At 64.5% G+C, this 45,120-nt stretch carries 42 protein-coding genes (1 of these 42 cut by a window edge); 27 read left to right on the top strand and 15 right to left on the bottom strand.

Annotation, left to right across the window (positions count from 1 at the left end; all coding sequences use genetic code 11):
• Positions 1 to 234 precede the first annotated feature (234 nt).
• From xth to ASD80_RS15095, 3 genes are all read right to left on the bottom strand, one after another.
• Positions 235 to 1,014, bottom strand: coding sequence for an exodeoxyribonuclease III (gene xth / locus ASD80_RS15105; RefSeq protein WP_056234439.1), 780 nt, complete (start codon positions 1,012 to 1,014; stop codon positions 235 to 237).
• 62 nt (positions 1,015 to 1,076) lie between these two features.
• The gene (locus ASD80_RS15100) at positions 1,077 to 2,171 is read right to left on the bottom strand and encodes a serine hydrolase domain-containing protein (RefSeq protein ID WP_056234435.1); all 1,095 of its coding nucleotides are present in this window, start codon (positions 2,169 to 2,171) and stop codon (positions 1,077 to 1,079) included.
• A gap of 56 nt (positions 2,172 to 2,227) precedes the next feature.
• The gene (locus tag ASD80_RS15095) at positions 2,228 to 2,572 is read right to left on the bottom strand and encodes a HesB/IscA family protein (protein WP_056234433.1); all 345 of its coding nucleotides are present in this window, start codon (positions 2,570 to 2,572) and stop codon (positions 2,228 to 2,230) included.
• Between the two features lie 93 nt (positions 2,573 to 2,665).
• Between ASD80_RS15095 and ASD80_RS15090 the strand changes: the two genes are divergently transcribed.
• From ASD80_RS15090 to ASD80_RS15035, 12 genes are all read left to right on the top strand, one after another.
• Entirely contained in the window at positions 2,666 to 3,856 is a 1,191-nt protein-coding gene (locus ASD80_RS15090) for a deoxyguanosinetriphosphate triphosphohydrolase (RefSeq protein ID WP_056234431.1), read from the top strand.
• 30 nt (positions 3,857 to 3,886) lie between these two features.
• A complete protein-coding gene (gene argS / locus ASD80_RS15085; RefSeq protein ID WP_056234428.1) occupies positions 3,887 to 5,632 on the top strand; it encodes an arginine--tRNA ligase in 1,746 nt (581 codons plus the stop codon).
• A gap of 89 nt (positions 5,633 to 5,721) precedes the next feature.
• Positions 5,722 to 7,926 (top strand): hypothetical protein, encoded by a 2,205-nt coding sequence (locus tag ASD80_RS15080; RefSeq protein WP_156460479.1) that lies wholly within the window; start codon positions 5,722 to 5,724, stop codon positions 7,924 to 7,926.
• 132 nt (positions 7,927 to 8,058) lie between these two features.
• A complete protein-coding gene (locus ASD80_RS15075; RefSeq protein WP_056234507.1) occupies positions 8,059 to 8,847 on the top strand; it encodes a segregation and condensation protein A in 789 nt (262 codons plus the stop codon).
• Entirely contained in the window at positions 8,844 to 9,506 is a 663-nt protein-coding gene (gene scpB, locus ASD80_RS15070) for an SMC-Scp complex subunit ScpB (RefSeq protein ID WP_056234422.1), read from the top strand. Before ASD80_RS15075 ends, scpB begins: the two co-directional genes overlap by 4 nt.
• Entirely contained in the window at positions 9,506 to 10,603 is a 1,098-nt protein-coding gene (locus ASD80_RS15065) for an ABC transporter ATP-binding protein (RefSeq protein ID WP_056234420.1), read from the top strand. Before scpB ends, ASD80_RS15065 begins: the two co-directional genes overlap by 1 nt.
• 57 nt (positions 10,604 to 10,660) lie before the next feature.
• Positions 10,661 to 10,870: a twin-arginine translocase TatA/TatE family subunit gene (gene tatA / locus ASD80_RS15060; protein ID WP_056234417.1), complete on the top strand. Its 210-nt coding sequence runs from the start codon at positions 10,661 to 10,663 to the stop codon at positions 10,868 to 10,870.
• 44 nt (positions 10,871 to 10,914) lie between these two features.
• Positions 10,915 to 11,589, top strand: coding sequence for a Sec-independent protein translocase protein TatB (gene tatB, locus ASD80_RS15055; protein WP_056234414.1), 675 nt, complete (start codon positions 10,915 to 10,917; stop codon positions 11,587 to 11,589).
• 3 nt (positions 11,590 to 11,592) lie between these two features.
• A complete protein-coding gene (tatC, locus tag ASD80_RS15050; RefSeq protein WP_056234412.1) occupies positions 11,593 to 12,411 on the top strand; it encodes a twin-arginine translocase subunit TatC in 819 nt (272 codons plus the stop codon).
• Positions 12,412 to 12,621: 210 nt separating this feature from the next.
• Positions 12,622 to 13,953: a serine--tRNA ligase gene (gene serS / locus ASD80_RS15045; RefSeq protein WP_056234410.1), complete on the top strand. Its 1,332-nt coding sequence runs from the start codon at positions 12,622 to 12,624 to the stop codon at positions 13,951 to 13,953.
• Positions 13,950 to 14,717 carry a 5'/3'-nucleotidase SurE gene (gene surE / locus ASD80_RS15040; RefSeq protein WP_056234408.1) on the top strand — a complete coding sequence of 256 codons (768 nt, stop codon included), beginning with the start codon at positions 13,950 to 13,952 and terminating at the stop codon, positions 14,715 to 14,717. Before serS ends, surE begins: the two co-directional genes overlap by 4 nt.
• 145 nt (positions 14,718 to 14,862) lie before the next feature.
• Positions 14,863 to 16,143, top strand: a complete 1,281-nt coding sequence (locus tag ASD80_RS15035; RefSeq protein WP_082555330.1) for a M23 family metallopeptidase — start codon at positions 14,863 to 14,865, stop codon at positions 16,141 to 16,143.
• A 54-nt stretch (positions 16,144 to 16,197) separates the two neighbouring features.
• Here the strand turns inward: ASD80_RS15035 and ASD80_RS15030 are convergent, their stop codons facing one another.
• A complete protein-coding gene (locus tag ASD80_RS15030) occupies positions 16,198 to 17,085 on the bottom strand; it encodes an ATP-binding protein (RefSeq protein ID WP_082555329.1) in 888 nt (295 codons plus the stop codon).
• Positions 17,086 to 17,283: 198 nt separating this feature from the next.
• On the opposite strand from ASD80_RS15030, the gene yajC reads away from it, so the two are divergent.
• From yajC to ASD80_RS15010, 4 genes are all read left to right on the top strand, one after another.
• Positions 17,284 to 17,637 carry a preprotein translocase subunit YajC gene (yajC, locus tag ASD80_RS15025; protein ID WP_056234403.1) on the top strand — a complete coding sequence of 118 codons (354 nt, stop codon included), beginning with the start codon at positions 17,284 to 17,286 and terminating at the stop codon, positions 17,635 to 17,637.
• Between the two features lie 65 nt (positions 17,638 to 17,702).
• Positions 17,703 to 20,249 carry a protein translocase subunit SecD gene (secD, locus tag ASD80_RS15020; RefSeq protein ID WP_056234400.1) on the top strand — a complete coding sequence of 849 codons (2,547 nt, stop codon included), beginning with the start codon at positions 17,703 to 17,705 and terminating at the stop codon, positions 20,247 to 20,249.
• A gap of 17 nt (positions 20,250 to 20,266) precedes the next feature.
• On the top strand, positions 20,267 to 20,650 hold the full coding sequence (locus tag ASD80_RS15015; protein WP_056234398.1) for an Mth938-like domain-containing protein: 384 nt from the start codon (positions 20,267 to 20,269) through the stop codon (positions 20,648 to 20,650).
• Positions 20,650 to 21,492: a phytoene/squalene synthase family protein gene (locus ASD80_RS15010; RefSeq protein ID WP_056234394.1), complete on the top strand. Its 843-nt coding sequence runs from the start codon at positions 20,650 to 20,652 to the stop codon at positions 21,490 to 21,492. Before ASD80_RS15015 ends, ASD80_RS15010 begins: the two co-directional genes overlap by 1 nt.
• A 121-nt stretch (positions 21,493 to 21,613) precedes the next feature.
• On the opposite strand, the gene trmFO is transcribed toward ASD80_RS15010, so the two are convergent.
• Complete coding sequence (gene trmFO, locus ASD80_RS15005; protein ID WP_056234389.1) at positions 21,614 to 22,999, bottom strand: methylenetetrahydrofolate--tRNA-(uracil(54)-C(5))-methyltransferase (FADH(2)-oxidizing) TrmFO; 1,386 nt, start codon at positions 22,997 to 22,999, stop codon at positions 21,614 to 21,616.
• Between the two features lie 94 nt (positions 23,000 to 23,093).
• On the opposite strand from trmFO, the gene ASD80_RS15000 reads away from it, so the two are divergent.
• Positions 23,094 to 23,747: a glutathione S-transferase family protein gene (locus ASD80_RS15000; protein ID WP_056234383.1), complete on the top strand. Its 654-nt coding sequence runs from the start codon at positions 23,094 to 23,096 to the stop codon at positions 23,745 to 23,747.
• Between the two features lie 79 nt (positions 23,748 to 23,826).
• On the opposite strand, the gene ASD80_RS18575 is transcribed toward ASD80_RS15000, so the two are convergent.
• The 3 genes from ASD80_RS18575 to uvrA form a co-directional block, all read right to left on the bottom strand.
• A complete protein-coding gene (locus ASD80_RS18575) occupies positions 23,827 to 23,976 on the bottom strand; it encodes a DUF1127 domain-containing protein (RefSeq protein WP_082555327.1) in 150 nt (49 codons plus the stop codon).
• Positions 23,977 to 24,174: 198 nt separating this feature from the next.
• The gene (locus ASD80_RS18805) at positions 24,175 to 24,327 is read right to left on the bottom strand and encodes a hypothetical protein (protein WP_156460478.1); all 153 of its coding nucleotides are present in this window, start codon (positions 24,325 to 24,327) and stop codon (positions 24,175 to 24,177) included.
• Between the two features lie 349 nt (positions 24,328 to 24,676).
• Positions 24,677 to 27,571, bottom strand: coding sequence for an excinuclease ABC subunit UvrA (uvrA, locus tag ASD80_RS14995; RefSeq protein WP_056234378.1), 2,895 nt, complete (start codon positions 27,569 to 27,571; stop codon positions 24,677 to 24,679).
• 628 nt (positions 27,572 to 28,199) lie between these two features.
• On the opposite strand from uvrA, the gene ssb reads away from it, so the two are divergent.
• Entirely contained in the window at positions 28,200 to 28,706 is a 507-nt protein-coding gene (gene ssb / locus ASD80_RS14990) for a single-stranded DNA-binding protein (RefSeq protein ID WP_056234374.1), read from the top strand.
• A gap of 208 nt (positions 28,707 to 28,914) precedes the next feature.
• Here the strand turns inward: ssb and ASD80_RS14985 are convergent, their stop codons facing one another.
• The 4 genes from ASD80_RS14985 to ASD80_RS14970 form a co-directional block, all read right to left on the bottom strand.
• Entirely contained in the window at positions 28,915 to 30,231 is a 1,317-nt protein-coding gene (locus ASD80_RS14985; protein WP_244489018.1) for a diguanylate cyclase domain-containing protein, read from the bottom strand.
• A 132-nt stretch (positions 30,232 to 30,363) separates the two neighbouring features.
• Complete coding sequence (locus tag ASD80_RS14980) at positions 30,364 to 30,885, bottom strand: hypothetical protein (RefSeq protein WP_056234372.1); 522 nt, start codon at positions 30,883 to 30,885, stop codon at positions 30,364 to 30,366.
• Positions 30,886 to 31,041: 156 nt separating this feature from the next.
• Positions 31,042 to 33,435 carry an efflux RND transporter permease subunit gene (locus tag ASD80_RS14975; RefSeq protein ID WP_056234369.1) on the bottom strand — a complete coding sequence of 798 codons (2,394 nt, stop codon included), beginning with the start codon at positions 33,433 to 33,435 and terminating at the stop codon, positions 31,042 to 31,044.
• Between the two features lie 304 nt (positions 33,436 to 33,739).
• Positions 33,740 to 34,618 carry an NAD(P)H-binding protein gene (locus tag ASD80_RS14970; protein ID WP_056234366.1) on the bottom strand — a complete coding sequence of 293 codons (879 nt, stop codon included), beginning with the start codon at positions 34,616 to 34,618 and terminating at the stop codon, positions 33,740 to 33,742.
• A gap of 138 nt (positions 34,619 to 34,756) precedes the next feature.
• Between ASD80_RS14970 and ASD80_RS14965 the strand changes: the two genes are divergently transcribed.
• Positions 34,757 to 35,161: a winged helix-turn-helix transcriptional regulator gene (locus ASD80_RS14965; protein ID WP_082555326.1), complete on the top strand. Its 405-nt coding sequence runs from the start codon at positions 34,757 to 34,759 to the stop codon at positions 35,159 to 35,161.
• A gap of 8 nt (positions 35,162 to 35,169) precedes the next feature.
• Here the strand turns inward: ASD80_RS14965 and ASD80_RS14960 are convergent, their stop codons facing one another.
• Complete coding sequence (locus ASD80_RS14960; protein ID WP_056234364.1) at positions 35,170 to 35,607, bottom strand: VOC family protein; 438 nt, start codon at positions 35,605 to 35,607, stop codon at positions 35,170 to 35,172.
• 118 nt (positions 35,608 to 35,725) lie between these two features.
• On the opposite strand from ASD80_RS14960, the gene ASD80_RS14955 reads away from it, so the two are divergent.
• The 3 genes from ASD80_RS14955 (at position 35,726) to gyrA (ending at position 40,392) form a co-directional block, all read left to right on the top strand.
• Entirely contained in the window at positions 35,726 to 36,337 is a 612-nt protein-coding gene (locus ASD80_RS14955) for a winged helix-turn-helix domain-containing protein (protein ID WP_056234362.1), read from the top strand.
• Positions 36,334 to 37,554, top strand: a complete 1,221-nt coding sequence (locus ASD80_RS14950; protein ID WP_056234358.1) for an MFS transporter — start codon at positions 36,334 to 36,336, stop codon at positions 37,552 to 37,554. Before ASD80_RS14955 ends, ASD80_RS14950 begins: the two co-directional genes overlap by 4 nt.
• A gap of 87 nt (positions 37,555 to 37,641) precedes the next feature.
• Entirely contained in the window at positions 37,642 to 40,392 is a 2,751-nt protein-coding gene (gyrA, locus tag ASD80_RS14945; protein ID WP_056234356.1) for a DNA gyrase subunit A, read from the top strand.
• 72 nt (positions 40,393 to 40,464) lie between these two features.
• On the opposite strand, the gene ASD80_RS14940 is transcribed toward gyrA, so the two are convergent.
• On the bottom strand, positions 40,465 to 40,971 hold the full coding sequence (locus tag ASD80_RS14940) for a cupin domain-containing protein (protein WP_056234354.1): 507 nt from the start codon (positions 40,969 to 40,971) through the stop codon (positions 40,465 to 40,467).
• A gap of 144 nt (positions 40,972 to 41,115) precedes the next feature.
• Positions 41,116 to 41,610, bottom strand: coding sequence for a DUF805 domain-containing protein (locus tag ASD80_RS14935; protein ID WP_056234351.1), 495 nt, complete (start codon positions 41,608 to 41,610; stop codon positions 41,116 to 41,118).
• Positions 41,611 to 41,766: 156 nt separating this feature from the next.
• Here ASD80_RS14935 and ASD80_RS14930 point away from each other — a divergent pair, with 156 nt between their 5' ends.
• The 5 genes from ASD80_RS14930 to queA form a co-directional block, all read left to right on the top strand.
• Positions 41,767 to 42,384: a LysE family translocator gene (locus ASD80_RS14930; protein WP_056234348.1), complete on the top strand. Its 618-nt coding sequence runs from the start codon at positions 41,767 to 41,769 to the stop codon at positions 42,382 to 42,384.
• Between the two features lie 79 nt (positions 42,385 to 42,463).
• A complete protein-coding gene (gene coaD / locus ASD80_RS14925) occupies positions 42,464 to 42,958 on the top strand; it encodes a pantetheine-phosphate adenylyltransferase (RefSeq protein ID WP_056234344.1) in 495 nt (164 codons plus the stop codon).
• On the top strand, positions 42,955 to 43,542 hold the full coding sequence (locus ASD80_RS14920; RefSeq protein ID WP_056234342.1) for a peptidylprolyl isomerase: 588 nt from the start codon (positions 42,955 to 42,957) through the stop codon (positions 43,540 to 43,542). Before coaD ends, ASD80_RS14920 begins: the two co-directional genes overlap by 4 nt.
• Positions 43,543 to 43,740: 198 nt before the next feature.
• A complete protein-coding gene (locus ASD80_RS14915) occupies positions 43,741 to 44,220 on the top strand; it encodes a peptidylprolyl isomerase (RefSeq protein ID WP_056234338.1) in 480 nt (159 codons plus the stop codon).
• A gap of 119 nt (positions 44,221 to 44,339) precedes the next feature.
• Positions 44,340 to 45,120, top strand: partial view of a tRNA preQ1(34) S-adenosylmethionine ribosyltransferase-isomerase QueA gene (gene queA / locus ASD80_RS14910; RefSeq protein ID WP_056234335.1) — the 5' portion only. Its footprint extends 308 nt past the window's final position; the window shows 781 of its 1,089 coding nt (coding positions 1-781); it begins with the start codon at positions 44,340 to 44,342; its stop codon lies beyond the right edge, outside the window.

The raw sequence follows: 45,120 nt of genomic DNA, 5'->3' as shown, positions 1-45,120 counted from the left end.
AAACCCTTCAAACTCGCCATCAACGCTGCAATGAGAAAGTTCATCACCATCCTCAATGCTATCGTCAAACAATCGACAGTTGCTTGACCCGAGGGCTCAGCACTTGCGGAGCCTTGGCTAAGTGAAATGTCCTCGGGGTCAAGCCCGACGGTGACGGCTGGTGATTGGGCAAAATCGGGCCAAATCCCCGATCTGTTCCTCCCCTATCAGGGGGAAGCTAGCAGGAGCTATCCCCTAAAACCGAAATTCCCCCTCCACCGGCACATGGTCGCTGGGCTTGTCCCAGCCGCGCACATCCTTGTGTACGATCACATTCTCCAGCCGGTCCGCGGCCTGTGGCGACACCATCAGGTGGTCGATGCGGATGCCGGCATTGCGCCGCCAGGCGCCGGCCTGGAAGTCCCAGAATGTATAGGCCGGCTCCGCATTGACCGCGCGCAGCGCATCGGTCAGCCCCAGATTGCCCAGCGCGCGCCATCGCTCCTGGCTTTCGGGGCGATAGAGCGCGTCACCCCACCAGGCCTCGGGGTCATGCGCGTCGATCGGTGCCGGGATGATGTTGAAGTCGCCGAGCAGGATGAACGGCTCTTCCAGCGCCAGCCGGCCCTGGACATAGCTTTCCAGCCGCCGCATCCAGTTGAGCTTGTAGGGAAATTTCTCGCTATCGACCGGATTGCCGTTGGGCAGGTAGATGCCGCAGACGCGAATGGCGCCGCTTTCCACCGAGAACACGCCCTCGATCAACCGCGCCTGCTCGTCCGACTCGTCGCCTGGCAATCCACGCGACACCTCGTCGAATGGCAGCAGCGACAGGATGGCCACGCCATTCCAGCTCTTCTGTCCATGCGTTTCGACATTATAGCCCAGGGCCTCGATCTCGAGCCGCGGGAAACCTTCGTCCACCGTCTTGATTTCCTGCAGCACCACGATATCCGGCTTTTCCTCGCTCAGCCATTTCAGCAGCAGCTCGAGCCGGGCTTTGACGCCGTTGATGTTCCAGGTGGCAATACGCATGACGAGTCTCCGTTGCCGCCACGCTAAACGGCGGCCGGGCAGGGGGCAACCGCCTACGCCCGTCAGGCGTAGACTGCTCTCAGGATATCGTCGCGGAACGGGCCGTTGCAGCCCTCGAACGTCGTATTGGTGCAGACCACGATGGTCATCCGGTTCACCGGATCGACCACCCAATTGTGTCCCCACGCCCCGCCCCAGTCTACCGTGCCGGCAGGGCAGGGATTGTTCGCCGCCGCCGGGTCTTCCAGCAGCGCGCCGATGAAGCTGAACCGCTTGCCGGCGTCGTTCGCGCGTCGCGGCAGCTCCCCGATCTGGTTGGCCAGCGCCAGGGCCACGGTCTCCAGCGTCAGCAGGCCCGGATTGCCGTTATAGACTTCAAGCAGCTTCATGATGTCGTCGGCCGTTCCTGCCATGCCGGCCCCGCCATTCTGCGGCGCGGCCGGGTTGAAGATGCGGCCCGGCGAAAATGTTGTGCTGCCATATTGGTCGCCCAGCACATGCGGATCGCCCATCCGCACCGGCGGCACGCCATCGGCATAAGCCGCCGTCAGCCGCGCCGGGTCCGTCACATGGAAATGCGCATCCGCCATGCCCAGCGGACCGGTCACATGCCGCCCCAGCGCATCCTCGACATTGGACCCGTTGATCGCCGCCAGCACCCCGCCCAGCACATCGATGCTGGTCCCGTAATCCCAGCCCGTCCCCGGCGCAAAGGCCAGCTTCACCCTGGCGATATTCTGCAGTGTCTCGGTCAGCGAATTGACCGGCCCCGAAAGCCCGCCGCTCGCATCATCAGGCACGTTGCCATAGGTCAGCCCCGACGTATGGCTCAGCAAATGCCGGATCCGGATATCGGCCTTGCTGCCATCCGGATTGGCCGGCGTGAACCACGGCAGGTAGCGCGTCACGCGATCATTAAGCCCGATCAGCCCCAGGTCGAGCAGCCGCAATACAGCCGTCGCCACGATCGGCTTGGTCACCGAAGCCAGCCGGAAGATCGCCTCGCGCCGCATCGACACCTTGGCCTCGCGGTCGGCCAACCCGGCAGCCCGCGCATAAATCTCCTCGCCATTCCGCTTGATCAGGATGACACAGCCGACAATGCGCTGCACCAGCGCGGCATCCACCGCCGCGTCCACGCGTTCGACCAGGCTCATTGCGTCCCTCCCTCGTTGGCGAGACGCTATGGGGTGATGACTAGGATTTCAATGCTTTAGACGGCAAAGCTCGTGCCGCAGCCGCAGGAGGCCACCGCATTGGGATTCTTGATCTGGAAACTCTGCCCGATCAGGTCGTCGACAAAGTCGATCTCCGCCCCGCCCATGAATTCGAGACTCATCGAATCGATCAGCACCACGGCGTCACCCTCGCCCAGAACGATATCGTCGCTGGCCGGCTTTTCCTGTACGAGATTGTATTCATACTGGAATCCCGAGCACCCGCCGCCCGCCACCGAAATGCGCAGCACCGTCCCTTCTGGTTCCTTGGCCAGGATACGCGATACCCGCCTGGCAGCGCGGTCGGTCAGCAGGGGAGAAGCAAGGGCGGTAGCAGTCATGATAGGTCCACGCCGTAATGTCATAACGGTAGGGCTAAAATAGTAACTCTTGTCGGAAATGAAAAGGCCCAAAAGATTGAGCGACCATCACCGATGAGCGATACCGCCCCCTACGCCAGTAAGCCCGAACGCTCCCTCGGCCGCCTATACGGCACCGGCCCCAGCCCCACGCGCTCCGAATTCCAGCGCGACCGTGATCGCATCATCCATTCCACCGCCTTCCGGCGCCTGCAGCAGAAGACCCAGGTCTTCCTGCAATATGGCGGTCACTTCCGCAATCGGCTCACCCACACGCTCGAAGTCAGCCAGATGGCCCGCTCCATGGCCCGCGCCCTGCGGCTCGATGAGGACCTGGCCGAAGCCATCGCCCTCAGCCATGATCTCGGCCACACCCCCTTCGGCCACGCCGGCGAACGCGCGCTCCACGCCGCCATGGCGCCCTATGGCGGCTTCGATCACAATATCCAGGCCATGCGCGTCGTCACCCGCCTCGAAAACCGCTATGCCGAGCATGATGGCCTCAACCTCACCTGGGAAACCCTCGAAGGCATCCTCAAGCACAATGGCCCCCTGACCAATCCAGACGGCACCCCCTACGGCAAATATGCCGAAGAAGGCCTCCCATCCGGCTTCGACGACATTCCGGCTTCCGCCGACCTGCGCCTTTCCAGCTTCGCCTCGCTCGAAGCCCAGACCGCCGCCATTGCCGACGACATCGCCTACAACGCCCACGACATCGACGACGCCCTGCGCGCCGGCCTCATCACCCTCGCCGATCTCGCCGAAGTGCCGCTGGCTGGCCCCATCGTCCGCGAAGTCCTCGCCCGCTATCCCGATATCGCCCCTAAGCGCCAGGCCCACGAAGTCCAACGGCGCCTCATCACCCGCGCCATAGAGGATGTCATCGCCACGACTTCAGCCAATATCGCCGCGTCCGGCGTCACCGCCGCCGAGGATGTCCGCAAGGCCGGCCGCACCCTCGTCACCTTCTCGCCCTCGGCCGCCGCAGCCGAACGCGGCCTCAAGACCTTCCTCTTTGCCAAGGTCTACCGCCACGAGACCGTCATGGGCCCCGTCCGCCAGAGCGAAACCGTCGTCGCCGGCCTTTTCGCCCGCTACATGGAAACCCGCGATCTCCCCACCCGCTGGGGCGAAGCCGCCGCCGCCGCGCCCGACGACAGCCATCTCGCCCGTATCGTCGCCGATTTCATCGCCGGCATGACCGATCCCTATGCGACAGACGAATACCAGCGCCTGTTTGACGCTCGCCCGGATTTCCGTTAACCCCGGCGCACCTTAGTTTCCGGGTTTATCATGGACGTTTTCGCTCTCTTTTCCGCACGCATCGGCAATGCCATGCAGGTTCTCTTCCCCCAGGCCGGGGCGGACCTGCTGGCCCGTATCGTGGTGGAGCCGCCGCGCGATCCCGCCCATGGCGACCTCTCGACCAACGCCGCCATGATCGTGGCCAAGCCGCTCGGCATGAATCCGCGCGACGTCGCCAATGCCCTGGTCGAACACTTCAAGCACGATACCGATGTCACCTCCGTCGACGTCGCCGGCCCCGGCTTCATCAATTTCCGCCTGGCCACGCCAATCTGGCACCAGGTCCTGCGCTCCATCGCCAGTCTCGGCGCCGATTACGGCCGCTCCACCCTGGGCGGCGGCGAAGCGGTCAATATCGAATATGTCTCGGCCAATCCGACCGGCCCCATGCACGTTGGCCACACCCGCGGCGCCGTTTTCGGCGACACCCTGGCCTCCCTCATGGCCTATTCCGGCTACGAGGTGACCCGCGAATATTATATCAACGACGCCGGCAGCCAGATCGACACGCTCGCCAATTCCACGCTGCTGCGCTACCGCGAGGCCCTGGGCGAGACCATCGAGATTCCGCCCGGTTTCTATCCCGGCGATTATCTGATCCCGGTCGGCCAGGCCCTCAAGGCCGAGTTCGGCGACAGCCTGCTGGGCCGCCCCGAATCCGAAGTCATCCCGCTGGTCAAGGAGCGCGTCCTGGCCGCCATGCTCGACCTCATCAAGGCCGATCTGGCGCAGCTCAATATCCACCACGACGTGTTCTTCTCCGAGCGCACCTTGCATGGGGCAGGGGGCGATATTCAGCTCACCCTCGACTGGCTGCGCCACGAGGGCATGATCTATGAAGGCCGGCTGGAGCCCCCCAAGGGCAAGACGCCCGACGAGTGGGAAGACCGCGAGCAGACCCTGTTCCGCGCCACCGACTATGGCGACGATGTCGACCGGCCCCTGATCAAGTCCGACGGCTCCTACACCTATTTCGCCGCCGACATCGCCTATCACCGCAACAAGTTCCTGCGCGGCTTCAAGCACATGATCAATGTGCTGGGCGCCGATCATTCGGGCTACGTCAAGCGCCTGCAGGCGGCCACCAAGGCCGTCTCGCTCAACGCCGCCGACATGGATGTCCGCATTTGCCAGCTTGTTCGTCTGCTCAAGAATGGCGAGCCGTTCAAGATGAGCAAGCGCTCCGGCGATCTCGTCACCCTGGCCGACGTGGTCGAGGAAGTGGGCGCCGACGCCACCCGCTTCATGTTGATGTACCGGCGCAATGACGCGGCGATGGATTTCGACTTCGCCCTGGTCAAGGAGCAGACCAAGGACAACCCGGTTTTCTACGTCCAGTATGCCCACGCCCGCTCCTACTCGATCTTCAAGACCGCCGCGCGTGACCTGCCGGCCCTCGATTTCTCCCCCGCTGCGCTGGCGGCTGCCGATATCGAGCGCATCGTCACCCCAGCCGAACTCGACCTCGTCCGGGTGCTCGCCGCCTGGCCGCGCACCGTCATGGCAGCGGCTGTGGCGCATGAGCCGCACCGCATCGCCTTCTATGTCCACGAGCTCGCCGCGGCCTTCCACGGCTTCTGGGCCAAGGGCAAGGACGATCCGCATTTACGATTTGTTAACGATGCCGATCCAAAGCTCACCTTGGCGCGACTCGCGCTGGTCGATGCCGTGCGCCAGGTTATCGTCAACGCACTAGCAATTCTGGGCGTTTCGGCGCCCGAGGAGCTTTCATAATTCGGGCGCATTACTGTGATGACTCGCGGCACAAAGCCCTGTTTGGGCGCCGTAGTAGTCAGTAGTCGTAATCGAGAGGGCGCTGGTTGATGTCAGCGAAACCGCAGCCAATGGCCGGACAATCCGACGCCGCAGATGATCTGATTGCCGAGCTTGCCAAGCTCATGGCCCAGGATGCCAAAGGTGACCATCCGGCGGAACCGGCTTCTCCGGCCTTTACCGTCCGCATTCCCGGCGATGCACCGCCGGCCCCGCGTTTCGATTTCGATCACACCCTGGCCATGGCTGCCGAGCGGCCTGCCGCATCGGTGCCGTCCGCGCCCGCCGAACCGGCCGCAGCCGCCGCGCCGCCATCCGAAACACCCGAACCGTTCCGGTTCGATTTCGACCTCGCGACGCCCCGGCGCAACGCTGTCGCGGCCGCTCCGTCCGAGGCGCCGCCTGTTCCGGTTGAGCAGCCTGCAACGCCGGTCCTGGCAGCGGTTTCCACCGACGATCACGACGGTATTGCCGATCTGATCGCTGCCGAGTTCTCGGACGAATCCGCGCCGGAGCCTGCCGCGCCATCGTCGCCCGTGGTGCCCACTGCCTTCCCGTCCACGCCGCAGGCCGGACACGGCTGGGTGCCGACGGCGGTTCCTGCCAATATCGGCGGCCAGGACAAGTCGCCTGAATTGCGCGCTCTCAACGTCCAGCCCGCGCCGCGGCCCGAGCAGGATCGCTTCAAGATTCCTCCCGTCTTCGGGCTCGGCTCTCGGCCTGCACCGGTCGAGCCATCGGTCAGCCCGATTGTAACCGAGCCGGCGGCTCCCGAGTCCACCGGGCGTTCCGCCGGGCTGCGCCAACCCGCGCCAGCCGTCGTGCCCGCTTCGGCGCCGCAGGATGATGGCTTGGGCAGCGACCCGATCGACGAGATCGAGCACTTGATCGGCCGCGCCATGCGCGTCGAATTCGACACCCCGGACGAGTCGGAGGCCGACGAGCGGCCCGCGCCGAGCCCGGCATTGCGCAGCCTGGCCACGCCGACCGTTCCGGTAGCGCCGGTCGAGGCCGCGCCCACCGCGCCACGTGAGCTTTCCGGCGCCGACGAAGCCATTCTTGCCGCGGCACAGGCGACCGGCGCCGAAATCGGCTGGGTCGAGGCCCCCGAGGTCGATGACACCGGCGCGGTCGCGCCCTCCGCCCGCCGCTTGCCCCGGTCCCGCGGTATCACGCGCGCCGTTGCTGGTCCGCTGGTGGCGGTCACGTTGCTGCTGGCCGCCGGCTTTGGTCTGTATTGGGTGCTCGGTCTGGGGCGCGATGCCGGCCCGGCGCCGCTGCTCACCGCTGATGCCAGCCCGGTCAAGGAAACCCCGGTGGTCGAGCCCGATGCCGCTGCGGCCCCGCAATCCATCGTTTTCAACGAGATCAACGGCGTCGTCCCCGGTGCCGAAGAACAGCTCGTGTCGCGCGACCAGGCCGACGTCAACGAGGTCACCCAGGTTCCGCCCGCAACCGATTTGAGCGAGGAAGGCCTGGCCAATCGCAAGGTGCGGACCGTCACCGTCCGCCCTGACGGAACCATTGTCAGCGGCGACGACAGCGTTGCCGGCAGCGCCATCCTGCCTGTGGATCGTCCGAATGTTCCCGCGGTTCCGGGCGCGGAAACGGCCAGCCCCGATCTGGTGGCCAGCGTCGAGCCTGAGCCCGCCGCCCCGAGCACGCCTGAGCCGGCTGCTGCCGAGGCCCCGGCAACGCCGGTCACCCCCGGTTCGACCGTTGCGGCTGTCGATCTGGCCGGTAATCTGCTGGCCGGCAAGTCGGCGCCGGTGCCCATGCTGCGTCCGGCCGGACTCGTGCAGGCCACCGCGCCGACCGTCACCGCGACGTCGCCGGTCAATGCCGTGATCGATACGCCTGCTGCCGGCACTGGCAACCTGTTGCCGCCGCCGCCCACCACCTCCACGCTCGGCGCCTTGCCCGCCACGCGGCCCGCTATCACCCAGCCGGCTGCCCAGCCCGCCGCCACCGCCCAGATACCGGGCGCCGTGGAGGTCGAGGCCCTGCCCAATTCGGCGCCCGCCTATGCCCAGCTGGCCTCACTGCGGAGCGAGGCAGAAGCACGCCAGGCCGCGCAGGCTCTGGTCACCCGCTTCGGCCCGCTCTTCGGCGGCGCCAATATGGAAGTGCAGCGCGTCGATCTTGGCGCCCGCGGCATCTATTACCGCGTTCGGGTTCCGGCGAACTCGACCTCTGCCGCCGGCAATATCTGCACCAATGTCATTGCCGCCGGCGGCGATTGCGTCCCGATGTAGTCAGGCCGGCCGGCTTCGCCTGCCCACGATGTCATTCCCGCGAAAGCGGGAATCTCCCGTCTTCGGCGCTTGACGCCCGCGGACCCAGCGGCCAAGGATGGCCGGACGTTCCTGTTGCGCGGCACTGAATTTATGACGACTGCCCAGACCGACTGGTTTGACACGCCTGCCGAGCCGGCGGCCGAAGATGTCATGTATGTCGATGTCGGTGGCTATGAAGGCCCGCTCGATCTGCTGCTCGACCTCGCTCGCCGCCAGAAGGTCGATCTCGCCGCCATTTCCGTGCTGGCCCTTGCCGAACAATATCTCGCCTTCATCGAAACCGTGCGCGAAAAGCGCATCGAGGTTGCCGCCGACTATCTGGTGATGGCCGCCTGGCTGGCCTATCTCAAGAGCCGCCTCATGGTGCCGCAAGCGCCCTCCGACGACGAGCCGTCGGGCGAAATGCTGGCCGCCATGCTGCAATTCCGCCTCAAGCGCCTCGAAGCGATGCGCCGCGCCGCCAGCCAGTTGATGAACCGGCCGCGCCTCGGCTTCCAGGTCTATGCCCGCGGCATGCCCGAGCCGATCGAGATCAGGCGCACCTCCCTGTGGGAAGCCAGCCTCTACGACCTGCTAAAGGCTTATGCGGGCCAGCGCGAGCGCGGCATCACCACCGAATACTCGCCCATCCAGCGCACCGTGTGGTCGCTGCAGGAGGCGCGCGATATCCTCCAGCGCCTGATCGGTGATAGTTTCGAGTGGGTGTCGATGGATTCCTACCTGGCCGACTACCTCGTCACCCCGGCCGAGCGCGCCACCATCCGCGCCTCGAGCTTCGCCTCGAGCCTCGAACTGGTCCGCCTGGGCCAGATCGACCTGCGCCAGACCGAGACCTTCGGCCCGCTCTTCATGCGCCGCCGCAAGGCAGACCGGCCGTGAGCGGGCTTTCCGACGACGATCGCAGTGAAGTCCTGGAGCGCAACCTGCGTGTGCTCGAGGCTCTCCTTTTCGCGTCAAGTGAGCCTCTCGATGCTAACAGTCTGCTAACGTATCTGGGGGAAGGCGCTAACATTGGTGAACTCCTGCTGACGCTGCAATCCCGCTACGCCACGCGCGGGGTAAACCTGGTCCAGCGCGCCGACAAATGGGCCTTCCGCACTGCCGAAGACCTCGGCTTCCTGCTCCGTCGCGACGAGCAGGAAAACCGCCCGCTGTCGCGCGCTGCGCTGGAAACCCTCTCCATCATCGCCTACCACCAGCCCGCCACCCGCGCCGAGATCGAAGAGGTCCGTGGCGTCGCCACCGGCAAGGGAACGCTCGACCTCTTGATGGAAGCCGGCTGGATCCGCATGCGCGGTCGCCGCCGCACCCCCGGCCGCCCCGTAACCTACGGAACCACCGACGCTTTTCTCGATCACTTTGGCCTCGAAACCCTCGGCGATCTGCCCGGCCTCGACGAACTCAAGGGCTCCGGCCTGCTCTCCGGCCGCCTGCCGCCCAACCTGCAAATCCCGCTCCCCTTCGACGACGCCGCCCTGCGCGACGACGAGGATCCGCTCGACCCCGACGACCTCGGCACCGACGAGGACCAGGACTGATGGCCGAAAAATCCAGCTCCGACTGGGGTTTGCGCGGCACCACCGGCGTCAGCTTCGCCGCCACGCTCGAATTGGACGCCATCGAGGTTCAACTCGGGGGCAGGGTGGTACTCGACCGGTTCAGCCTCACCCTCAACGCTGGCGAGATCGTCTGCCTGCTCGGCGAATCCGGCTCCGGCAAGTCCACCGCCCTGCGCGCCGCCGCCGGCATCCAGCCGATTCACGCCGGCTCGATCCGCATCAATGACGAGAGGGTCTCGGCTCCGGGCATGACCACGCCACCAGACCGGCGTGGAATTGGCCTGATGTTTCAAGACTTTGCGCTCTTTCCGCACATGACCGTCCTGCAAAATGTGCTCTTCGGCCTGCGCCGGCTCGGCCGCACTGCGGCGCTCGCCCAGGCCCGTGCCGCCCTGCGCCGCGTTGGTCTTGCCGACCGCGAAGCCGATTATCCGCACCGGCTCTCCGGCGGCCAGCAACAGCGCCTGGCGCTGGCCCGCAGCGTCGCCCCGCGCCCCGGCATTCTGCTGCTCGATGAACCCTTCTCCAGCCTCGATGCCCGCTTGCGCGAGACGGTGCGCGAGGAAACCCTGGCCGTGCTGCGCGAAACCCATGTCACCAGCCTCATCGTCACGCATGACCCCGAAGAAGCCATGGTGCTTGGCGATCGCGTGGCTTTGCTCCGCCATGGCCGCATCGCCCAGATCGGCACCGCCGCAGAGATTTATCGCCGGCCCATCGACCTCAACGCCGCGCGTTTCTTCTCACCTCTCAGCGAGATCGACAGCCTGGTTTCGCAGGGCCGCGCCGACACGCCGCTCGGCTCCGTGCCCACGCCGGGCCTGGCCGAGGGCGCCCCGGTTACGATAGCCATTCGCCCGGCCGGCGGCGCTGCCATTGCCCTTGGCGGGCCCGGTATCCCTGGTCGCATCGTCAGCAAGCGCGACGCCATTGGCACCGACATCTGCGAAGTCACGGTCGATGGTCTCGACGCCCCGCTCGGCCTCCGCCAGCCCTCCGACGCGGCCCTGCGGGTGGGACAAGACGTCTTCGTGACTCTGAACCCTGAGCACGTTCTTGTGTTTGCGCGCGATTGACCCTATTTCTGACCTATCTTTCGCGTGTAACGCGTTCTGAAATTTAGGGAGACCAAAATGCACGCGCCAGGAATTTGGGGCATTCTCGTTGTCGCCGTCGTCGTGATCCTGCTGTTCGGTCGCGGCAAGATTTCCGGCATGATGGGCGAAGTCGCCTCGGGCATCAAAGCCTTCCAGAAGGGCATGAAGGACGACGACAAGCCGGTGGAGCGGGTAACGACCACGGCTGCCGCGCCTGTTGGCGAGCCGGAAAAGAAAGACGTCTGAAGACGTTACTGCCGGCCCCGCCGCCGCTTTGAAGGAATAGGACTATGCTCGGCTTGGGCTGGACAGAGATGCTGGTGATCGGTGTCGTGGCGCTGATCGTCATCGGACCGAAAGACCTGCCGGTGGTGATGAGCCGCATCGGCAAGATTGCCGGGCAGATCAGGCGCATGGGCAATGACTTCCAGCGCGAGATCAACAAGACCACCGGCCTCGATGAAGTGCGCAACCTGCGCAATTCCATCACCGCGCCGCTCAAGAAGACCAGCGATGAAATCCGCAAGGAGTTCAACGCCATGACCCCGACCGGCACCAAGCCGACCGGTGTCATCACGCCTGCCGACCCCAGGGCCGAAAGCGTCGTCGATGAGATAAAGGCTGCCGCGGGCATGACACCGCCCAAGACCGCAGCCCAGATCGGCGCCGAGGCCGGATTCCGGGCCGACGGCCCCAGGGTAACGCCGCCGGTGAAGGTGGCCGCGCCGAAGAAGCCGGCCGCCAGGAAGGCCCCGGTAAAGGCCAAGGCAGCACCTACCCGTCCGGTCATCACCACCGAGCTGGCGCCGCTGGACCCACCGGCCAAGAAGCCGGCGGCCGCGAAGAAGCCGGCGGCAAAGCCCGCCGAGGCAGCGCCGGCAGCCGCCAAGCCGGCGCCTAAGAAACGCGCCGCCGCCAAACCCAGGGCCGCCGCCAAGCAGACCGCCAAGGCCGGGGACGCATAGACCATGGCCGACACCAAGCAGATCGAAGGCAAGACCGCGGAAACCGAGGACGAACTCGCCGGCAGCGAAGCGCCGCTGCTCGAGCATCTGGTGGAGCTGCGCAAGCGGCTGATCTATTCGGCGATCACCATCGTCGTGCTGATGGCGTTCTGCTTCATCTTCGCCAGCACCATCTATGACTGGCTGCTGATCCCCTACAAGCGCGCCGTTCCCGATGCGAGCCTGATCTTCACCGCGCCGCAGGAGCTGTTCTTCACCTATCTGAACGTCGCCCTGTTCGGGGCGATTTTCCTGGGTTTCCCGATCGTCGCCAGTCAGATCTACATGTTCGTGGCGCCCGGCCTCTACAAGCACGAGCGCCGGGCATTCATTCCTTATCTCGTTGCTACGCCGATTTTCTTCGTCGCCGGCGCGGCGCTCGTCTACGTCGTCGTGCTGCCGATGGCGCTGCATTTCTTCGCCGGCATGCAGACCGACGATATCCAGATGCTGACCAGCGTTAGCGAGTATCTTGGCCTTGCCATGCTGCTGATCCTCGCCTTCGGCATCTGCTTCCAGTTACCGGTCATCCTCACCCTGCTGGCGCAGATCGACCTGATTCATGTCGACGTGCTGAAGAAGGGCCGCCGCTACGCCATCGTCGGCATCCTGATCTTCGCCGCCTTCATCACGCCCCCCGATCCGATCTCCCAGATCGGCCTCGCAGTGCCGATGTACCTGCTCTACGAGCTGTCGATCATTTCCGTGCGGATGGTCGAGAAGCGCCGTGCTGCGGCCCTGGCCGCGCAGGAAGCGGAAATTTCCGGCTCGTCATCCGAGTAAGGCAGTCTCGTCCACCCGCACGATGTCATCCCGGCGAAGGCCGGGGATCCATCCTGAGATGTTCGGATGAGGCGGCCCCCGAGGATGGATTCCGGCCTTCGCCGGAATGACCCGGTGGGTTTGGGGATTGCAGCGTTCCCGCATCGACCTTAGACAAGCTGCCAACCTGTGCAGTGCCAACCAGAGGCGGGCAGCGACCCGTAGCAACCGATGTTCGATATCAAGTGGATCAGAGCCAACGCCGAAGCCTTCGACGCCGCCGTTTCGCGGCGCAAGGGGATTTCCGTGCGCTCCGGTGATCTGCTCGCCATCGATGACCGCCGCCGCGACATCATCGCTCGGCTGAACGACGCGCAGGAAAAGCGCAATGCGCTCTCCAAACAGATCGGCCAGGCCAAGGCGCAGAAGGACGAAGCCAGGGCGCAGGAGCTGATGGCCGAAGTCGCCGGCCTCAAGGACTTCATCCCGCAGGGCGAAGCCGACGAGCGCGCCATCGAGCTCGAATTGCGCAATGCGCTCTCGGTCATCCCCAACCTGGTGTTCGACGACGTCCCCGATGGCACGGACGAAACCGGCAATGTCGAATATTTCGGCCGCAACGGCTCGCCAGAAACCGCCGCCAAGGTCCGCGCGCCCAAACCTGTTCTCGGCTTTGCTCCCAAGGAGCATTACGAGATTGGTGAAGCCATGGGCCAGATGGATTTCGAAACCGCCGCCAAGCTCTCCGGCAGCCGCTTTGTCGTGCTGAAAGGGCAGGTCGCCCGCCTCGAACGCGCCCTCGGCCAGTTCATGCTCGACCTGCACACGACCGAACACGGCTATACCGAAGTCCAGCCGCCGCTGCTGGTGCGGGACGAGGCCTTGTTCGGCACCAACCAACTGCCCAAGTTCGAGGAAGATCTGTTCTTCACCCCGCATGGCGACAGCCGTCTGGCGCTGATCCCCACTGCCGAAGTGCCGCTGACCAATTTCGTCCGCGAATCCATCCTGGCCGAGGAAGAACTGCCCCTGCGCCTTACCGCGCTCACCCCCTGCTTCCGCTCCGAAGCCGGATCGGCCGGTCGCGACACGCGCGGCATGCTGCGCCAGCATCAGTTCAACAAGGTGGAAATGGTGTCCATCACCACGCCGGAAACCTCTGTTGACGAGCATGAGCGCATGCTGGGCTGCGCCGAAACCGTGCTGCAACGGCTGGGCCTGCACTATCGCGTCATGAACCTGTGCACCGGCGATATCGGCTTCGGGGCCAGGAAAACCTATGATCTCGAAGTCTGGCTTCCCGGCCAGGACACCTATCGCGAGATTTCCTCGGTCTCGGTGTGCGGTGACTTTCAGGCCCGCCGCATGGATGCCCGCTATCGTCCCACTGGCGAAAAGCAGGCGCCGCGCTTCGTTCATACGCTCAACGGCTCCGGCACCGCTGTCGGTCGCTGCCTCATCGCCGTGATGGAGAACTATCAGCAGGAAGACGGCTCGGTCGCCATTCCCGATGTGCTGCAACCCTATATGGGCGGCGTCAAATCCATCGGCGGCCGTGGATGAGCCTGCGCATCCTCATCACCAATGACGACGGCGTGGATGCGCCGGGCATCGCCATCATGGCCGATATCGCCCGCGCGCTGAGCGACGACGTGTGGATCGTGGCGCCCGATGGTAACCAGTCGGGGGCGGGGCATCGCTTCACCCTCGGTCGTGAGTTGCATTTCGACAGACGCGACGAACGTACCTTCGCCGTGGTCGGCGGCTCCCCCGCTGACTGCGTTGTCGCCGGCATGACGCACCTGCTGGGCGACAAGCCCGCCGATGTGGTGCTCTCCGGCGTCAATGCCGGCCAGAACCTGGGCGACATCATCAATTGCTCGGGCACGGCGGCCGGCGCGCGTGAAGGCGCCCTCCAGGGCGCCATCGGCATCGCCATGAGCCAGGGCATCAACTACGAGCAGGGCCGCGACGTGGACTGGTCCAATTCCATCCGCCACGGTGCCGCCGTCGCCCGCTCCATCATCGCCGCGGCGCAGGGCAGGGACCACTACTACAACGTCAATTTCCCCTTCCGCGCGCCCGAGGCCACCAAAGGGGTCGCCGTGGTGCCGCACCAGCGCTTCTCGCGTTCGCCATTCCGCTATTATCCCAGCGACAATGACGGCAAGTTCTTCGTCGCCATCCCCGAAACGCCGATGCCGCTGGACCGGGCTGCCGATTTCGAGGTGATGCGCCAGGATGGCTATGTGACAGTGACGCCGATGTTGCTGCAGCAGACCGATACGGCCCTGGTCGAGCGGCTGCGGGGCACGCTGTCGCTGTAGCGGCGGGTCTCCTTCGGCCCTTAACCTTACCCAATTCAGAATCCCGCCGACACGATTTTGCTCAAATCGCATCGGCCTTAAACTCGTCTTTACCTTACCGGCCTAGTCTCAAACTCGTGTTGAGTACCTGCGTACGAGTAAGCTGATGAGTATCCGCGTATCCCGTCGGGCGCCCAAAGGTGCCGTTGCGATGGTTGGTCTGGTCGCCGCCGCCGTTGCACTGTCCGGGTGTTCCAGTCTCGGTAGCCGATCGTTCGGCGATCCGACGACCACCGGCTCCCTGCCGCAGAGTGCTCCCACCAGTTATAGCCAGCCCATGCCGGCCAGCCTGGGCTCCCCCCAGAACATGGTGGCAGAAAACCGCTTCCTGCCGCCCGCCAATGTCGGTGGTGGCTGGAACGCTCCAACCGCCGCTGCCGTGCAGCCGGCGTGGAATCAGCCCGCCGCGGGCTATGCCCAGCCGATGGGCACGGCCAGCGCCATGCCTTCCGTCCAGTCCCAAGACCTTCCTGTACTGAGTAACCCGTCTTCTCAGGGATCCCTGCCCACCATGCAACCACAACCCGCTTTCGCTTCGGCCGCGCCAATGCCGTCTCCCGCCGTTCTCGGCACCCTGCCGACCAACAGTTCGGTCCCATCGCTGGCGGCGGCTTCGCCCAGCCCGACTTTGCCGGGTGCCGCCGGCACCGGCTTTACCCACACCATCGCCAGCGGCGAGTCGCTCTATACGATCGCCCGCCGCTACGAAGTGACGACCCAGGCCATCGTCCAGGCCAACAACCTCTCCTCGCCCGACAAGATCGTCGTTGGGCAGAAGGTGATCATTCCCGGCCGCGCCGACCTGCTCGCTACCAAGGCGCCGACCATCCAGGTCGCCAGCACCACGCCGGTCGCCGCGCCCGCTCCGGCCCAGCAGACACTGCCGCAGGCCACGCCCAATACCCTTCAGGCGGCGACCGCGCCGGCTGTGACGCCCACGTTGCCGCAACAGCAGGCCGTACCGGTCGCCCAGCCGACCCAGGTCGCCAACGTTCCGCCCGCCGAACCGGCAATGTCGGGTAGCGACAAGTTCCGCTGGCCCGCCAGCGGTCGTGTGCTTGTCGATTTCGCCTCGTCCAAGGGCACCGGCATCAATATCGAAGTGCCCGAAGGCTCGCCCGTCAAGGCCGCCGAGAATGGCACGGTGATCTATGTCGGCTCCGGCGTCGAAGGCTATGGCAACCTGGTGCTGATCCGCCATCCCAACGGCTACGTGTCGGCCTATGCCCACCTGCAGTCGATGAGTGTCGCCAAGGGCGCAGTCGTCGGACGCGGCGACACCATCGGCGCCGCCGGCATGACCGGCTCGGTGACCAAGCCGCAACTGCATTTCGAACTCCGTAAGGGTGCCACCCCGGTCGATCCGGTGCCGCTGCTGGCAAGCTGACCATCTGAGGACATACGAAGGCCCCCGCGAAAGCGGGGGTTTTCGTATGCGGGGCTAGATGGCCTTGCCCAGTTCCCCCGCCAGCGTCCGCACCAGCTGGATCGCCACGCGGCCCGAGCGGGCGCCGCGCGTGGCCGACCACTCGATGGCGCGGGCCTTGAGCGTCTCGTCGCCGACATCGAGCCCGTAATAGTCGGCATAGGCGCGGACCATGGTCAGGAAGGTCGGCTGGTCGCAATTGTGGAAGCCTAGCCACAGCCCGAAGCGGTCCGACAGCGACACTTTCTCCTCGACCGCCTCGCCGGGGTTGATCGCGGTGGACCGCTCGTTCTCGATCATGTCGCGCGGCATCAGGTGGCGGCGGTTGGAGGTGGCGTAGAACAGCACATTCTCCGGCCGCCCCTCCAATCCGCCATCGAGGATGGTCTTGAGCGATTTGTAGCTGGTCTCGCCATTGTCGAAGCTGAGATCGTCGCAGAAGATGACGAAGCGCCCATCCTCGCCGCCGATGCGGCGCATCAAACCGGGAAGGGTTTCAAGGTCTTCCCGCGCGATCTCGATCAGCACCAGCCGCTGGAATCCCTCGGCGCGCCGCTCGACAATGTCGCCGTGGATGGCTTTGACCAACGAGCTCTTGCCCATGCCGCGTGCGCCCCAGAGCAGCGCATTGTTGGCGCCATGCCCGCGCGCGAACTGTTCGGTGTTGCGCAGCAGGATATCCTGCACGGAGTCGATGCCCTTGAGCATGGCCAGCGGTACCCGGCTCACCTGAGGCACCGCCATCAAAACCCCGGCATCGCCATCCCAATGGTATGCATCGGCCTCGGACAGGGCCGGAATCGGTTTGTCCGCGGCCGGCGCCAAGGCCTTGAGCGACAAGGCGATTTCGCCGAGCGTGGCGGCAATCCGGGCAAGGTGGTCTGGGTTCGTCAAAGCAGGCATTTCCCGTAGTAGACGCGGCAATTTGTGACCCCCGGAATGGCTTTGCAATCGGCAGGGTGCAAATGTATAGTCCGCGCGATTTTGACCGGGGTGCAAGTGCATTAAACCCCATATGCGTCCAGTAGCGTCGCAACGTTGATGCTGGTCTCTGGCGCCGCCCCTCCACAAGCCAAGAAGAAACGATAGGAGCCTCGCCTCATGTTTGTAACGCCCGCTTTTGCCCAGGCAGCCGGTGCAGCCCCCGCTGGTGGTGGTATCAACGATATCCTCATCCAGTTGATGCCCATCCTGTTGCTGGTGGTGATCTTCTGGTTCCTGATCTTCCGCCCGCAGCAGAAGCGTCTCAAGGCCCAGCAGGCCATGCTGTCGGCGATCAAGCGCGGCGATACGCTCGTGACCACGGGCGGCATCATCGGCAAGGTGACCAAGGCCGTCGACGGCGAAGACCTCGAAGTCGAAATTGCCACCGGCGTCAAGGTGAAGCTGGCGCGCGGCATGGTTGCCGACGTCCGCTCCAAGGGCGAGCCGGTCAACGACAACAAGCCTGCCTAAGCGGCAGCGCCCGACCAAACACCGGAGCTTACGAGCTCCGGTTTCTGCTTTCAGGACGTCCTTTCATGCAGTTCTCGCCGACCCGTACCGCCATCATCGCCATCGTTGCCCTGCTGGGAATTCTCTTCACCATCCCCAGCTTCCTGCCGCAGAATGTGCGCGACGCCTGGCCGGGCTTCCTGCCCCATCAGACGGTGGTCCTGGGTCTTGACCTGCAAGGCGGCTCGCACCTGCTGCTGCAGGTCAACGAAGAGGGCATCGTCTCCGAACGCCTGCAGACGCTGCGGCGCGACGTCCGCAACACGCTGGCCAACGACAACGGCATCGGCAACCTGATCACGACGGACGAGGCGACCAAGTCGCTGGCGATCGAGCTGACCGATCCGACGCAGAAGGAGGCAGCCCGGACCGCCATTGCGGGCCTGCAGAATGCCATCAGCAATTCGCTGATATCGGTCGGAGGCGTGAACGAGCTCGCCTTCGGCGAGACGACGGATGGCAAGCTGACCGTGACGCTGACCCCCGAGGGCATCAGCGAGCGCATGTCGGCCCTGGTGGCGCAATCCATCGAGGTCATCCGCAAGCGCGTCGACGAACTGGGCACCACCGAGCCGTCGATCCAGCGCCAGGGCACCAACCGGGTGCTGGTGCAGGTGCCGGGCTTCGGCGACAGCCAACGCCTCAAGGACATCATCTCGCGCACGGCGCGCCTCACCTTCCACATGGTCTATCCGGGCATGACGGCCGACCAGGCCGAGGCCCAGGGCCTGCCGGCCGGCACGATGGTCCTGCCCAGCCAGGATGGCGGCAAGGAACTGCTTTATGAAGACGTCGCCCTCGGCGGCGAGTCGCTGGTCGATGCCCAGCCGAGCTATGACCAGCAGCGCGCCATGCCGGTGGTCAGCTTCAAGTTCGATACGCGCGGCGCCATCACCTTCGGCCAGATCACCGGCGCCAATGTCGGCAAGCGCTTCGCCATCGTGCTCGACGACACCGTCATTACCGCTCCGGTCATTCAGCAGCCCATTACCGGCGGCTCGGGCCAGATCAGCGGCAGCTTCACCACCGCCACGGCCAACGATCTCGCCGTGCTGCTGCGCGCTGGCGCCCTGCCGGCTTCGCTCGACGTGATTGAAGAGCGCACCGTGGACGCCAGCCTCGGCGCCGACTCCATCCGCGCCGGCCTGACTGCCGGTGTGGTCGCTGCCGTGCTCGTCGTCGCCTTCATGGTGGCGGCCTATGGCCTGTGGGGCGTGTTCGCCAATGTCTCGCTGGTACTCAACATCATCCTGATCTTCGGCGCGCTTTCCATGCTGGGGGCGACGCTGACGCTGCCGGGCATTGCCGGTATCGTGCTGACCATCGGCATGGCGGTGGACGCCAATGTGCTGATCTATGAGCGCATGCGCGAGGAGCAGCGCTCCGGTAAGTCGCCGATCCAGTCGATTCAGGCCGGTTTCGAGCGCGCCTGGGGCACCATCGTCGACTCGCACCTGACCCAGCTCATCGCGGCCATCGTGCTGTATTTCCTGGGTTCCGGCCCCGTGCAGGGCTTTGCCGTCACCCTGGCGCTCGGCATCCTGACCTCGCTTTTCACCTCCTACACCGTCACCTCCTACCAGGTGCATGCCTGGTATCGCGCGGTGCGGCCGAAGGTGCTGAAGATCCAGCATTTCCGCTTCGTTCCGGACGGCACGAAGATCCCGTTCATGAAGATATCGCGCTATGTGATCGCCTTCTCGATCGTCGCGAGCCTGCTGTCCGTCGGGTCGGCCTATTTCAAGGGCTTCAACCTGGGCATCGACTTTGTCGGCGGCACCGCCATCGTCATCCAGCATGATGACGGTCCGGCCGATGTCGGACAGGTACGCGAACTGCTCGACGGGCTCGAGCTGGGCGAAGTGCAGGTGCAGGGTTTCGGTACGCCGGAAGACGTGCTGGTGCGCGTGCAGGCCCAGGAGGGTGGGCAGGACGCCGATCAGGTCGCCGTGGCCAAGGTACGCGATGCCCTCGCCACCGAGAACTATACGGTGCGCAGCACCGAGGCCGTTAGCGGCACCGTTTCGGGCGAGCTCGCCTGGAAGGGCGCTATCGCCGTCGTCATCGCGCTGGCCGCCATCCTGATCTATATCTGGTTCCGCTTCGAGTGGCAGTTCGCCTTGGCCGCGATCACCACCACGACGCATGACATCATCATGACCATCGGCCTGTTCTCGATAACCGGGCTGGAATTCAACCTGACCTCCATCGCGGCGGTGCTGACATTGGTGGGTCTGAGTTTGAACGAAACCGTGGTGGTGTCCGACCGCGTGCGCGAGAATTTGCGCAAGCATCGAAAGATGCCGTTGCCGGAACTGATCGACCTGTCGATCAACCAGACCATCGTCCGTACCACGATCACCCAGTTCACCGTGTTCCTGGCGCTGATTCCGCTGGTACTGTTTGGCGGCGAGGTGATCCGCAGCTTCACCATCGCCATGACCTTCGGCTGTCTGGTGGGCATGTATTCGTCGATCATCGTCAACGGCCCCATCCTCATCAACTTCGGCCTCAAATCGAAGGCCGAGGACGACAAGCCGGTGGCCAAGGCCCCCGATGGGGCCTCCGTCTAGCAACGACGGAGGCTGGCTTGACCGACGCGCCGCATTATCCCGCCCAGGTCGGCATCGATGCCTATGGCAATGGCGGATTCCGCTTCGCGGGAATCTCCCATCGCGGCTCGTTGCTCTGCCTGCCCCAGGGCATGTTTGCCTGGGATGTTGCGTCCGCGGCCGACATCACGGCCGCGACGCTGGCGCCGGTCTTTGCCGTGGCCGACGATATCGACGTATTGCTGATCGGTGTAGGCCCCGACATTGCCGTCATTCCGCGCGAGTTGCGCGAGGCCTTGCGCGAGCGGCGGGTCATCGTCGAAGCTGTGAATACGGGCAGCGCCATCCGCACCTATAACGTGCTGCTGGCCGAGGAACGCGCCGTGGCGGCGGCGCTGATCGCCGTCGACAAGGTGCGCTGATGGCCGAGGCCAGCTTTGCCCACGCCGCCGAAGCCTTGCGACAGGGCGACCGGGACCGCTATCTGTCGACGTTGATCCTGACTGGCGACCACCGCGACGCGGTGACCGCGCTTTACGCCTTCAACGCCGATATTGCCTCCGTGCGGGAGCGCGTTTCCGATCCGGCTCCCGGCGAGATCCGCCTGCAATGGTGGAGCGACGCGCTGGATGGCGAAGGCCACGGCGCCGTGCGGCAGAACCCCGTCGCCGACGCCTTGCTTGACACCATCGCCCGCTACACTATTCCGCCGGGCACCTTGCTGCGGCTGATCGGCGCCCGCCGCTTCGATCTCTATGATGATCCCATGCCCGACCTCGAAACCTTCGAAGGTTACGCCGGCGAGACGGTCTCGACGCTCTACCAGCTCGCCGCCATGATCCTCAACGAGGGCGAGACCATCGAGACCGGCGACGCTGCCGGCCATCTCGGCGTGGCTCATGCCATGATCGGCCATTTGCGCGCCTTTGGCTCCGTATCGGCGCATGGCCGCATCATGCTGCCCTGGTCGATCTTCGCAGCCAATGGCGTGCAGGAGGGCGAGATTTTCTCGGGCACCGAGAGCGACGGCCTGTCCGAAGCGCTCGGCCAGATCGGCGAACTGGCGGCGGAGCATCTGGCGAAGGCCGAAGCCGCCATTGCCAGCCTGCCGGGCAAGCTCAAGCCCGCCTTTGCCAGTATTGCCGTGCTCAAGGCACAGCATGCGCTGCTGGGCCGGCGGCCGGGTATTTTTACGCCGGCCGCTGATGATCCCGACTGGCGCAAGATTGCGCTTCTGGCCTGGTGGAGCTGGCGCAACCACTAATGCCCCGCCCTGGTTCGAGGGTCGCTGCGCTCCCGCCTCACCATGAGGGCTACTGGAAGCTCGGTGTATCAGCCGCCCTCATGGTGAGGTGCGTTTCTTCGGCGCTTCGAAGTTCCACCGCTCATGCCCAACCCTTCAAATCCTCCAGCGCTCGTGCGGTGATCGCCCGGCGCTTGGCTATGGTCTTGTCCGGCCCCCGCCAACGCGCCACGCCTTCGGGGCGGGTGATGGTGACTTCGGGGAACAGGCCAAAATTGACGTTCATCGGCTGGAAGCTGCGGGCGCCACTGTAGCTTTCGGACTCGATATGGCCGCCGGTAATGTGGTCGACCAGCGCCCCCAGCGCCGTGGTTCTGGGCGGCGTCGCCATTGTCTCGCCCCGCGCCTCGGCAGCGGCCAGGCGACCGGTGATGAGGCCCACGGCGGCGCTTTCGACATAGCCTTCCACCCCGGTCACCTGGCCGGCGAAGCGAATGCGGGGATCATTTTTTAGTTTAAGATCATCCCGTAACATTTTCGGTGAATTGATGAATGTGTTTCGGTGCAATCCACCAAGGCGGGCGAATTGCGCATTCTCCAAGCCGGGAATCATGCGGAAGATTTCGGCCTGGATGCCGTAGCGCATCTTGGTCTGGAAGCCGACCATGTTCCACAGTGTGCCCAGGGCATTGTCCTGCCGGAGCTGAACAATGGCGTAGCATTTGACGGTGGGATTGCGCGGATTGGTCAGGCCGACCGGCTTCATCGGCCCGTGGCGCAGCGTTTCGACGCCGCGCTCGGCCATGACCTCGATGGGCAGGCAGCCATCGAAATAGGGGACCTTTTCCCAATCCTTGAATTCATGCAGCGGCGCGGTCTTCAGCGCCTCGACGAAAGCAAAATACTGGTCCTTGTCCATGGGACAGTTGAGGTAGTCGGCGCCGGTGCCGCCTGGACCGGCCTTGTCGTAGCGCGACTGGGCCCAGACCACATCCATATCGATGCTGTCCTTGTGGATGATGGGCGCAATGGCGTCGAAGAAGGCCAGGGCATCCTCACCCGTTGTGGCCAGGATGGCATCGGCCAGGGCAGGGGAGGTCAGCGGCCCGCTGGCGATGATGACATTGGTCCATTCGGCCGGCGGCCAGCCGGCGACTTCCTCACGCAGCACGGTGATATTGGGGTGATTGTGGATGGCGCGGGTGACTTCGGCGGAAAAGCCGTGCCGGTCCACCGCCAAGGCTCCGCCTGCCGGTAGCTTGTGCAGGTCGGCGGCGCGCATGATCAGCGAGCCGCAACGGCGCATTTCCTCATGCAGCAGGCCCACGGCATTCTGCTCGTGGTCGTCGGAGCGGAAACTGTTGGAGCAGACCAGCTCGGCAAAGCTGTCGGTGCTGTGCGCGTCGGTCTCTTTGACGCCGCGCATTTCGTGCACGATGACCGGGACGCCGGCCTCGGCGGCCTGCCATGCGGCTTCGGAGCCGGCGAGACCGCCGCCAATGATGTGAATGGGTTCTGATGTGGACATGGCGGGCAGATAGCAAGCGCGGAGAAGGGGCGCAACCGGCACTTGTGGTTGCCAGCACGCAGATTAGCATGCGCCGCGAAACGGGAGGATAAGATTGAGTCCAAATCTGACGCTATGGGGACGCGCCAACTCTGCCAATGTGCAGAAAACACTATGGGCACTGGAGGAACTGGGGCTGCCCTATACGCATAAGCTGGTCGGCGGGGCCCATGGCGGGCTGGATGAGCCGGACTATCGGGCGATGAACCCCAACGGGCTGGTGCCGACCCTGCAGGACGGTGAACTGACCGTGTGGGAGAGCCACGCGACATTGCGTTATCTGGCTGCCAGCTATGGCGAAAATACGCTTTGGCCCAGCGATCCGCGCGAGCGGGCCATGGTCGACCAATGGACCGACTGGACTGCGACAACGTTCCAGCCAGGCTGGATTGCCGTGTTCTGGCTGCTGGTGCGGACGCCGCCGGAGCAGCGCGACGACAAGGCCATCGCGGCGGCACTGGCGAAGACGGTTGCGGCCCTGCGCATTCTCGATGCGAACCTGGCCGAACGGGATTATGTGGCGGGGGATAGATTGAGCTATGCCGATATCGCGACCGGCGTGGCGCTCTATCGCTGGTTCACCATGGATATCGACCGCCCGGCCATGCCCGGCGTCGAGAACTGGTATCGGCGATTGCAGGAACGGCCGGCATTTCGCAAGGCCGTCATGGTCAGTTATGACGAGCTTGTCGCCAGGCTAGCCTTTTGATCCAAAAAGCAAAACAGCCGCATCTCAGAGAGAAGCGGCTGTTCGATTTGCGCAGTCTGAACGTTCAGTTGAGCAAATATTAGAGGGCGCTGGCATGATCGCGGGCAATGCGATTGATGTCGGTGCGCGTAATGCCCAGATCGTTGAGCTGACGATTGTCGAGAGCGGCGAGCTCACGAACGGTCTGCTGATAAGCGGCCCACTTCTTGAAAGTCTTGCGAATGTCCATTTGGAAGTCTCCTTTCGTTTACGAGACATATCTAGAGCGGCGCCCGTCCGATGAGCAGTGCGAGATTGGTCAAATGGGTCATGCGCCTGGCGCAGGTCTTTAACCAAGGTCGTTCATGTGGGGTTAAGGCGTTGGGCAAAGTCATGGCCGCGCGGTGGCGGTCCGGCGGCCATGAACATCCACGGTGACGAAAAACGCTCAGCGATCGAACAGTGACCGCGTCATCTTGGAGAAGTCGGGGCCGGAAAGCCCCAGAAGATCGGCATCACGCGTCGAGGGAACGTCCATTTCCCGCAACGTCTGCTTGATGTCGATCAGGCGCTTCAGGCGCCAGACGGCACGCACAAACATCGGTCTATTCCCTTCAGGTCAGAGTGCTGACAGCTGCAAGATGGGATGATTTGCGCCCGAGCACCATGCCGCAAACATCAAGCGCTTTATGCGCGACGTGCATGGCGTTTTTCGTGAGAATGTCATTTTTTGAACGTCGGTCTTCGCGCCATCGTCATCACCCGGCTCGTCCGGGTGATCCATCTTCGGCGTCTGGTGAATGGTTTGCCCGGACAAGCCGGGCAATGACGATAGGGGCGAGCGCCCTGATCAGGCGGAGTGGGTATCCCACCAAAACCCCTTCACCACCCCCCGCCAATGCTAACACACTGTTAGCATCGACGCGTCGGACGCGTGAATCGGCGCGGCCCTATTCGGCCGCCCTGGTGGCGAAATGCGGGCGCCTGGCCATGACCTCCTTGAGGAACTGGCCGGTATAGGAGCGGGCATTGGCCGCCACGTCTTCCGGCGTGCCCACCGCCACGATCTCGCCGCCGCCATCGCCGCCCTCGGGGCCCAGGTCGATGACCCAGTCGGCGGTCTTGATGACTTCGAGATTGTGCTCGATGACGATGACCGTATTGCCGCCGTCCACCAGCTCATGCAGCACGTCGAGCAGCTTGGCCACGTCGTGGAAATGCAGGCCCGTCGTCGGCTCATCCAGCATGTAGAGCGTGCGGCCGGTGGCGCGCTTGGAGAGCTCCTTACTGAGCTTGACGCGCTGCGCCTCGCCGCCCGAGAGGGTGTTGGCCGGCTGGCCCACCTTGACGTAGCCCAGCCCCACCCGTTGCAGAGTGGCGAACTTGTCGCGGATGACCGGCACGGCGGAGAAGAAGTCGACGCCCTCGTCGATGGTCATGTCGAGCACGTCGGAGATCGACTTACCCTTGAACTGCACTTCCAGCGTCTCGCGGTTGTAGCGCTTGCCCTTGCAGACGTCGCAGGTGACGTAGACGTCGGGCAGGAAGTGCATCTCGATCTTGAGGACACCGTCGCCCTCGCATTTCTCGCAGCGCCCGCCCTTGACGTTGAAGCTGAAACGACCAGGGCCGTAGCCGCGCGTCTTGGCCTCGGGCAGGCCGGCAAACCATTCGCGCAACGGCGTGAAGGCGCCGGTATAGGTGGCCGGATTGGAGCGCGGCGTGCGGCCGATCGGCGACTGGTCGATATCGATGACCTTGTCGAGGAATTCGAGGCCGGTGAGCGACTCATGCGGGGCTGGGACCACGCGGGCGCCGTTCAGCCGGCGGGCTATGGCCTGGTACATGGTGTCGATCATCAGGGTCGACTTGCCGCCGCCGGAAACGCCGGTAATGGCGACAAAGAGGCCAAGCGGCACGTCGACCGAGACACTCTTGAGATTGTTGCCGGTGGCGCCCTTCACCGAGAGCACCTTGCCTTGCCGGCCCTGGCGACGCTCGGCGGGCATGGCGATGCCCATGCGGCCGGAGAGATACTTGCCGGTCAGCGAGTCGGGGTGGTTGATGATGTCCTGCGGCGTGCCTTCGGCGACGATATGGCCGCCATGCACGCCGGCACCGGGGCCGATATCGACGACATAGTCGGCGGTCATGATGGCGTCTTCATCGTGTTCCACCACGATGACCGTGTTGCCGATGTCTCGCAGCCTCTGCAGGGTTTCGAGCAGGCGGGCATTGTCGCGCTGATGCAGGCCAATGGAGGGCTCGTCGAGCACATAGAGCACGCCGGTCAGGCCGGAGCCGATCTGGCTGGCAAGGCGGATGCGCTGGCTTTCGCCTCCCGACAGGGTGCCGGAATTGCGCGCCATGGTGAGATAGTCGAGGCCCACATCGATGAGGAAGTTCAGGCGCTCGCGGATTTCCTTGAGGATGCGTTCGCCGATGAGCTTCTGGTTGGGCGTGAACTTTTCCGGCAGCGCCTCGAACCACTCGGCGGCCTTGCGGATCGACTTTTCGGTGACCTGGCCGACATGCAACCCATCGATCTTGACCGCCAGCGTTTCCGGCTTGAGGCGATAGCCGCCACAGGCCACACAGGGCTTGGCCGACATGTATTTCTCGATCTCTTCGCGCATGCCGGCGCTTTCGGTTTCCTTGTAGCGGCGCTCAAGGTTGCCGATAACACCTTCGAAGACCTTGGAGGTCTTGTACTGGCGCAACCCATCGTCATAGACGAAGTCGATCTTGGTCTTGTCGGTGCCGTAGAGGACGGCATGCTGGACGTCGAAGGGCAACTCGTTCCAGGCGGTGCCGGTCGAGGCGCCGTAATGCTTCACCACGGCCTGCAGGGTCTGCTGGTAATAGGGGGCGCTGGTCTTGCTCCAGGGCAGGATGGCGCCGTCGCGCAGCGACAGGGTGGGATCGGGGACGATCTGGTCGGGATCGATCTTCTGCTCGGTGCCCAGGCCATCGCAGACCGGGCAGGCGCCGAAGGGATTGTTGAACGAGAACAGGCGTGGCTCGATCTCGGCAATGGTGAAGCCGGAAACCGGGCAGGCGAACTTTTCCGAGAAGGTGACCTGGCGCGGCGTACCATCCTCGTTCTTCTCGTCGACCAGTTCGACCAGGGCAATGCCATCGGCCAGCTTCAGCGCCGTCTCGAAGCTCTCGGCCAGGCGGCCGGAAATATCGGGGCCGACCACGACACGGTCCACCACCACCTCGATATCGTGCTTGAACTTCTTGTCGAGGGCCGGAGCATCCTCGATCTCGTGATACTCGCCATCGATCTTGACGCGCTGAAAACCCTTGCGCATCAGGTCGGCCAGTTCCTTCTTGTATTCGCCCTTGCGGCCGCGGGCGATCGGCGCCAGCAGGTAAAGGCGGGTGCCCTCGGGCATTTCGAGCACCTTGTCGACCATCTGGCTGACGGTCTGGCTTTCGATGGGCAGGCCGGTGGCTGGCGAATAGGGAATGCCGACGCGGGCATAGAGCAGGCGCAGATAGTCGTAGATCTCGGTAACGGTGCCGACGGTCGAGCGCGGGTTGCGGCTCGTGGTCTTCTGCTCGATGGAGATAGCGGGGCTGAGGCCCTCGATGTGCTCGACATCAGGCTTCTGCATCATTTCGAGGAACTGGCGGGCATAGGCCGACAGGGACTCGACATAGCGGCGCTGGCCCTCGGCATAGATGGTGTCGAAGGCGAGCGAGGACTTGCCCGAGCCGGAAAGCCCGGTCATGACGATGAGGCTGTCGCGCGGCAGCTTGAGGTCGATGCCCTTGAGATTGTGCTCGCGGGCGCCGCGCACGATGATCTCACGGTTCTGGCTCGGTCTTGGCGTCATCATTTCAGTCCATGGCTCTCTGCGCGCAAGGGCGGCGCGGCGGCAAAGTCGGAAGAAGGCATCGGGTCGGGAAGAGCTGACACATAGGCTCGGGCCGCCCTTGCTGCAAGCGGCCTGCGCGCATGGCCGCCCGGCATCACAGTAATCTTAGCGTGTCCGGCAAGGCTTGCCAAAACACCGTCGGCGTCTTGGAACATAAACGGAACAATGCAGATTCGGTCAAGGGCCGACATGCTGGGTCAATCCGTGCCAGGCGGTGAACAGGGCCGCCGCGACGAACAACGCGCCGGCGCCAGAGGCTTTGGGGCAGGGGTGCTGACAGGGGATGTCAGGAGCGGGAGGAGTCCCGTGGATCGCCTCTGAAAGGAAGACCGCGCAGCGAGAGTTGCGATCCGCTTGACAATAGAACATAACAAGAACATAGATGAGAGCGACAGGATCGAGCAGCCGCGTTCTTTGGTGTTCAAAACATTGCCTTGGGCCGCGCATACGGTTCGGGGAAGCACTATGATGCGTCATCAGGCACAGCCGACCGAACGACCCGCGCATGGGCGGGCAGGGGCTTGCGCACGGTAAGTAAGCGTCCCGCGACCAGGCAGACCGGGACTGAATCGAAAAGGAATTCGCCATGGCAGGCAGCGTGAACAAGGTCATCCTGGTCGGCAATCTCGGCGCCGATCCCGAGGTGCGCAATCTCCCCAGCGGTGGCAAGGTGGTCAATCTCAGCGTCGCCACCTCCGAGAACTGGAAAGACAAGAATACCGGCGAGCGCCGCGAAAAGACCGAGTGGCACCGCGTGGTGATCTTCTCGGAAGGGCTGGCGCGCGTGGCCGAGAGCTACCTGAAGAAGGGCAGCAAGGTCTATCTCGAAGGCCAGCTGCAGACCCGCAAGTGGCAGGACCAGTCGGGCGCCGACAAGTACAGCACCGAAATCGTGCTGCAGGGTTTTAACTCGAACATGACCCTGCTCGATGGCCGCGGCGAGGGCGACAATGCCGGCGGTGGCTATGGCGGTGGCGACACCGGTTTCCGCGGCGTGCGCGACAACAATAATGGCGGTGGCGGCGGACAACGTCCGCGGCCCAGCGCCCCGGCCTTCGAGCCGGGCGGCATGGACGACGATATTCCGTTCTGAGGGCGGGATTGGGAGGCGCCCGGTGGGCGCCTCTGCTTTATCGGAGAGGTTGCCGGGCCCGGTGCTACGCCCTCGTGGTTCGAGGCGCTGAAGAAGCGCACCTCACCATGAGGGCTGTTGATACATCGAACTTTCAGTAGCCTCATGGTGAGGCGGGAGCGTAGCGACCCTCGAACCACGAGGCGTGGCACTTGCCAGCAGCAGCAACCTAAGCCGCGAAAACGCGGCTGGCGTCGCGGCCGGCAGCCTTGGCGGCGTAAAGCGCCATGTCGGCCTGACGGAACAGGTCGTCCGACGATCCGCCACGATAATGGGCAACCCCTACCGAGGCGCCGAGCCGCAGGGTCCTGCCCAGCCGGCTGACGGGCCGGCGCATCACGCCGACAATGCCGTCGGCCAGGATTTCCACATCGCGCGGGGGCGTGCCGGTATCGAGCAGAACCGCGAATTCGTCGCCGCCGATGCGGGCGACGAGACCCGCGCCGTTGCAACTGTCGAGCAGCCGCAGCGCCGCTTCCTTGAGACATTCATCGCCGATGGCGTGGCCATAGGTGTCGTTGACCTGCTTGAAGCCATCGAGATCGACGAGCAGCAGCGCGCCGATGGCTTCGCGCCCCTCATCGAGTGCGGTGAGGCTGGCCTGAAACAGGCTGCGATTGGCCAGGCCGGTCATCACGTCGAATTCGGCGAGATAGCGGGTGCGGTCGGCCATGAGCTTTTCTTCGGTAATATCCTGCTTCATGCCGAAAATGCGATGGGCCACCCCGTCGCGGCTTTCCACCGCGCCTGTCAGCCGCATCCAGCGGCGCGTGCCCCTGGCGGTGATGATTTCGCAATCGAGCGAAAAGTCGGAACAGGTGGCGATGGCCACGGCGCGGGCTGCCTCCATTTCCAGCCGCGACGCTTCGGTATAGAGCGCCAGTGTCATGTCCCGCGTGACCGGGGTGTCGCGGGGTACCTCGAACAGATCGTAGACGCCATTGGTCCAGGTCAGGCTGTTGTCGGCAAGATTGCATTGCCAGATGCCTATGCGCGCCGTGGCCGAAGCACGGTCGAACAGGGTTCGCCGCTGGTCTTCCAGCGCCGCATAATCGGCAATGGTCTGCGACTGCGCCTCGATCTGGCGGCGCTGGCGCGCCACGGTCGCCGCCGCCAGCACTTCGCCCGCAAGGGCGGCAATGGTGGTGGCCATGCCAGGGCTGCGGGGCCGTGGATCGAACAGGCTCAGCAGCCGGGCCGGGCGATCACCCTCGGCGGGCAGGGCAATGCCGGCATAGAAGCGAACCGCAAGCAGGCCGGCATCGGCAATGACCAGGGGCTGGCTGGTCGCGGTCAGCGGCGCTTCAAGCGCCGCCAGACCCGCCTCGGCGCCGGCAGATGCCACCACGTTCAGACCGTCGGGTGCCATATCGCTCAGCCGAGCCCCCGCAATGCCGAGCAGGTCGCACAGGCGCTGCAGGCGCGCGCCGATGGCAATGTCCAGGCGCGATCGGGCGGCGGGCGGCAAGGCGGAGTCTGTGGTCACGGCAAGGCTGCGCAATTGGGCGCTCCTGTAGAATGCAGGAACGGTAGCGCAAAGCGGGTTAAGACTTCTTCAGCCGCAAAGCCCTGAGAACAAAAACAAATCGGCCACGATCCGCCGCCCGCTCCGGAAACGTTACCGGGTGAACGGCACCTCGGCGCGCAGGCTGTCGCCGCTCTCGACATAGACCACTTCGAAGGTCACTTCGATGGCGTCGTTCTTGAGGCTGATCTGCGCGGAAATGCTGAGATCCTTGCCCTCTTCGTCCTTGTCGCGCTCGCGCAGGTTGAACACCAGTCCGCCCCCGCGCTTCTGGCCGATGGCGACACCGGTAAAGGTGGCATTGGAGCTCATTGCGGCCTCGAAGCGCCGGTTGGCCTCGATATAGGCCATGGTGCCGGCCACCGACAATTGCGTGCCGGCCAGCGCACAACGGCCGTTGTAATTGACCTTCTGGTCGTTCCCCTGGGTCAGCGACATGCGGCACCGCACAGTCTCGGTGTTGGCGCCAATGAGGACACCGGTCCCGCGCCATTCCCCGATATAGGACTGCAGCAGGGCCACGTCGGCCGGCGCCGCGAAAGCCGGGGCCACGCCGGCCGCAGCCAGCAGGCCTGCCATGGCCAAGGCGCGCGACAGGGGTCCGAATTTGCTCATTTGTCTAAAGCCTCCAGTGAAACATGCCCCCCGGCAAATTTCATCCCCAATCGATACCAAGTTCCTGCACGCCGCAAACCCCCGATTCGGGGCCGCTACAGAATCAAAGCGCGACCATGTAAGCGGGCGCCGCTTTGGCTCGCAAGCGCCTGCCCATCACGTCGTATGAGGCTGTCCGCCTTCCGTGCCGCCGTCGCCGGTCACGGTGTCGCCCGTGGGATCGTCGGGCGTCGCATCGTGGTCGGCGGTCCGCACGCGGATTTTGCCGAGCGGTTGGAAGAACTTGCCGCCCGCCGCCAGCAAGGCCGGCAGGATGAACAGATCGCCGATGACGGCAAAGGCCAGCGTCGAGACGAACAGCGTGCCGAACAGGGCCACCTGCGGCAGCTCGGAGAAGGTGACGATCACCACGCCCGAACACAGGATGATGGTGGTGGCGACGATTGCGCCGCCGATACGGTCGAGCGTGTGCTTGACAGCCTCCATATGCGGCCGGCCTTCCTCCCGTCGGGAATGCAGGTAATGGGACAGGAAATGCACAGTGTCGTCCACCGCGATGCCGAAGGCGATGGTGAGGGCGATGACCGTGGTCAATTGCAGCCCCTGGCCGCTCAGGTAGAGCCAGGCGATGGTCCCCAGCACCGGAAACAGGTTGGGGATGGCCGAGGCGAGGGCCACCCGGAAGGACTGGAAGGCGAAGCCGATGAGCCCGATATTGACCAGCACCGACAGCGTCAGGTCGAGTTGCAGCCCATAGACGATCTGGTCGGTGGCGAAGGTGGTGAGAATGCGGAAGCCGCCGATTTCGGCGCCGTCTATCCCCGCCGCCCGCATTTCGGCGGTGACATTGTCGACCAGCAGCTTGAGGTCTTCGGAATCGATGATGGTGGGCATGAAGCCGGTCACCAGCGCCTGCGACCCGTCGTCGGTGACGAAGCGCTTGCGCATGAAGGGGCCGACGGCGTCGAACACCTCCTCGCGGGTAAAGCCGCTCTCGGTATAGTTGGTCAGCGCTGCCGCAGAGATGACCTTGTTGACGCCCAGATGGGATTCGAGAATCTGGTGCACGGCGCGGATGGTCTCGAAATCGCGCGGCGTGACATTGGGATCGTTGTCCTGCAGCGGCACGCGGATATAGAGCGGCGCCACCCCGCCCACGCCATCGTCGATCTCTTCGGCAGCCGTCAGCGCCGTCGAGTCCTTGGCCACGAAATCCTCGAACGAGAAATGCGGCTTGATCAGCCCATAGGGGATGAACAGCAGAATCGTGACGACAATGGCCAGGATGGACAGCAGGCGTCCGAAGCGGCTGGCAATGAACCAGGCCAGCGGCAGCGGCGCCGTGAGCACCAGGCTGCTCCGCTTGGGCGCCTTGAAACCCAGGCGCACCGCCGCCTTGAGCATCAGCGGCAGGAAGGTCATGAGGCACACGAACAGCAGGAAGGTGCCGATGGCGCCGGCGATGGAAAATTCCTGCACGCCCTGGCCGGGCGTCAGCCAGAGCGAGGCGAAGCTGACCAGGGTGGTCAGCATGGTGAGGCCCGCGGCCGGACCGACCAGCTTGACGGTGGCATCCACCGCCTTGTTGGGCTCCATCCCGTCGCGCCAATAGGCCAGCCAGTTGAAAATGAAGAACATGGATTCGGCGAAACTGATGACCAGCACCAGCGTCGTGACGATGATGGTGAGAAATGAAAAGGAGCCGAAGAACAGCAGGACGATGCCCATCGTCCACATCACCGCGAGAAACGGCGTCGCCGCCACCAGCAGCGCGCCGGGCAGGGAGCGCAGGGCAAGCAGGGCGATCACGGCGCCAAGGCCGAAACCCCAGACGGTGAACTTGACCTGGTCGTCCACGGCGGCATTGAGCATTTCCGAGGTCCAGATCGGCGGCCCGGTCAGCTCGATGGAAATATTCTCGTCCTGATAGGGCGCGATGGTTTCGCGCAGGGAGGCGATCATCGCCTTGGTGCCGTCGCCCCTGGTCAGCTCCTGGTTCGGAAACATGATAAGCACGACGCCAGTCAGGTCCGGCGTGATGAGATTGCGCATCATCGGGTCGTTCTGCTGCAGGTCGCTGAGCGCCCGCGCCACGTCGGCGAAATTGTCCATGCCCTCGGGCACGGCAGGCACCGAACCGCCCCGCCCATCGGGCTTGCGCAGGGTGAAGGGCGACATGGTGCCCACGGCGTATTCGTTGAGTTCGAGGTCGAAGGCCAGTTCGCGGACCCGCTCCAGCGTTTCCGGCTCGGTCAGGCGCGGGGAACTGACCAGGACATAGATGTCGTTTTCGAAGGTGCCGAAGGTTTCCGACAGTTGTGCATAGGCGTCGTAATGCTCGCCGGAATGGGCATAGACGCGCAGCAGGTCGCCATCGACATTGGCCTTGGGGATCTGCGTGAAGCAGAGAATGGAAAAGGCCAGCACCGCAAGGGCGACGGCGCGCGGATAGCGCAGGGTGGTGAGGCCGATATATTCGAGGCCGAAGCCGATGGATCGATCATAGGCGAAAAGCGCCCAAAGGCGGCTGAAGAACGAACCAACTGACACGGCGACCCCGATTCCGCGAAATACGGCGACAAATTGGCGCGATTTCGGTGGGTTGTCACCAGTGCGGCGGGCAATGGCGGGTGTTCGGGGGCGATTGTTGCAAGAATGCCTGTGGGTGGGACGGTCGCAGGTTACCTTCTCCCCTCGTGGGAGAAGGTGCCCCGAAGGGGCGGATGAGGGGGTGCCGAACTACCCTTCGGCATTGAAGCATGGGATGGCGCAGACCCCCTCACCCGGTTTTTCGCTGAACGCGAAAAACCACCCTCTCCCACAAGGGGCGAGGGGGCTTCGAGCTTGGGGTGGCCTACTGCCCGAGTACGGCCCGGTTCTCTTCCAAAAACGCCGCCAGCGCCTGCGGTTTGCGGCCGGAATAGCGTTCGACGACATCGGTCGTGATGGCGTGGTAGCCGGCGGCGGCGTCGCGGTCGAAGGCGACGAGGAGGGCGGCATAGAAGCCGGGGAGGCCGGCGGCTTCAAGGCCGGCCTGCAATTGCGCGGCAGTGAGGCCGACGCGGGTAACGGGCTTGCCGGTCAGCCTGGTATAGAGCGCGGCGACTTCGGCCTGGGTGACGGGGGCGGGGCCGGTGACGTCGACAATGTCCTTGCCGCTGGCTGAAAGCAGTGCGCCGGCGGCGGTGCGGGCGGTGTCGGCGCGGCTAACATAGTTGCGGCCGCCGCCATCGGTGGCGTCGAATAGCTGGCCGCTCGACAGCGCCGACGCGGCGCCGACAATGGTCATGTCGGCATAGATGTGATTGCGCAGCAGGGTGAAATCGAGGCCGGAGGCGGCGATGGCCTGTTCGGTCCAGTAATGGTCGGCAATGCCGCCGGCATCGGCATTGGGCCGGGCATGGGGCGCCGAGGTATAGGCGAGATAGCTGACGCCGGCCGCCTTGGCCGCCGCGACGGCCGCGGTCTGCTGCTCGCGGCGGTTGGGGGCGACAGTGCTGATGATGAGCGCCCGGTCGACGCCGGCAAAACCCGTGGCGAGCGAGGAGGCATCGTCGAAATCGAGGCGGCGAACGTCCACGCCCTGCGCCGCCACATCGGCAAGCTGGGATGGATCGCGGGTACCGGCGACCACTTTCGTCGCGCCACGCGCCAGCAATTCGGCCACGGCCAGCCGGCCGAACTGGCCTGCCGCACCGGTGACCAACAGCGTCTTGCCCTTGAACTGCGTCATGTCATATCTCCTGATTACCCCGCTTGCGGCACCGGCCGGCGGAGAGTAAGTATCGAAAGGAGAGTGCTATCTAGTCTGCGCGGGGCGCGGCGAAAAGGAGGCACTTTTGCCGCATAACGTCACCTGGAGGTGCCCCCCATGCTCAGCGCGCTGGAAGAGGCCGGTCTCTACATTGCCAAATGGGCCGAACAGAATAGCGGCGGCTCGCTGATGGATTGCCCGGTGCGCGGCGTGCTCGACCGGATCAGCGACAAATGGAGCATGCTGCTGGTGATGACGCTGGCCGATGGCCCAAGGCGGTTCAACCAGATCCGGCGCGAAGTGCCCGACATTTCCCAGAAAATGCTGACCCAGACCCTGCGCGACCTGCAGCGCGATGGGCTGGTGGCGCGGCGCGTCTACGACACCAAGCCGCCCTCGGTGGAATACCGGCTGACGCCCATGGGAGAGTCGATCATCGTGCCCTTCGGGCACCTGATCGAATGGGCCAGCGAAAACCACAAGCGGATCAGCGCGTCGCGGGTGGAATTCGACGCCGCCTGATACCGGGCTCAGCCAAGTTCCTCGGCGAGGCCGAAAAGCAGCCCTTCTGGCCCGCGTATGTAGCAGAGCCGATAGACGTTCTCATATTGGACGACTTCGCCCACGAGCTGCGCGCCATGCTCGCTGAGCCGTTCAAGCGTCGCGTCGATATCGTCCACGGTGAACATGGCCCGCAGGTAGCCCAGCGCGTTGACCGGGGCGGTGCGATGATCGGCAATGACAGCCGGCCTAATGAAGCGGGAAAGCTCCAGCCGGCTGTGGCCGTCCGGCGTGCGCATCATGGCAATCTCGACCTGCTGATCGCCGAGGCCGGTGACGCGTCCGGCCCACTCGCCTTCGACGGTGGCCCGGCCTTCGAGTTCGAGGCCGAGTTCGCGCAGGAAATCGATAGTCGCTCCGAGGTCCTCGACGACGATTCCGATATTGTCCATCCGCTTGACTGCCATATTCCGATCTCCCAGGTGTCGCTTCGGCCTGCCGCGTGGCTCGGCCGACCAATCACAAAGATATCTTTGCAAATTTTTGTTTGCAATATAGTATTTGGACCATCGACGAGGTCCGGCCATGTCTGAACAGCCACGGCGCGATATCAAAAGCATCGCTCCCGATCCCACGGCGCTCAAGGCGCTGGCGCACCCGCTGCGGCTGCGCATGCTCGGCATTTTACGCATCGATGGGCCGGCGACGGCCTCCGGGCTGGCGGCGCGGCTGGGGCTCAATTCAGGCGCCACCAGCTATCACCTTCGGCAACTGGCACTGCATGGCTTCATCGAGGAGGACGCGACGCGCGGCAGCCAGCGCGACCGCTGGTGGCGGGCGCGGCACGAAGCGACCAATGTCATGTCCGCGACGGCCGAGGGCGAGGCGCTGGAACTGGGGCTGGCTTTCGAGCAGGCGGCGCTGCACGGGCAGATGCAGCACATGCAGCGCGCCCATGCCGCCTATCCCGACCTGCCGCAGGCATGGCGGCAGGCCTCCACGGTCAGTGACTATACGATCCCGCTGACCGCCGAAGCAGCGAGGGCGCTGGTGGAAAAGCTGCAGGCCGTGCTGTGGGAGGCCATGGCGGCCGCTCCGGCCCTGGATACGCCACTGCCGGAGAACATGCGGCCCTTCACCATCATCCTGCATGCGGCGCCCCATGTCGGCGAGCCGGAAGCCGGAGAGGCCGAATGAGCGTTCACCGTTCTTTCGTCGCCCTGTCGCTGGCGACGGTCCTGTCCACCTCGGGCACGCGGCTTTCGGCCATTGCCATTCCGTGGCTGGTGCTGACCACGACCGGCAGCCCGGTGCTCACCGGGCTGGCCGGCTTTGCCGAAATGCTGCCCTACGTGGTGGCCAAGGCGCTGGGTGGTCCATTGATCGACCGGATCGGCGCCAGGCGCGTCTCGGTCTGGTGCGACATGCTGTCGGCGGCGGCTGTGGCGCTGGTGCCCCTGCTGTTCTGGGCGGGCCTCTTGTCCATCTGGGTCCTGCTGCCGGCGGTGGCGCTGATCGGCGTGCTGCGCGCGCCGCCCGATGCCGCCAAGCAGGCGCTGGTGCCCATGGTGGCGGCGCTGGGCAAGCTGCCGATGGAGCGGGTGACCGGCGTCATGGGCGCCAGCGACCGGCTGGCGGGCACGCTGGGCGCGGCGGGGGCAGGGATACTCATAGCGCTGCTCGGGCCGGCGCCGGCCTTACTGGTCAATGCGCTGGCCTTTGTGCTGTCGGCGCTGGCAGTCGGCCTCGGCATCCCGGCGCAGCACGCGCCGGCGCAACAGCGCGACACCACCTATCAGACCGAATTGTCGGCGGGATGGACGGTGCTGCGCAATGACCCTGTGCTGGTCAGCCTCGTGATCATGATCGCCATAACCAATCTGTTCGACATGGCCTATTCCATCGTGCTGTTGCCGGTCTGGGTGCGCAGCTCGGGCCTGGATGTGAGCTGGGTCGGAATTCTGCTCGCCACTTTTTCGGCTGGCGCCATCTTTGGAGCAGCGATAGCTGCCGCCGTCGGTCACCGCTTGCCGCGGCTGCTGCTCTATACGGCGGGCTTCTTCTGTTGCGGGCCGCTGGCCATGAGCGTGCTGGCGCTCGACCTGCCGTTGCCGGTCATCGTCACGGTGCTGCTGTTTGGCGGCATATCGGCCGGCTCCATCAACCCGATCATTGGCGTTATCCTGTTCGAGCGCGTCCCCGCGGCGATGACGGGACGGGTCGTTGCGCTGTTTGGTGCACTGGCCTGGGCGCTGATGCCTTTTGGAGGCGTCTATGCGGGGCTTCTGGTCGACTCCTGGGGCATATCCATCGCCCTTGGCGTCACCGCAATGCTCTACCTGGTGGCGGCATTTGCACCGCTGATCGTGCCGAGCTTCCGGCAGATGAAAAGGCAGCCGCTGGCCCAGGCCTGATCTCCACAGTTTCCGCTGGGGAAAGTTCGCAATTTCCCGCGAAATCGCCTATCTAACAGGCAGCATAACCAACGTAGAATCATCCCAGTGACCGATACGCCTCAGAACGGAACCGGCGCGCCGCCGCCCTCCGACATTTCGCTGATTGCCATCACCGACGAGATGCGGAAGTCGTATCTCGATTATGCGATGAGCGTCATCGTCAGTCGCGCGCTGCCCGATGTCCGCGACGGCCTGAAGCCTGTGCACCGGCGCATCCTGTTCTCGATGAACGAGAATGGCTACGAGTATAACAAGCCCTACCGCAAGTCGGCCCGCGTGGTCGGCGACGTGATCGGTAAGTATCACCCGCATGGCGACAGCGCGGTCTATATGGCCCTGGTGCGCATGGCGCAGGATTTCTCCATGGGAGAACTCCTTGTGGAAGGGCAGGGCAATTTCGGTTCGGTCGACGGCGATATGCCCGCCGCCATGCGCTACACCGAAGTCCGCATGCAGAAGATCACCAATGCCATGCTCGATGACCTCGACAAGGACACGGTGGATTTCCGCGACAACTATGACGGCTCGGAGCATGAGCCGGTCGTATTGCCGGCGCGCTTCCCCAATATGCTGGTCAATGGCGGCAGCGGCATCGCCGTGGGCATGGCGACCAACGTGCCGACCCACAATCTGGGCGAGACGATCGACGCCGCCCTGCTCATCCTCGACAATCCCCAGGCGCTCACCGAGGAATTGATGGAGGTCCTGCCGGGCCCGGATTTCCCCACCGGCGGCATCATCCTGGGCCGCGCGGGCATCCGTTCGGCCTATGAGACGGGTCGCGGCTCCATTCTGGTGCGCGGGCGCGTGGCCGTGGAGGAAATCCGCAAGGAACGCGAAGCGATCATCATCACCGAACTGCCCTACCAGGTGAACAAGGCGACCATGGTCGAAAAGATCGCCGAACTGGTACGCGACAAGCGCATCGAGGGCATCGCCGACATGCGCGACGAGAGTTCCCGCGAGGGCATGCGCGTGGTCATCGAGATCAAGCGCGACGCGCTGGCCGATGTGGTGCTGAACCAGCTCTACAGGTTCACCGCGCTGCAAAGCTCGTTCGGCTGCAATTTCGTCGCGCTCAATGGCGGCAAGCCGCAATTGATGAACCTGCGCGAAATCCTTTCCGCCTTCATCGATTTCCGTCACGAGGTGGTGACGCGTCGCGCCCGCTTCCTGCTGAACAAGGCCCGCGACCGCGCCCATATCCTGGTCGGTCTTGCCGTGGCCGTGGCCAATATCGACGAGGTCATCGCCCTGATCCGCACCGCGCCCGATCCGGCGACGGCGCGCGAGCAGTTGATGACGCGCCGCTGGCCGGCCCAGGACGTGGCGCCGCTGATCGCCCTGATCGACGATCCGCGCCACCGCATCAACGAGGACGGCACGTTCAATCTTTCCGAGGAACAGGCCCGCGCCATCCTCGAATTGCGCCTGGCCCGCCTGACGGCGCTGGGCCGCGACGAAATCGGCGACGAGCTGAATGGCCTGGGCGGTGAGATCGAGGATTATCTCGATATCCTGCGCAGCCGCGAGCGCGTGGTCGACATCATTCGCGCCGAACTGACCGAAATCAAGGAGCAGTTCGCCAGCCCGCGCCGCACCGAGATTTCCGACGTGGTCGGCGATTTCGACGACGAGGACCTGATCGCCCGCGAGGACATGGTGGTGACCGTGTCCCACGAGGGCTATATCAAGCGCGTGCCGCTCTCGACCTACCGGTCGCAGAATCGCGGCGGCAAGGGCCGCTCGGGCATGGCGACGCGCGAAGAGGACTTCGTGTCGCGCCTCTTCGTGGCCAATACACATACGCCGGTGCTGTTCTTCACCGACCGGGGCATCGCCTACAAGCTCAAGGTCTGGCGGCTGCCGCTGGCCCAGGCCAATGCGCGCGGCAAGGCACTGATCAACATCCTGCCGCTGGAGCAGGGCGAACGGCTGACCACCATCATGCCGCTGCCCGAGGACGAGACGAGCTGGGCCAATCTCGACATCATGTTCGCCACCACGCGCGGCACGGTGCGCCGCAACTCGCTGGCCGATTTCGTCGAAGTGCGCCAGAACGGCAAGATCGCCATGAAACTGGACGAGGGTGACCAGATCGTCGGCGTCGAGACGGCGACGGTCAATGACGACGTGCTGCTGACCACCGCCCGGGGGCAGGCCATCCGCTTCCGCACCGATGACGTGCGCCTGTTCAAGGGCCGCGATTCGATGGGCGTGCGCGGCATCCAGCTGGCCGATGGTGATGTGGTCATCTCCATGGCTGTCATCAACCACTCCGATGCGTCGGCCGAGGAGCGGGCCGCCTATCTCAAGATGAGCCGTGCCGTGCGCGGCGAGGGCGCCGAGGACGAGGCGGGTTCGGACGAGGGCGACGTGGTCGCCGGCGAGCTGAACCAGGAGCGCTATGCGCAGATGAGCGCCACCGAGCAGTTCATCCTGACCATCTCGGAAAACGGCTATGGCAAGCGCACCTCCAGCCACGAATACCGGATCACCGGACGCGGCGGCAAAGGCATCGTCGCCATGGCGGTCAACAAGCGCAACGGCAACCTGGTGTCGAGCTTCCCGGTGGAAGATACCGACCAGATCATGCTGATCAGCGATGGCGGCCAGACCATCCGCCTGCCGGTGGGCGGCGACAAGCCGATCCGTATCGTGTCGCGCGGGTCGCAGGGCGTGATCGTGTTCGACACGGCCGAAGGCGAGAAGGTGATGTCGGTGGAGCACATCAAGGAGCCGGAAGGCGAAGACGAGGTGCCCGGCGCGCCGCCGGAAACGCCGGCAGAGGAATAGAAAAAGGGGCGCTTCGGCGCCCCTTGGTTTGGTGGTCATGGCCCGCCTTGCGGCAGAACGCGCCGATGGCGTTCAGGCATTATCCGCGTCGTCGATGTTCTCTCCTTCCCAGTAGCCGAGCGATGTCAGCTTGCCGCCTTGCTTGAAGGTGCCATCATATCGATGAAACCCGGATAGACCGACATCGACGCGGACGCGGCCGCTGTCGGGATACTCGATCACCTCTGCATTGGTATTGTTCGACAGCGCCAGGTAGCGCAGCGGCTCGCTGCCCGTATTGATGAGCTGATGGGCCGCACCGGCAGCGGGAGCCCCGAGGCAATCGCCTTCCCGCACGGGAATTCGCTCGTCGCCGAAGCGGTACACGCCCTGTCCCGAAAGAATGAAAAACATCTCATCGGAGGTGTGGTGGCGATGGAATGGCATGGAGGTCTTGCCGGGCGGAACGACGAGATAGTTCGCGCCGAGCGCCTTGAGACCGAGCGCCGTCCCGATTTCCGCGTAGTCATTGGCGAAGCGCGTGCCAATGGTGTCGAGCCGGAGGGACAGCCTATCAAGGTTGACGACAGCTTCAGTCATGAGCACGACTCCTTCCAATCGACCGTGGCAGCTTTGGGAAGCATCAGGCAACTGGCTGGTGGCCACAATGGGGCGCAACGAAGCTCCCGGCCGGAGCGAAATCTGCCAGCAAGGTCGTTACGGCAAGAGGGCGCTTGGGACTGCTCAGATAAATCGATCCGGCGTCGTCAGCCCGTCGTAGCCGACCGAGGGTGGCCTGGCGGCGTTGCTGCCCATGCGGATGGTGCGCGGAATGGTGCTGTAGCGCGGCATGGCGTGACGGCCGCGCGGGTCGTAGCGGCTGGGCTCGGGATCGTCATAGCCATTGTGGCCCGGTTCGGAGGCGCAGCAGGCCCAGTACAGCAGCACGAGGCCGGCAAACGGCACGAAATAGAGCAGATACCAGAAGCCCGAGCGGCCGATGTCGTGCAGGCGCCGTATGCTGACGGTGATGCCCGGCACGAAATGCACGATGCCGACAAACAGGGTTGCCGTCATTTGCGGGTTTTTCAAATCCCGGAAGCCGCCCATCTGGTAGTCTATGGCCACCGCTCCGATGGTCAGCAGAAACTGGATGATGAAGAACAGCCAGTATTGCAGGCGGGTGCTGCGACCCGAAATCTCGAAATAGCGCAGCATGCCGTCAAAATAGGAGCGCATCCGGGTCCCCGGTGGGATGTATTGTTGCGGATGTCCTAGTCTATCCAGCCTAATTTTTTGATGTGGCAACTGGTTAAGGTTTTACCATTCGCGCCACGCACGCCCCCTTGCCAAGCGCCTCGCGCGGTGGCTTGCTCTGGCCAGAGGAGACAAGCCGTGATCGAAGCCACCATCATCCTGCCCTATATGCTCGCCTGCCTGCTGTTTGCCGTCATTCCGGGGCCGTCGGTCTCGGTGGTCATCGCCAATTCGCTGGCGGGCGGCACACGGGCCGGGCTGTTCACCATCCTGGGTACGGCGTTGAGCATGGTCAGCATGGTCTTCGTCGTCGCCGTGGGGTTAGAAGCCGTGATGTCGCTGGTTTCGGGCGCCTTCGAGATCATCAAGCTGGCCGGCGCCGCCTATCTCGTCTGGATCGGCTGGAAGATGTTCCGCTCCAACGGGCAACTCGCCATCGCCAATGGCGACCGGCTGCCCATCGGGCGCTATGTCTGGCAGGGCGCGCTGACCAACTGGTCCAATCCCAAGACCCTGCTGTTTCTCAGTGCCTTCCTGCCGCAATTCGTCGATATGTCACGGCCGGCCTTCGGACAGATCATGACGCTCGGCCTCATCTGCCTGGCCGTGGCGGCCATGAGCGACAGCGTCTATGCGCTGGCCGCCGGCCGGGCGCGGCACCTGCTTTCGGTGGCCCGCGTCCGCATGCTGAACCGCGTCTCGGGGGTCATCCTGATGGCGGGCGGCATCTGGCTGGCTTTGCAGAAGCGGGCATGATGGGACAACCGCCCGCCGTGCCTTGCCTTGCCCCCCGGCGCGTGACAAAACCCTGCCCAGCAAAAATGGGGAGGGCGTCATGAGCAAGCTGGTTGGGTTCTATCCCGGCTCGTTCGATCCGCTGACCAACGGCCATCTCGACGTCATCGAGCGCGCCTGCAAGCTGGTCGATACGCTGGTTGTCGCCGTCGGCATCAGCGCCACCAAGAAGAATCCGCTCTTCGTCCACGAGGACCGCATCGCCATCCTCGACCAGGTGCTGGGCCCAGTGGGCAAGCGCACCGATACCGAATTCCGCATCGTCGATTTCTCGGGGCTGATGGTCAATGCGGCGCGGGAAAACGGCGCCAAGCTGATCATTCGCGGGCTGCGCGACACCACCGACTACAATTACGAAATGCAGATGGTGGGCATGAACGCGCAGATGGCGCCGGACCTGCAGACCGTCTTCTTGCCCTCCAGCCCCCCGGTGCGGCATATCTCGGCCACATTGGTCCGGCAGATCGCTGAAATGGGCGGCGATATTTCCGCCTTCGTCCCGCAAATCGTTCTCAAGGCCCTGAAAAGCAAATGACCGCCATTACCCGTCGCCTGTTCGGCGCCCTCGTCATCGGCGCCGTGGCGCTGTCCGCCGCGCCCAGCTTTGCCCAGACCGGCACGCCGCACCTGATCCTCACCATCAAGGGTGGCGACGTCGATATCGAGCTGTTGCCCGCCCTTGCGCCCAAGCATGTCGAGCGCGTCATCACGCTGACCGAACAGGGCGCCTATGATGGCGTGGTGTTCCACCGCGTCATCGATGGCTTCATGGCCCAGACCGGCGACGTGAAATTCGGCAAGACCGGCGCCGCGGGGTTCGATCTGTCCATGGCCGGCATGGGCGGCTCGGACCTGCCCGATGTCGAGGCCGAATTCAATTCGGAGAGCTTCCAGCGCGGCGTGCTCGGCGCGGCCCGCTCGCAGGATCCCAATTCGTTCAATTCCCAATTCTTCATCACCACGGCCGATGCCAGCTTCCTGGATGGCCAGTATACCGTGTTCGGCAAGGTGGTGAGCGGAATGGAACTGGTCGACGGGCTGGAAAAGGGCCCGGCCGAACAGAATGGCGCCGTGGCCAATCCGGACCAGATCATCAAGGCGAAGATCGAATATAAGTAACCTGCCACGCCCTCGTGGTTCGAGGCGCTGAAGAAGCGCACCTCACCATGAGGGCTACCTTGAATTCGGCTCCCAGTAGCCCTCATGGTGAGGCGGGAGCGCAGCGACCCTCGAACCACGAGGGCGTGTCCCAGCCTTGCACCATCAGCGCAATGGCCTTACATGCGGGCCACAAATTCCAACCGAAAGTTGCAAAACATGGCCGAATACGCCGATCCCGAAAACACCCTCGTCATCGAAACCACCAAGGGCAAGGTCGTCATCGAGATGCGCCCCGACCTGGCGCCGAACCATGTCGCCCATATCAAGAAGCTGGCGCGCGAAGGCTTTTACGACGGCATCGTGTTCCACCGCGTGATCGACGGCTTCATGGCCCAGACCGGCTGCCCGCAGGGTCGCGGCACCGGCGGTTCGAAATATCCGGACCTCAAGCAGGAATTCAATGCCGAGCCGCATGTCCGCGGCACCGCCTCGATGGCCCGCGCCCAGAACCCGGATTCGGCCAATTCGCAGTTCTTCATCTGCTTTGACGATGCGCCCTTCCTCAACAAGCAGTATACTGTGTGGGGCAAGGTCATCGAGGGCATGGAAAATGTCGACCAGATCAAGCGCGGCGAGCCCGTCATCAATCCGGACAGCATGGTTTCGGTGAAGGTCGCGGCCGATATCGCCGCCTAAACACCATCCCGTCATCCCCGCGTAAGCGAGGGCCTCCGTTTTCAGAGCCGCATGTCTGAACGGAGGTTCCCGCTTGTGCGGGAATGATCCGGTTGGCTTGGCGAGGGCAGGTGACACAGATGCGCGTTTCCGATTTCGATTTCGAGCTGCCCGAAAAGCTCATCGCCCTGCACCCGGCCGAGCCCCGTGACTCGGCACGGCTGCTGCTGGTCGATCCCGAGGTTGGCCTGTCGGACCGCCATGTGCCCGACCTGCTGTGGCTGCTGAAACCCGGCGACGTGCTCGTCATCAACGATACGCGGGTGCTGCCGGCCGAATTGCGCGGGACGCGCCTGCGCGGCGAAAACCGCGCCAATGTGTCATTCAACCTGCATAAGCGCGTCGATGCCCATACCTGGCGGGCTTTCGCCCGCCCGGCCAAGAAACTGGCTCTGCTCGACCGGCTGGAACTGGGCAACGGCCAGGCGGACGCCTTGGTGGCGCGGGTCGCCGGCAAGGGCGATACCGGCGAGGTAACGCTGGAATTCGATCTTGGCGGGGCGCAGCTCGACGAAGCCATCAAATCGCACGGCGCCATGCCGCTGCCGCCCTATATCGGGGCCAAGCGGGACGTCGAGGATCGCGACCTGGTGGATTACCAGACGGTCTATGCCGCGGAGGATGGCGCCGTGGCGGCGCCGACCGCGGGGCTGCATTTCACCGAAAACCTGCTGCAGCGGCTCACCGACAAGGGCGTCACCATCGAGCGGGTGACGCTGCATGTGGGGGCGGGCACCTTCCTGCCGATGAAGGCAGAGGACACCGACGACCATGTGATGCACGCCGAATGGGGCGAGATCGACCAGGCCACGGTGGAGCGTATCCGCGCCAAACAGGCGCTGGGCGGGCGGGTGATCGCGG

This window comes from Devosia sp. Root635 (assembly GCF_001427605.1).
Taxonomy (GTDB): Bacteria; Pseudomonadota; Alphaproteobacteria; order Rhizobiales; family Devosiaceae; genus Devosia.
The sequence above is the reverse complement of the archived record's forward strand: the minus strand, read 5'-3'. Positions and strand labels throughout refer to the sequence as shown.

What these genes read in the sequence shown, in the direction of transcription:
- xth (WP_056234439.1), bottom strand. Translation starts at nt 1,014, where the DNA reads ATGCGTATTGCCACCTGGAACATCAACGGCGTCAAAGCCCGGCTCGAG.
- ASD80_RS15100 (WP_056234435.1), bottom strand. Translation starts at nt 2,171, where the DNA reads ATGAGCCTGGTCGAACGCGTGGACGCGGCGGTGGATGCCGCGCTGGTG.
- ASD80_RS15095 (WP_056234433.1), bottom strand. Translation starts at nt 2,572, where the DNA reads ATGACTGCTACCGCCCTTGCTTCTCCCCTGCTGACCGACCGCGCTGCC.
- ASD80_RS15090 (WP_056234431.1), top strand. Translation starts at nt 2,666, where the DNA reads ATGAGCGATACCGCCCCCTACGCCAGTAAGCCCGAACGCTCCCTCGGC.
- argS (WP_056234428.1), top strand. Translation starts at nt 3,887, where the DNA reads ATGGACGTTTTCGCTCTCTTTTCCGCACGCATCGGCAATGCCATGCAG.
- ASD80_RS15080 (WP_156460479.1), top strand. Translation starts at nt 5,722, where the DNA reads ATGTCAGCGAAACCGCAGCCAATGGCCGGACAATCCGACGCCGCAGAT.
- ASD80_RS15075 (WP_056234507.1), top strand. Translation starts at nt 8,059, where the DNA reads ATGACGACTGCCCAGACCGACTGGTTTGACACGCCTGCCGAGCCGGCG.
- ASD80_RS15065 (WP_056234420.1), top strand. Translation starts at nt 9,506, where the DNA reads ATGGCCGAAAAATCCAGCTCCGACTGGGGTTTGCGCGGCACCACCGGC.
- tatA (WP_056234417.1), top strand. Translation starts at nt 10,661, where the DNA reads ATGCACGCGCCAGGAATTTGGGGCATTCTCGTTGTCGCCGTCGTCGTG.
- tatB (WP_056234414.1), top strand. Translation starts at nt 10,915, where the DNA reads ATGCTCGGCTTGGGCTGGACAGAGATGCTGGTGATCGGTGTCGTGGCG.
- tatC (WP_056234412.1), top strand. Translation starts at nt 11,593, where the DNA reads ATGGCCGACACCAAGCAGATCGAAGGCAAGACCGCGGAAACCGAGGAC.
- serS (WP_056234410.1), top strand. Translation starts at nt 12,622, where the DNA reads ATGTTCGATATCAAGTGGATCAGAGCCAACGCCGAAGCCTTCGACGCC.
- surE (WP_056234408.1), top strand. Translation starts at nt 13,950, where the DNA reads ATGAGCCTGCGCATCCTCATCACCAATGACGACGGCGTGGATGCGCCG.
- ASD80_RS15035 (WP_082555330.1), top strand. Translation starts at nt 14,863, where the DNA reads ATGAGTATCCGCGTATCCCGTCGGGCGCCCAAAGGTGCCGTTGCGATG.
- ASD80_RS15030 (WP_082555329.1), bottom strand. Translation starts at nt 17,085, where the DNA reads ATGCCTGCTTTGACGAACCCAGACCACCTTGCCCGGATTGCCGCCACG.
- yajC (WP_056234403.1), top strand. Translation starts at nt 17,284, where the DNA reads ATGTTTGTAACGCCCGCTTTTGCCCAGGCAGCCGGTGCAGCCCCCGCT.
- secD (WP_056234400.1), top strand. Translation starts at nt 17,703, where the DNA reads ATGCAGTTCTCGCCGACCCGTACCGCCATCATCGCCATCGTTGCCCTG.
- ASD80_RS15010 (WP_056234394.1), top strand. Translation starts at nt 20,650, where the DNA reads ATGGCCGAGGCCAGCTTTGCCCACGCCGCCGAAGCCTTGCGACAGGGC.
- trmFO (WP_056234389.1), bottom strand. Translation starts at nt 22,999, where the DNA reads ATGTCCACATCAGAACCCATTCACATCATTGGCGGCGGTCTCGCCGGC.
- ASD80_RS18575 (WP_082555327.1), bottom strand. Translation starts at nt 23,976, where the DNA reads ATGGACATTCGCAAGACTTTCAAGAAGTGGGCCGCTTATCAGCAGACC.
- ASD80_RS18805 (WP_156460478.1), bottom strand. Translation starts at nt 24,327, where the DNA reads ATGTTTGTGCGTGCCGTCTGGCGCCTGAAGCGCCTGATCGACATCAAG.
- uvrA (WP_056234378.1), bottom strand. Translation starts at nt 27,571, where the DNA reads ATGACGCCAAGACCGAGCCAGAACCGTGAGATCATCGTGCGCGGCGCC.
- ssb (WP_056234374.1), top strand. Translation starts at nt 28,200, where the DNA reads ATGGCAGGCAGCGTGAACAAGGTCATCCTGGTCGGCAATCTCGGCGCC.
- ASD80_RS14980 (WP_056234372.1), bottom strand. Translation starts at nt 30,885, where the DNA reads ATGAGCAAATTCGGACCCCTGTCGCGCGCCTTGGCCATGGCAGGCCTG.
- ASD80_RS14970 (WP_056234366.1), bottom strand. Translation starts at nt 34,618, where the DNA reads ATGACGCAGTTCAAGGGCAAGACGCTGTTGGTCACCGGTGCGGCAGGC.
- ASD80_RS14965 (WP_082555326.1), top strand. Translation starts at nt 34,757, where the DNA reads ATGCTCAGCGCGCTGGAAGAGGCCGGTCTCTACATTGCCAAATGGGCC.
- ASD80_RS14960 (WP_056234364.1), bottom strand. Translation starts at nt 35,607, where the DNA reads ATGGCAGTCAAGCGGATGGACAATATCGGAATCGTCGTCGAGGACCTC.
- ASD80_RS14955 (WP_056234362.1), top strand. Translation starts at nt 35,726, where the DNA reads ATGTCTGAACAGCCACGGCGCGATATCAAAAGCATCGCTCCCGATCCC.
- ASD80_RS14950 (WP_056234358.1), top strand. Translation starts at nt 36,334, where the DNA reads ATGAGCGTTCACCGTTCTTTCGTCGCCCTGTCGCTGGCGACGGTCCTG.
- ASD80_RS14940 (WP_056234354.1), bottom strand. Translation starts at nt 40,971, where the DNA reads ATGACTGAAGCTGTCGTCAACCTTGATAGGCTGTCCCTCCGGCTCGAC.
- ASD80_RS14935 (WP_056234351.1), bottom strand. Translation starts at nt 41,610, where the DNA reads ATGCGCTCCTATTTTGACGGCATGCTGCGCTATTTCGAGATTTCGGGT.
- coaD (WP_056234344.1), top strand. Translation starts at nt 42,464, where the DNA reads ATGAGCAAGCTGGTTGGGTTCTATCCCGGCTCGTTCGATCCGCTGACC.
- ASD80_RS14920 (WP_056234342.1), top strand. Translation starts at nt 42,955, where the DNA reads ATGACCGCCATTACCCGTCGCCTGTTCGGCGCCCTCGTCATCGGCGCC.
- ASD80_RS14915 (WP_056234338.1), top strand. Translation starts at nt 43,741, where the DNA reads ATGGCCGAATACGCCGATCCCGAAAACACCCTCGTCATCGAAACCACC.